Origin of the sequence: Algoriphagus marinus (assembly GCF_001936475.1) — a bacterium.
Lineage (GTDB): Bacteria > Bacteroidota > Bacteroidia > Cytophagales > Cyclobacteriaceae > Algoriphagus > Algoriphagus marinus.
Window position 1 is genome coordinate 1 of sequence record NZ_MSPQ01000018.1, and the last position, 57671, is coordinate 57671.

At 42.1% G+C, this 57671-nt stretch carries 24 protein-coding genes (1 of these 24 running past the window's edge); all 24 read right to left on the minus strand.

The annotated features are described in order from the left end of the window. Positions 1 to 5 precede the first annotated feature (5 nt). A complete protein-coding gene (locus tag BVC88_RS19930) occupies positions 6 to 362 on the minus strand; it encodes a hypothetical protein (RefSeq protein WP_075352499.1) in 357 nt (118 codons plus the stop codon). 15 nt (positions 363 to 377) lie between these two features. Continuing rightward, positions 378 to 1838: a hypothetical protein gene (locus BVC88_RS19935; protein WP_075352500.1), complete on the minus strand. Its 1461-nt coding sequence runs from the start codon at positions 1836 to 1838 to the stop codon at positions 378 to 380. Beyond that, the gene (locus tag BVC88_RS19940; RefSeq protein ID WP_075352501.1) at positions 1835 to 8827 is read right to left on the minus strand and encodes an ATP-binding protein; all 6993 of its coding nucleotides are present in this window, start codon (positions 8825 to 8827) and stop codon (positions 1835 to 1837) included. The genes BVC88_RS19935 and BVC88_RS19940 overlap by 4 nt, the downstream gene beginning before the upstream one ends. Before the next feature lie 7 nt (positions 8828 to 8834). Next, positions 8835 to 8993: a hypothetical protein gene (locus BVC88_RS21410; protein WP_175574459.1), complete on the minus strand. Its 159-nt coding sequence runs from the start codon at positions 8991 to 8993 to the stop codon at positions 8835 to 8837. 68 nt (positions 8994 to 9061) lie between these two features. Next, the gene (locus BVC88_RS19945) at positions 9062 to 10135 is read right to left on the minus strand and encodes a sensor histidine kinase (RefSeq protein WP_075352502.1); all 1074 of its coding nucleotides are present in this window, start codon (positions 10133 to 10135) and stop codon (positions 9062 to 9064) included. Then, positions 10136 to 11275, minus strand: coding sequence for an FIST signal transduction protein (locus tag BVC88_RS19950; protein WP_075352503.1), 1140 nt, complete (start codon positions 11273 to 11275; stop codon positions 10136 to 10138). A 22-nt stretch (positions 11276 to 11297) separates the two neighbouring features. After that, the gene (locus BVC88_RS19955; protein WP_075352504.1) at positions 11298 to 12455 is read right to left on the minus strand and encodes an FIST signal transduction protein; all 1158 of its coding nucleotides are present in this window, start codon (positions 12453 to 12455) and stop codon (positions 11298 to 11300) included. A gap of 25 nt (positions 12456 to 12480) precedes the next feature. Beyond that, complete coding sequence (locus BVC88_RS21710; RefSeq protein ID WP_075352505.1) at positions 12481 to 16167, minus strand: sensor histidine kinase; 3687 nt, start codon at positions 16165 to 16167, stop codon at positions 12481 to 12483. Beyond that, positions 16164 to 19907: a two-component regulator propeller domain-containing protein gene (locus BVC88_RS19965; protein WP_083639214.1), complete on the minus strand. Its 3744-nt coding sequence runs from the start codon at positions 19905 to 19907 to the stop codon at positions 16164 to 16166. The genes BVC88_RS21710 and BVC88_RS19965 overlap by 4 nt, the downstream gene beginning before the upstream one ends. Continuing rightward, positions 19864 to 23529 carry a sensor histidine kinase gene (locus BVC88_RS21715; RefSeq protein WP_075352507.1) on the minus strand — a complete coding sequence of 1222 codons (3666 nt, stop codon included), beginning with the start codon at positions 23527 to 23529 and terminating at the stop codon, positions 19864 to 19866. The genes BVC88_RS19965 and BVC88_RS21715 overlap by 44 nt, the downstream gene beginning before the upstream one ends. Further along, positions 23526 to 25565, minus strand: a complete 2040-nt coding sequence (locus BVC88_RS19975; protein ID WP_075352508.1) for a tetratricopeptide repeat-containing sensor histidine kinase — start codon at positions 25563 to 25565, stop codon at positions 23526 to 23528. Before BVC88_RS19975 ends, BVC88_RS21715 begins: the two co-directional genes overlap by 4 nt. Next, complete coding sequence (locus tag BVC88_RS19980; protein WP_075352509.1) at positions 25562 to 27709, minus strand: ATP-binding protein; 2148 nt, start codon at positions 27707 to 27709, stop codon at positions 25562 to 25564. Before BVC88_RS19980 ends, BVC88_RS19975 begins: the two co-directional genes overlap by 4 nt. Next, entirely contained in the window at positions 27706 to 34218 is a 6513-nt protein-coding gene (locus BVC88_RS21625; RefSeq protein WP_075352510.1) for a sensor histidine kinase, read from the minus strand. The genes BVC88_RS19980 and BVC88_RS21625 overlap by 4 nt, the downstream gene beginning before the upstream one ends. A 151-nt stretch (positions 34219 to 34369) precedes the next feature. Beyond that, positions 34370 to 42016: an ATP-binding protein gene (locus tag BVC88_RS19990; protein WP_075352511.1), complete on the minus strand. Its 7647-nt coding sequence runs from the start codon at positions 42014 to 42016 to the stop codon at positions 34370 to 34372. Position 42017: 1 nt separating this feature from the next. Then, entirely contained in the window at positions 42018 to 47906 is a 5889-nt protein-coding gene (locus tag BVC88_RS19995; RefSeq protein WP_075352512.1) for an ATP-binding protein, read from the minus strand. 3 nt (positions 47907 to 47909) lie between these two features. Continuing rightward, complete coding sequence (locus tag BVC88_RS20000; RefSeq protein WP_075352513.1) at positions 47910 to 51179, minus strand: sensor histidine kinase; 3270 nt, start codon at positions 51177 to 51179, stop codon at positions 47910 to 47912. Between the two features lie 672 nt (positions 51180 to 51851). Beyond that, positions 51852 to 52604, minus strand: coding sequence for a DUF6090 family protein (locus BVC88_RS20010; protein WP_075352515.1), 753 nt, complete (start codon positions 52602 to 52604; stop codon positions 51852 to 51854). Next, a complete protein-coding gene (locus tag BVC88_RS20015; RefSeq protein ID WP_075352516.1) occupies positions 52597 to 53400 on the minus strand; it encodes a DUF6090 family protein in 804 nt (267 codons plus the stop codon). Before BVC88_RS20015 ends, BVC88_RS20010 begins: the two co-directional genes overlap by 8 nt. Before the next feature lie 2 nt (positions 53401 to 53402). Then, entirely contained in the window at positions 53403 to 54164 is a 762-nt protein-coding gene (locus BVC88_RS20020) for a DUF6090 family protein (protein WP_075352517.1), read from the minus strand. Positions 54165 to 54301: 137 nt separating this feature from the next. Next, positions 54302 to 54766: an IS200/IS605 family transposase gene (tnpA, locus tag BVC88_RS20025; protein ID WP_075352537.1), complete on the minus strand. Its 465-nt coding sequence runs from the start codon at positions 54764 to 54766 to the stop codon at positions 54302 to 54304. A 439-nt stretch (positions 54767 to 55205) separates the two neighbouring features. Beyond that, entirely contained in the window at positions 55206 to 55352 is a 147-nt protein-coding gene (locus tag BVC88_RS21425) for a hypothetical protein (RefSeq protein ID WP_175574460.1), read from the minus strand. Then, the gene (locus BVC88_RS20030) at positions 55349 to 56113 is read right to left on the minus strand and encodes a hypothetical protein (protein WP_075352518.1); all 765 of its coding nucleotides are present in this window, start codon (positions 56111 to 56113) and stop codon (positions 55349 to 55351) included. Before BVC88_RS20030 ends, BVC88_RS21425 begins: the two co-directional genes overlap by 4 nt. Positions 56114 to 56115: 2 nt before the next feature. Next, on the minus strand, positions 56116 to 56865 hold the full coding sequence (locus tag BVC88_RS20035; protein ID WP_075352519.1) for a DUF6090 family protein: 750 nt from the start codon (positions 56863 to 56865) through the stop codon (positions 56116 to 56118). A gap of 6 nt (positions 56866 to 56871) precedes the next feature. Beyond that, a protein-coding gene (locus tag BVC88_RS20040; RefSeq protein ID WP_175574461.1) for an amidohydrolase family protein crosses the window boundary here: on the minus strand, positions 56872 to 57671 show its 3' portion. It continues 619 nt past the right edge of the window; 800 of the gene's 1419 nt are visible here — the last part of the coding sequence; its start codon lies off the right edge, out of view; its stop codon occupies positions 56872 to 56874.

The window sequence follows — 57671 nt, forward strand, 5'->3', positions numbered from 1 at the left end:
ATTGATCAACCGGATTTTTGCCTTAATCCGTGATAATAGAAAACACGAAAAAAATTATCAACCAAACCTTGCCTGATCCATAAGAATATCGGGACAGCGTTGAATGATTTGTCTTTCGCTCGAATGCCATGATAGGAAAGTCGTACAAACTCATCGGCCAAGGCATTCAGATCAGTCAGGGATTTCTCTCCTTTATTCGCCCGGCTATGTTCCAACATCCCTTTGACGATGGTATCTGCTCGCTTGCCGTGATGGTTGATTTTAGAGAGGTTTTCTTTGATATCACCAAGTATTTCCGTGACTAAGGTCTCATCTCTTGATTCTTGGCTCTTGGCTCTTTCCTCCTCGATTTCTGCGATCAATTCATTACTTACTTCCTAAAAGTTATTCACAAAATTCAGCGGGTTCTGGATCTCATGGGCGATGCCTGCAGTCAGTTCTCCGAGAGAGGCCATCTTTTCGGATTGGATCAGTTGGGCTTGGGTGGATTTGAGATTTTCGAGTGACTCTTTCAATTCAGCAGTTCGCTTGGTTACTTGCTCTTCCAGTATAATATTCTGTTGGCTTAAAAGCTCCTTTTTTTCTTCGGTTACCTTTAAAACTTTCTGACTTTCAAGGAAAGCCTCACCCAAAGCCTCTTTCAGTCGGACTGAAATAAAAATGAGGAAAAATAAGGGTGCACTGAGTATTCCCAGCGTGAGCATGGGCTTTTCATACTCAAAGAATAAATCGATGGAATACTTGTGAATATTGAGGTAAACTACCGTCGCCAATGTAGGAAATACCACACCCGCTACGATCGCCCACTGCGCTCCTTTGATCGTCTTCCTATTCTTGAAAAACAGAGAACCGTAATAAATCAACATTCCAGAAAAAACAATCCCAAAGGGCCAGGAAATCGAATAATAATGGGCAATCGGATTCGCTAAAAGCACCAAGACAAAAATCAATCTCGACCAAAAAGAAATCTTCTTGATCAGCATCCACTCCAATGTAAACAGTCCAAACAAGATCGAAATTGCCTGGAAAGTAATCATGAACAGGAATCGCACTTTTTCGGCGGTATAGGAAATCTCGAAAAAGGAACTGTAAAAGATGGAAAGTGAAGTGATCAAAACAGAGGTAGTCAACCAAGCTACCAGCCGAAAAATCGTTTGATCCGGATTCAAATAAACCAGTAACCAAAAGAGGAAAAACAAAAGGAAGGAAACCGCGATAGAGATCGCCCCGAAAATATGCGTGCTTTTATAATCTGCCTGCACCCGCTTGAGGTAGTCCGGCCCGGTAAGGCTAATGAGCCGCTCAAAATTCTCCGGCTTCATTTGGATTTCCCGCTGGGTGAAAGGAGTCTCATAGTTCACAAGGTGAATAGCCAGTAAGTATTCCTTTCCTGTTTCCATGGTGATTGGAGCAGGATATTTCAGCGTCGGATTAAAGGCTTCAAAGTCTTGACCTGTACTTCCAAAAGAATGAATTAACTGTCCATCCAAATAAATATCTGTCGCTGCCCAAAATTCTCGGGCTAAAGCTAAAGGCATATCTTGAAATGACTCATCGAGTTTAATTCGAATCCGAAACCAGCCTTCGATTCGGCCATTTTCATCCTCTAAATCCTTGGTAAGTTGGCTGGGATTCATTTCCTCCCAATCCGAAATATCAAGGCCTGGAACCGCTCCATCAGGGACCGGCCCAGCTTTAAAAACCCAACCTTCCAATGGAGCTAAAAATAGTCGCTGATGCGATTGAAACTGATCGGAAGAAAGTAGCTCCACCCGATCTTGGGCAATGCTACTTCCACAATATCCTATCAAAAGAAGCAGCAGGAAAAGCTTTCTCATACGTTTTCCATTTTTAAAGGCAGTAAGATAGAAAAAGTACTTCCCTCACCTACTTCACTTTCCACCCTCAATTCCCCTCCATGCGCCTTGATGATATCGTGCGTGATGCTAAGTCCCAGGCCGGTTCCTTCGGTTCCTTTTTTGGTGGTGAAGAATGGCTGTAGGATTTTATCCACGATATCCTTTGGAATCCCTGGACCATTATCCTGAAATGCCAAAATCAATTTTTGCTTTTCCCGTTTGGTCTGGATGGTCAATTTAGGGAGATAGCTTGAATCAGTGCTTGATTTAAATCTATCCCTCATGGCGTCAAAGGCATTGTTGCAGATATTCAAAATCACTCTGGAAAAATCTTCCATGACTAAGTTTACCAGGCCGGCATCCGGATCTAAGTCAAAGTTGAGGTCCACATTTATCGGGTTTTTACCTGCCCGCATCCCATGAAAAGCAAGATTTGCGAACTCCCGCATCAGCTGATTAGGATCCATAGCCTCAATTTTTCCTGCATTTCCCCGACTATGCTGCAGCATAGATTTTACAATGGCATCTGCTCGGGTGCCATGCTCGTGGACTTTGCTGAGGTTGGATTTGACATCCTGCAGAATGGCCAAGATCTCTTCTTTGCTGTCCGAGTCCTCGATATTTTCAAATTCTTCAAACACCTCATCGATCAATTCCCGGCTGAGATCAGAAAAGTTATTCACAAAGTTCAGGGGGTTCTTGATCTCATGGGCAATACCTGCTGTGAGCTGACCTAAGCTTGCTAATTTTTCCTGCTGGATCAATTGCTCCTGGGCCGATTTCAATTCTTTAAGTGCTTTTTCTGCCTTTGATTTGGCCTTTTTTAATTTTTTTAAATCTTCCCGAGCTTGTGAAAGATCTTTGAAACGAGAGTAGGCCAAGGAAAAGGCAGCGGCCGCGCGTTGGAGTAAATCCCAACTTTCATCAGATATTTCTCCAGGTGTAGCGGCTCCGATCGCCCCATTCGAAAATTTAGTTAAATGATAAGTACGTTCCGGGATTTCGGTACCATAGTAGCCATCAAGTTTTGTAGATTGGTTTGCACAGAAATTAATCCACTCTACTCTATTTTCTCCTTTCATTAGAATGGAGGTTTTGGTCTCGCTGCTTTGGTGGAAGTCAAGCATTTTCCTCCCCACCCAAGTGGCTTTGTATTTGAGATCAAAATGGTCTGCTATATAGGTTTTCGCCCCATCTCGAATATCTTTTATCGAATACCAGCATTCGGCCTCTCCCTCAGATTTGTTGATATAGATGGAGCTGGTTTCCAATTCCTCTACTCCCAATAAGCCCATTTCCTCCCGCATGACTTGAGCGACTTCTACGAGTTCTTCAGGCTCCTGCATGGCCATCGCCCGGGCACGGACACGCTCTAAAGCGAGTTCAATTTTTGCTTTCCTGTTTTGCTTTTCAGCGTTGAGTAAGTCTTCAAATCGTCTGTATGCCAAGTCAAATACCCCTGCAAAGCGAACCAAAGTTTCGACAGAATCTAAAGGTGGATTAGGAACTTGTCCAGGAAGACTAAATCCGATCTCTCCATGTGTAGTTCTTGCGATGACAAAAGTCAGGCCTCCAATAGCCATAATATCTTCCTCCGTAGGTGCATGAGGATCCGCTTGTTCATATTTGCCGTAGGTATTCATCTTATCGATGTAGTCCCAGGCCTCCTGTCCATTTAAATCTAAGGCAATAGTAGGTGAGTCACTCTTTTCCCACTCGGCTAATCGAGGTATCTCATCGTGTACAAACTTTGGCACCGAGATAATCATACCCACTCGTTCACCATCTTCAGAGGTCATAGACATTTCATAGCTCTCTGGAATCCATTTCATATGCCAGAAGTAATCAGCTTCATGCCCAAGAAGAATAAATTCCCTTCGCATAGTGACTACAATGTCAAAGAGTTCCTCTGACTGTCTCATAGCGGTAACTTGAGCTCGGATCCGTTCCAATGAAAGCTCAATCTGTGCTTCCTTTGCCTGCGATTCTGCAACTTTCAGGTCATTGAAACGGGTAAAAGTCAGGTTGAATGCATAAGCGAAGCGCTCGAGAATCTCAATAGATTCTCTTGGCTGTTCATCCGGAGAAGCCATACCAATAAATCCTTTGGAAAAATAGGCTAGGTATTGGATTCTACGAGTCTGTTTTTTTCCATCTTTAAATGGAATATTAAGGCTGGTCAAGTAGTCAATGTATTCTTTGAGCTCTTCACCCTGAATATCCACCACCGTGGATTTTTCCTTATTCTTCCAAGCATCATACATTTTTTTGAAACTGGCATTATTCAGCAGGTCAGTAGTATAGGCCGTGCTGATTTTGCTGCCATCTTCCTCGGTGGTCCAGAATTCGGTTTCGCTGGAATTATCTTTGATGATTCCGATGTAAAGTCGATTGGGCTCTATTCCCAATTGGATCAATTGCTGGAAAAGGATCGCTGCAGTTTCTGCCAACTCATCCGACTTTTGCATGGCCAGCGTACGGCTACGTACCCTTTCCAATGCTGCTTCGATCTGTGCTTCCCGGGCTTGGGCTTCTGCTTTTTGAAGGTCTAAGAATCGGGTGTATGTCTGATCAAATACTCGGGCAAAACGAGGTAGAATGTCAGTAGTTTCAAGATACTTGAGTGAGGATATTAAAATGTATCCGTTTTTAAAGGAAGCGCCATAATCTATCTCCCAAGTCGGTGTTGCCGGCATGGGCGCATTCCTGGACTCGAGATCCTGAAGGGCTATTTGGGCTGAAGGCAGCTCGAAAATGTCTTTAAAATGCTGTTCAATAAAATCGCTTGGTATTTCTATTGAGAATAGTTCTTTCCCTTCTTTCCATTGATCATACCGGTATTGGTGGATATAATCCAAATCGATTGGGACGATGAAAGGGGTCAGCATTCCACCTCCTGGAATACTATGCCACTGTTCTACGTGACCCTCGTGTTTATCACAAAAAACAATTCCGGCCGCATAAAGATCTTCGCCAAAATTCCTGAGCTGCTCAAACATCTCGGTAGTCACCACTCCAAAATCTGCTGCACTCTGCATGCCTATGGAATGTGATCTGATTCGCTCCAAAGCTGCTTCAATTTTGGCCTCCCGAGCTTGGGCTTCCGCTTTTTGTAAGTCTAAGAATCGGGTATAGGTCTGGTCAAATACTTTAGTAAAGCGCTTGAAAATATCATGCGCCTCTGGTACTTGTTCATAAGTGATAAAAAGTAGGAATCCGTTTGAAAACTTGCAGAGGTGATTGATCTGGTAGGTGGGAAGAGAAAGTCCCAGCACCTCCAGTTTTTCAAATGTAGCCTGTAAGTCAGGAAAAGACTTCATGTAATTGTAGTGCTCTTCTAACGCTTTTCCCCCAAGCTCCTGTACCATAAAGGTATCCTTGCTCCTGATAAAGGATCCCATTTCGTCAAAGGAAGCTTCTCCCCATAAGCGTAGGACGAAGGGTTCCTGAATTGTGCCTTCACTGCTCATCCAAGCATCAGCAGATTTTTTATCCTCGAGCAATACATTAAATCCACTACTCCAAGATGGGACACCCAATCCTTGCACTTCTAAAAAGAGCAGGTTAGCTACTTCAGGCAGCTCAGCACTACTCTGCATTCCCATGGTTCGGGACCTCACTTTTTCTAAGGCCGTCTCAATCCGGGCTTCTCTGGCCTGTGCCTCTGCTTTTTGCAAATCCAAAAATCTTATATAAGCTTGCTCGAAGACTTTGCCGAAACGGATTACAATTTCATTGTTACTATCAGAAAAAGGCTCATCAGTATACCGTATGATTTGAATTCCTGAGTTTTTCATGAAAGTTAAAGTCGTTGTAAATGCAGAACTTTCTTTCATGAATGCTTCAATCTCCGGATTGAAGGAATTGGTATCCAACAATTGTTTGAAATACTCTTTCATGATTTTCCCGGAATAGGTTTTCATGAAGAGCTCAGGCCGGTCTCTGATCACCTGATTGTATTCGCGTTGGACTTGGGTACCGCTGCTGTGGGTGATTCGTAGCGGTTTTTCTGTGATAGCACCACCTACCCAAACATCGTAATCTGAATCGTTGTCAATTACGCCGCTCATAGCCATGGCATCCAATGGAACTCCCAAGGCCAACAATTGCTCCCGTATTTCATTCGCTACCAGTTGCATCTCCCTGGTGTTTTGCATACCCATGGATCTGCTTCTTACTTTTTCCAAAGCGGCCTCTATTTGGGCTTCCTTTGCCTGTGCCTCGGCTTTTTCCAAATCCAAAAAGCGCTGATAGGTTCGACCAAATTCCCGGGCAAAACGGCTGACGATGCTTTTTTCTTCCTCTGTGGCTTTTCGCGAATTATTGAATCCCAGGTAACCAAATTTGAAATGCCCTTGAGTGGTAAATAATCCAGAAGGGAAGTCTGTTGGATTTATTTTATGCCCAGCTGGTAAAGCACCCATTACCTCAGATAATAAATCCCATAAATGCGGAAGGTCTTCCGGTGCATAATCAATGGTATTTACCGAATTGGGTTCACAGTTTTTCCATTGCGCATAGGCCTGTTTCCACACCTCAATGGCATGAATGTCGATTAATTGTTCTGCCACCACACCATTATCAGCAGTAGTCGTCAGCCGGATGCTGAATTTTTCATTTGCTTCATCAAATAGCGTCAAATGAGTCAATACTGGATTGATTCCCAGCAGATCAAATTGATCGAAAAGAACACAAAGCACGTCGGTCAACTCATCGGTCTGGTGCATAGCCATAGCTCTTGCACGAATCCTTTCCAGTGCGACTTCAATTTGTGCTTCTCTAGCTTGTTTTTCGACACGTTCCAAATCTAGGAATCGCCTATAGGCTTGTTCGAAGACCTTAGCAAAACGTTGAATCAATTGGATGACTTCTTCGCTAGGAGCGGTATGATCGGTGGTACCGATGTAACCGTATTCAAAAAGGGCCGAGGTGATGAATCGCTCTTTCAATTTTTGATCCTTTTTGAAGGGAATCCCTAGCACCTCACTGCTATAAGCAATCCAGTCATTAAGTTTTTTTCCTTTCAAATCAAAAACCAGAAATTGTTTCTTTTCCCTCCAACCCTTGAATATCTCTTTGAGGACCTCTGATTTCTTGGATGACATCAAGAATTTTGTACTGACCTTATGCCCTTCCTGATCGGTCAGCCAAACTTCCAGCAAATCTCCTCCCTCTTGAGGCATGACGATATTAAACCGATCTGGAGTCTTGGTCAATTTGCTTATTTCCTCAAATAGGACGAGACATACATCTGCCAATTCATTTGAGTTATGCATGGCCATCGATCGTGCTCGTACCCGTTCTAGCGATAATTGAACTTGTGACTCCCTGGATTGTGCTTCGGCTTTTTGGATGTCCAAGAAGCGCTGGTAAACTCTAGTAAACTCTTTACAAAAGCGTGATAGAATTTCTTTTTCCTCTTCAGTAGCCTGCCGCTGATGGTCGTAACCCAAGTAACCAAAAGGTGTGTAACCTGCCATGGAATAGCCTCCTTCTGGAAAATACTCCAGCTTCATTCTTTCATCCTCCGGCATAGCATCAAAGGTTTCGGAGAAAATGCCAAAAAGCTGGGGAAGGACTTCTTTAGAATAAAAAATTACTTCTACAGAGTCGGATTGGTCATGGATAAACTTATCATAAAGCCCCTTTAACTCCTCCATACTATCTACATGAACAACCTGTTTTTGAGGCTGTCTATGTCTTGATTTGCCGGAAGCTCTATAGGTGAGTGTTCTGTTTTCCCGGTCGAATAGACTTAAAAATACATTCATAGGTTGAATTCCGAGATAGTCAAACTGCCGGAATAAAACACTGAGTACATCATGCAATTCATCTGAGTTTTTCATAGCCATGGATCGGGCACGCACCCGCTCTAAGGCTAATTGAATTTCTGCTTCCCTTGCCTGAGATTCCGCTTTTTTCAGATCAAGATACCTTCGATAGGTTTGTGCAAACTGAGCACTGAATCGTTGGGTGATTTGAACTAATTCAGATCGGAATTCATGCGGGCTAAAGGCATAAAAGAACCCATGCTCGAAAATGAAACAGTGCTGGATCTCCTTTTTGGGTAATTTTTCCAGAGGGATATGGATTTTATAGTCAGGTGCATTATTCAGCATCTGGTAATAACCCAGCAAATCCTGTCCTTCCAAAACATATTGATGAAAAGGAACCTGCTCCTTCCAAGCCTTTCGGGCCTTTTTCAGTAATGGATGCGAAGTCATATCCAAATTGCCTATATGCATTTTGACTTCCTTTCCATCTCTTCGAGCTGTCCAAAGTTCGTTGTTTTCGTTTTTGTGATTCAGGATGCCAATCCCAAATCTCGTTCCCTCGTCAACCCCCAAAGTGGTGAGTTCTTCAAACATTTTTAGGATACAGGCACCGATATCTGCACTGGAATGCATGGCCATCGTCATCGACCGCACTCGTTCCAAGGCTGCTTCTATTTCCAGCTCCCGGTTTTTCCCCAACAGATCTGCAGTTTTTTCATCTACGAGTTTTTGGAGTTCCTCTGCTTTTTGCTTGTAACTTTCTATGCCCCAGCTATCTTTTTCGCTCTCTACCTGCTCCGGCTTGGAGCCATGCCAGTGGATTACTTTCCATTGGCCATTACTAAAATTCAATACAGCTGAAAAGCGTAGATACATTTCCAGATTTCCTTCCTCCGTATTGATATCAAAGAAGACATCCTCGGCAAAGACTACCATATTTTCATCTTCAGAGATAAAGGAATGTACCGGCTCATTCCGCCATGTGAGATCAATACCCTCACTTTGGATTTTTTGATTGATCAGCAGTTGTTTAAACTCTTCGATTCCCCTGATTTTTTCATCTAATGCCGTTCCAAAACCCATGACATTCTCATCCACTATTCCTTCCAATAAGTTCGGATCATTGGATTCTAATCCAACCCGCATAAATTCCCGATAGGTCTTTTCCAATAATTCTTTCTTCGCTCTTTCCATATGATACCTAGGATATGGGTAATTTGATTAAAAATGTGGCTCCATGACCGATTTCGCTTTTTACCATCAATTCACCCCCATGGGCTTTGACGATATCATAATCCGTCTGAATCACGGATTGCCACGGATTATGAGATTTCACTGATTTCTGGTTTAGTTTTATCATGTTATTCATTTTTCATCCATGCCATCCTTTCATCTGATTCATCCCTGCCAAATGAAGGCAGACGTGTTTCAGACAAGAGGTAAAATCAGCCTAAATTCAGTCCCTTCACCTTCTTTCGATTCCAACTTCAACTCCCCTCCATGCGCCTTCACTATATCATAAGATAGTGATAATCCCAACCCAGTTCCCGACCCCGTCGGCTTGGTCGTAAAGAAGGGCTGGAAGATCTTTTCTTTGATGTGGGCGGGGATGCCGGAGCCGTTGTCTTGGACAGCGATAGTGATATACCCCCCCTCGCCCCCCTGAGGGGGGATTTGGTTAGTGCTAACCTTTATCGTTGGAGCATAATCTGAGGCTACATTTTCTGATTTAGATTTATCATTGACTGCGTAAAAAGCATTATTCACTAGGTTCAAAATCACCCGGCCAATATCCGAAGCCACTACATTTACTTTAGGCAGATTCGGATCGAGCTCTAACTTGAAGTCAGCATTAAAGCTCTTGTCTTTTGCCCGAAGACCGTGATAGGAGAGTCGTACAAACTCATCAGCTAAAGCATTCAAGTCTGTAGGAGCTTTTTCGCCTTTATTCGCTCTGCTATGCTCCAGCATTCCCTTCACGATGGCATCTGCTCGCTTGCCATGATGATTAATCTTGGAGAGATTTTCTTTTATATCTACCAAAATCTCTGTGACCAATCCCTCGTCTCTAGACTCTTGGCTCTTGGCTCTTTCTTCTTCAACCTCTTCGATCAACTCGTTACTGACTTCCGAGAAGTTATTTACAAAATTCAATGGGTTCTGAATCTCATGAGCAATGCCCGCAGTCAGCTCTCCAAGGGAGGCCATTTTCTCTGCTTGGATGAGTTGCGCTTGGGTGGCTTTGAGTTCTTCCAAAGATCGTTGAAGTGCCGAATTGGTTTCTTCAATGGCTTTCCTTTTCAGTTCAAGCTCCTCTATGGTTTCTTCGAGTAAAATGGCTGTGGTCCGTTTTACTTTTTCAGTGCGGTCCAGTTTGAATTCCAAAATGGTCAACTCTTTATCCACATCCTTGATGGATTTATTGAGAGAAGATTTTTGCTCATCAGAGATGGCTTCAATCTGAAATAGTGTGTCGAGAATATGCTGGAGGTGTCTGTTCATTTATTTTTCTTTTAGCGCCACACAACAGGTGGTGAGATTATGCATCTCCAGGTTTCCCCCTGTCGCCCGTGCAAGCTCTGCATTGCTGAACATCCCCACCATCGGTACATCCCATACACTGCGCATTCCTTCTATTTCATCACCTATCAGCGGACCAAGCGTAATGAATCTACCTGCGCAACTGAAAATAACCAAAGCATCCGCTTCCGCGATTTCTTCAGCCTTCAAATATTCGCATGCTTTAATTACTTTATCAATTACATCAAAATCGGGAGGCAGAGAAAAGCGAACTTTGGAACCCTGCGGCACCGATCCGCTGCAATAAAAGGAATGGTCACTCCAGTCCACCATCAGGCCGGGCCGCATTACGGGGTCCCCGGCTTCCCTTTGCAACTGCAATGGGAATGCCGCAGCAACCTCGATAGAGAATCGACCATTTTCCGGAGTGACATTTTCAATTCCTCCATACTTGATCGTAAGATCTAATACCGGAATATCATCTACGGTGTACACATGGTTGCCTACACTCTTTGTGACAGTTCGTTCTGTACCTACTGCTTTCCAACCGCATGTAGCCCTACCCTTTATTTTGATTTTATTCTCATCAATCGCCAACACGGTCATACCTCTGTCGGATTGTTTATCATTGGTAAAAACATATTGCTGCATGAAAGAAAAATCATCTCCAGCCATTCCACCATAAATATTCACATGTTTTCCTATGATGTCTTCAAAACCAAAAAGCAATTGCTCCGCATCCGTTTCCAAATGACTGCCTATTATTAGAAATGCAGGATTGGAAAAATGCATCAATGCCTTATTTGCAATACCTGCGGCCACTTCTCGGTAATTCTTTTGAGGGTATTCCTCAAAATAGATTTGGAAATGTGCAGGATTCATATCCAATAACATGATCGCTGCTTCTCCCAATACCACTTGGTCATCCATAAAACCTCCATTCGTAGTAGCCCCAAAAATGGCAATGCCTGCATCGTCCAAAATCTCGCAGATGGTATTGCGGTCTTGTTTGACAGAAACAAAAGCAATGGCCAGGGTGGGTTTAAATCCATCCACCATACTGGCTTGCAATTCAGTTTTAATTTCTTCTGGTGATATGCCTTTGATTGATTTTGCTATCATGGGTTCAGTTTTTTTTGTAATATTATTTCTCTTTCAAAGTTACCCAGCAGCACATGGCAGAATGAAAATGCTGCTTTCCTCCTTTTGTTCGACCAAATTCCCCATAAGTATAAAAACCCGCCATAGGCACCTGCCAGACTTCAGCCAGTCCGTCATTCTCGAGCTTGGTCAAGGGACCCAGAACGGGAGGCCTTCCAGCACAAGAGAAAATAAGCATAGCTTCAGGATCACCATTCATGCTGTTCTTTAATCCAGTAGCTTGAGCAATAATTTCATCTGAAATTTCGAAATCAGGCGGTGTGGCAAAGTGAAACTCGGTGCCTTCTTCCATCGGGATGTCCATCTCTAGAGCATTTGTTTCAGGATCAATTGATCGGGGGGACTTGATGATCGTTTCTCCATCATCTCTTGTGGCGATAAAGGGATATTGAATCGATAGATCCTTAAAAATGTCAAAGCTTTCTTCTTCCTTTTTTTCAGCCATCCCCAGATATTTCAAATACAATGGAGCTGCAGGTTTATCATCGATGGTATACACCATATTGCCCACACTTTTTGTTATTTTTCTCGCAATCCCCAGAGGCTGCCAGCCGTGAATAGCCATCCCCTTAAGGGAAATTTTGTCTGAATCAAAAACTAAGGCAGCGATACCATTATCAGATTCTTTTTCATGAGTAAATACATAGCTGTTTGAAATTTCCCAATCATCACCGGCCATGCCGCCAAAAAATATCGCGTCTTCGCCTAGCTCTTTCACCAACACATTGACTAGGGTTTCGCCATCAAAATATTTTCCATTGCCATAGACACCGCAACTTGTCAACAACATCGTCGGGTTTTTAAAGTGTCCTAAAGCATTTTTTGCAATAGAGGAAGCGGCCTTATCTACCTGTTCATTTTCTACATCTTCGATGATTATGGTGAAATATTCCCTTTTCACATCCATCAAAAGAACCACAGTTTCACCTTCGCTTTGATGACCGTCGATGAATTCCCCGCAAGAGGTGGCACCAAAAATCTCAATGTCCTTTGACTTTAAGATGTCACAAATAGCCTTTCGGTCTTGTTTTACAGAAATAAAAACCACGGCCAATGTTGGTGTAAAATGATCGGCCATTGCATTGTCCAAAGCGTTTTTTATTTCTTCAGGCGAATTGCCAAAAATTGATTTTGCTTTCATTTTTTCATTCGTTTACTAGTTTCTCTTAGGATAAGGGTAATTGAATAGTGAATTTCGTCCCCGTCTTTGTTGGTAGTACTTGACCTTCTTTAGATTCCACCCTTAATTCACCCCCGTGTGCTTTTACGATATCATAAGATAGAGATAATCCTAATCCCGTTCCAGAACCCGTGGGCTTGGTAGTAAAGAAGGGTTGGAAGATTTTCTCTTTGATGGAGTCTGGGATGCCGGAGCCGTTGTCCTGGACAGAGATTTCTACCCCTAAATCCCCTGAAGGGGACTTTGTAGCCTTCGTTTTGACAACCACCTCGGGTTTGTAGCCATCTCCCCCTTGAGGAGTTTGGGGAGTGGATTTAGCTTTTTCGTGGACAGCGTAAAAAGCATTATTCACCAAGTTTAAAATCACCCTTCCGATCTCTGAAGAAACCACATTTACTTTAGGTAAATCGGGATCAAGCTCAAGTTTAAAGTCAGCATTAAAGCTCTTGTCTTTTGCCCGAAGTCCGTGGTAACTCAACCGCAAATATTCGTCGGCAAGTGCATTTAAGTCAGTGGGTGTTTTCTCTCCTTTGTTGGATCGGCTATGCTCTAGCATTCCTTTCACAATGGTATCAGCACGTTTGCCATGGTGATTTATTTTCGAGAGGTTTTCTTTTAAGTCTTTGCCAATTGCTTTTGCCTCTTCAATGTCCCCCTTCTCTAGTTCCTCATTCATTTCATCCACTAGCTCGCCACTGACATCAGAAAAGTTATTCACAAAATTCAGGGGGTTCTGGATCTCATGGGCAATGCCGGCAGTCAACTCTCCTAAGCTTGCCATTTTTTCCGATTGGATGAGTTGGGCTTGGGTGGACTGAAGGTTGCTAATGGTCTCCCGAAGTTCATCGGTTCTTTGAGTTACTTTTTCTTCGAGCAAACGGTTTTCCTTCTTTAATCGCCTCGACCGGTATTGAATAATTGCCCAGATGCCGCCGAAGGCTAGGATTGCATAAGCCAGGTACGCCCACCAGGTTTGCCACCAGGGTGGAAAAATTCGAAAACTGAATTCAGCAGGCTCACCCCATTGGCCTTTGATTCCTCTGGTTGCGACGCGAAAGGTATAGGCGCCGGGTGGGAGATTAAAGTAATTTTTGCTTTGAGGCTCCTGACCTGCATAGATCCAGCGATCGTCAGCGCCTGCCAGCATATATCTGAATGAAATTTTGTCTCTGTTCAAGACACTCAGATTGGCAAAACTGAACTGGAGATAATTTTGATCATAAGGCAGTTGCAGCCCGATGGGCAATTTGTAAGGACTTGACAGACTGTCCCATTGGATATTATTATCAAATACATATCCAGAGTCTTTCGGCAGCGTATTTTTGGTGAAGAGTTGATTGCCATCGCTGGACCACAGGGTATCACCCGTCTCAACAAGGGGCCTTAAATCTGCCATACGATCAAAAGAGCGTTCGTCATCCATGATTGTTAGTCCGGTGATGAAAACCGGACTGGACAAGGTGTCAATCACCGGATCTTGTGTCAGAATGGTCAATTTATAATTAGGCCCAGTACCAAACCAAAGTTGCCCGTTAGGCAGAAGTAAGCTTGCTCTTCGGTTATAGTCATTTGAGAGGAAACCTTGAGCAGCGCTGTATTTGAAGAAATTCCAGAGCGTGTTTAGATCAGCGGGAGGATTTACCATCAGGAGACCATCTACAGTCCCTAAGTATAGGGTACTATCTTTTTCCTGTAAGTTGTACACGGCGTCCGGTACGAGTCCTTCTGCTTCTCCCAGATTGGTGATGGTTTGACTGACAGGATCTATAATCGAAATGCCCTTCTCTGTTGCCACCCACAATGTGCCATCCTCTCGCTGCATGATCTTCCAGATGTTGTTATTGGCCAATCCTTCCTGTTCCCGTAAATATTGGATCGTATTTTTATCCGGATCTATGATAACCAATCCATTGCTCGTGCCCAGCCAGTAACGACCTGATCCATCATCCAGAATACAGCTTACCCGATCAGAACCTAATTGGGGAGACTCCTTTGGGATGATCTTTAATCCATTTGATACCGGATTATATACCGCGAGTCCATTATCGGTGGCTAACCAATAGCTGCCCTCTTCGTCTTTGAGGGCGCCGAAAACCCGTTGCGCAATGTGCTGCGTTGTTAGATACTGGGTGAGTACTTTTTCCTCGCGATTGATAATGAGAAAACCCTGCAGATCTCCATCAACGAATAGATTGTCTTTTTCAATTTCTTTGATGAAAAAAATATTTCTTGAATTTGGGTTTTGTAGCGTTGCATCATCGATCGCTTTAAGGGTGTTAGTGGAAGGGCTATAAATATTGATTCCGAAAGGGGTACCGAGCCAGATATCCCCTCGATGGTCTTCCTCCAGACTCCTGACTTCACTATCGATCAGCCCATCAGACTCGTCCAGGAACTCGGGCAAAGGTCCATCCGGATCCAACAGAAGGATTCCTTCCGTAGTACCAATCCAGATTACGCCCCTGTTATCTTTTATCGCATTTCCCCATCTTACAGAACTATTGGTGACAATCGTTTTCATCTGCCTGCGATCTTTACTAAGCACCTCTATAGTATCATTTTTTATGACCCATAACCTTCCGTGACGATCTTCCTCAAATAAAACTTGCCACCCAAGCTCCCCCTTTTTAATGTCAATGGTAGCAGCTGTTTTTTCTTCTAATGAAATGGCCATAGGACCCTTTTCGGCGGCCAGCCACATACTGTGATTTGAGTCTTGAAAAAAATATGAAACACGATCATCCAAGATTTCTACGTAGTCTTCACGGTCTTCCCCGATCACGCTTAATACAATTTGATCTTCACTATTATGAGTGAGCCAAATATTGTTCCTATGATCCTCCATTATCCGAAACCCACCTTCAAAGCCGGGATTGGTGATTCGACGTAAATGCTCCATTTCACTATCCATGACATAGTTGGCATTTTGCCAATGGTTCATCCAGATTTGATTTTGATGATCACAAAGAAGGGAAAGTATTGTCTTCGTTGCCAGAAAATGGGTTTGCGTTCTTTTTTTGAAATCTAGTACGAAGACCCCATTATTTCCCGTGGCCACCCATAATTTACCATCCTGATCTAATACAATATCCCAGATGTTAGTGTAGTCATAAGTATACAACTCATTCCCGTTGTAGAGAGATAGTCCACCGTCAAATGTGGCAATCCAAAACGTACCGTCCTCGTTCTGAATGATTTTTCTGATTTCGTTAGAGGGCAGCCCCTCACTCATGGAGAGTTGTAATATCCCCGAAGAGACTCCAGTCAGAACACTTGGTTGGTTCATTTTGGTGACGACAGGCGTTGGAAGGATACCAATTTTCTTTTCAATCGGAATGGTGTCAAACTCCAGCTTAATCCGATCATTGGGGTCCCAATCCAAGGGGGATTCCTCCATCGGAGAATTTAGAGGTTTGAAATCATTGATAATGAATGGCTGAGAGAGTATTTTGTCAATGTCCAACGGGTATGTTTGAGGAATGTCAATACTATCTGGGTCAATGACTTGCCATTCGATGGGTTTAGGTTCTGTAAGCTTAAAGGCGTTGGTTACAGGCGCCCTGAAAGCGGTCGGGTCAAGAGCGCCTTTTTGAACTTCATTATCATTACAGGATACAGTAAAAATGGCCGCAAGGCAACAAACTAATAGTATGGTTTTTGTTTTCGATATCATGTTATGTGATTGATTTTAAATGGTAAGGAAATAATAAAGCTTGTTCCCTCACCTTGTTTGCTTTCTACCCTTATCTCACCACCATGCGCCTTTACGATATCATAAGAAAGTGACAATCCCAATCCTGTCCCATGTCCTGTAGGTTTGGTAGTAAAGAAAGGCTGGAAGATTTTTTCTTTGATGGAGTCGGGGATGCCGAGGCCGTTGTCACGTATAGTGATTAGTGTTAGATTCTTAGTTGTTAGCTTGGTTTCTACAGAAACTTCTGGCTTATATCCCGACTCTCCTTTTTTGCCCCTTTCGTGAACAGCCTGAAAAGCATTGTTAATCAGGTTCAAAAGCACCCGGCCGATATCCTGTGACACTACATTTACTTTGGGCAGATTGGGATCAAAATCCGTTTTAAAGTCAGCATTGAAAGATTTGTCTCGGGCACGCAATCCGTGATAGGAAAGCCTTAGGTATTCATCTGCCAGTGCATTGATATCGGTGGGTATTTTCTCACCGGAGCTGCTTCGGCTGTGTGCGAGCATTCCCTTGACGATGGCATCGGCGCGTTTGCCATGATGGTTGATTTTTTCAGAGTTACCCTCAAGATCATTCAGAATTGCCTTGGTTTCCTCAAGGTCTCCCTTAGCCAATTCTTCTTTGGCTTCTTGAACCAGCTCCTTATTAAGCTCCGAAAAGTTATTCACAAAATTCAGCGGATTCTGTATCTCATGGGCAATGCCGGCTGTGAGCTCTCCGAGTGAGGCCATTTTTTCAGATTGGATAAGTTGGGCTTGGGAGGCTTTTAGTTCTTTGGTCCTTTCTTCTACGGTTTGTTCAAGTTTCACTTTTTCCAATTCCAACTTCCTTTCCCTCCACTTACTAAAAATTCTCAGCGCCAATAAAAACAACAGAACGTATATCAAATATGCCCACCAAGTGTGCCACCATGGTGGATTTATAGTAAACGTATATTCAAATGGCTCACTCCATACGCCACTTTCGCCAATGGCCTTGATTTGAAAGGTGTAAGTGCCGTAGGGCAGGTTTCGGTAGTCTGCTTTGGCTTCTCTTGTGGGATTGCTCCAATTGTCATTGAGTCCCAGCATACGGTGACTGTATCGTATTTTATGCGGAGCAGCCCAGTCTATAGCAGCGAAATGAAAGGTGAGGTGGTTTTTATGGTAGGGCAACTCTAAATTGAGCGGGTAGTTCTCAAATTTTTGCACGCTTTTAAATGCTATTTCATTACCCAGGCTATCTGAAATATTGCGGTAGTCTAGAAACTGCTCATTGATATCCAATTGTTTTAATAATGGTTGTGGTATTTGAGCAGATGGATTAAACTTGTTTAAATCCAACATAGTTAAACCCTTACCGCTTCCCCACCAGGCACGGTTTTTACTATCGATTAATGCAGAATTATGATAAAAATCTAATCCTTTAAGGCCATCTTGTGTGCCAAAAACTTGTATTGCAAACACTTCTCCTCCTTCGGGGGAAGCAGGGAGCGGGCTAATTTGCGTAAGCCCTTTTACTGTAGTTATGTATAAATTCCTGTTGTTATCTTCTAAAATAGACCTGACTCTATTATTACTCAAGCCGGCCGCCTCGGTAAAATGAACGAATGATTCACCATCATACTTCGATACGCCTCCGTCATAAGTGCCGAACCAAAGGTTTCCGCTTTTATCTTCTAAAATAGACCAGACTCTATTATCACTCAAGCCGGCTGCCTCGGTAAAATGAACGAACGATTCACCATCATATCTCGATACGCCCCCGCCATCAGTGCCGAACCAAAGGTTTCCGCTTTTATCTTCTAAAATAGACCTGACACTATTATTACTCAAGCCGGCTGCCTCGGTAAAATGAACGAACGATTCACCATCATATTTCGATACACCACCGCCATCAGTGCCGAACCAAAGGTTTCCGCTTTTATCTTCTAAAATAGACCTGACAATATTACTACTCAAGCCGGCTGCCTCGGTAAAATGAACGAATGATTCACCATCATATCTCGATACACCTCCGCCAACAGTGCCGAACCAAAGGTTTCCGCTTTTATCTTCTAAAATAGACCAGACAATATTACCACTCAAGCCGGCTGCCTCGGTAAAATGAACGAATGATTCACCATCATATTTCGATACACCTCCGCCCCAAGTGCCGAACCAAAGGTTTCCGATTTTATCTTCTAAAATGGACAAGACGCTATTATCACTCAAGCCGGCTGCCTCGGTAAAATGAACGAACGATTCACCATCATATTTCGATACACCTCCGCCCCAAGTACCAAACCAAAGGTTTCCGCTTTTATCTTCTAAAATAGAGCTGACTTCATTATTACTCAAGCCGGCTGCCTCGGTAAAATGAACGAACGATTCACCATCATATTTCGATACACCTCCGCCATAAGTGCCGAACCAAAGGTTTCCGCTTTTATCTTCTAAAATAGAAAGGACAATATTATTAGTCAAGCCGGTTGCCTTGGTAAAATGAACGAACGATTCACCATCATATTTCGATACGCCTCCACCCCAAGTGCCGAACCAAAGGTTTCCGCTTTTATCTTCTAAAATAGACCAGACATTATTATCACTCAAGCCGGCTGCCTCGGTAAAATGAACGAACGATTCACCATCATATTTCGATACGCCTCCGCCTTGAGTGCCAAACCAAAGGTTTCCGCTTTTATCTTCTAAAATAGACCTGACTCTATTATTACTCAAGCCGGCTGCCTCGGTAAAATGAACAAACGATTCACCATCATATTTCGATACGCCTCCGCCTTCAGTGCCGAACCAAAGGTTTCCGCTTTTATCTTCTAAAATAGACCTGACATCATTATTACTCAAGCCAGCTGCCTCGGTAAAATGAACGAACGATTCACCATCATATTTCGATACGCCTCCGCCTTCAGTGCCGAACCAAAGGTTTCCGCTTTTATCTTCTAAAATAGACGTGACTCTATTATCACTCAAGCCGGCTGCCTCGGTAAAATGAACGAACGATTCACCATCATATTTGGATACACCTCTGTCTAAAGTACCGAACCAAATGTTTCCGCTTTTATCTTCTAAAATAGAGCTGAGATAAGAGGACCCCATACCTTGGTCCACATCTAAATATTGTAAATTGGTAAGGGCAGCATCTTTAAAAGCTGGGGGCAGGGCTTTGGTGGGTGCGGGTTGTATGGCTTTTACTGTTTTGCCCCGGGCAGGTATCGGTATGCCGGTGGGTATGGTGTCACCGCTGGAATTAATTAAAACAAAATCTTTGTTGCCTTCGCCAAATTTCACAGTCTTAATTTGGCTGTGGTCAACCAGAAAAGTTGGCAGGTTTTCGGGTATTTTATGTCGGTTGGGGTGGGCATTTACCTCGACAAGCCCAGTAACCGCCTTGCCCACTTTAGGCCTGGCCACACTGTCTGGGTGAATGAGTTTTCCCCTTGCGGGTATGGGTACTCCGGTGATGAGCGTGTCGCCACTGCTCAAAATGATGGGTTTGATGCTATCGCCTGTTACTGGGTTTATGGCATAACCACCTTCGGGGCTGGCTTCTACCATTTGAGGTTGCGGAAAAACCGATGTGGGGGCGGTTCCATCAACTTTTGGGCTGCGGTTGCAGGCGGCTAATAGTAGAAGCAAGAGGAGGAAATGTGTTTTCCCTAAAAATGATGTAGCTGTCGTTCTCATCGTCATTTTATATGGGTAATTGAATGGTAAATGTAGCGCCTTCATTTTCATTTGATTCTATTTTTATTGATCCTCCGTGCGCCTTTACGATATCATAAGAAAGTGACAATCCCAATCCTGTCCCATGTCCTGTAGGTTTGGTAGTAAAGAAGGGCTGGAAGATTTTTTCTTTGATGGAGTCGGGGATGCCGGGACCGTTATCCTTGACGGAAATCTCGATTTTGTCGCCGATGTATTTTGTAGAGACAGTTACTAATGGGTTAAAACCCTCCAAGGGTTCCAAACCCTCGGAGGGTTGACTAGCACAAGCCTGAAAAGCATTGTTAATCAGGTTCAAAAGCACCCTTCCGATATCCTGTGGCACCACATTCACTTTTGGTAAATTCGGATCGAAGTTTGTTTTAAAATCAGCATTGAAAGATTTATCTCGGGCACGCAATCCGTGATAGGAAAGACGCAGGTATTCATCACAAAGTGCATTGATGTCGGTGGGTATTTTTTCGCCTGAACTGGTCCGGCTATGGGCAAGCATTCCCTTGACGATGGCATCGGCACGTTTGCCGTGGTGGGTGATTTTTTCGAGGTTTTGTTTGATGTCATCAGCAATGGCAAATCCTTCTTCAATATCTCCTTTTTTAAATTCGTCTTTCATCTCATCGATGAGCTCATTACTCACTTCGCTAAAGTTGTTGACGAAGTTTAAGGGGTTTTGAATCTCATGTGCAATGCCGGCAGTCAACTCTCCTAAGCTTGCCATTTTTTCCGATTGGATGAGTTGGGCTTGGGTGGATTGAAGGTTGCTGATGGTCTCCCGAAGTTCATCGGTTCTTTGAGTTACTTTTTCTTCGAGCAACCGGTTTTCCTTCTTTAATCGCCTCGACCGGTATTGAACGATTGCCCAGATACCACCGAAGGCTAGGATTGCATAAGCCAGGTAAGCCCACCAGGTCTGCCACCAGGGCGGAAAAATTCGAAAACTGAATTCAGCAGGTTCACTCCATTGGCCTTTGATTCCTCTGGTTGCGACGCGAAAGGTGTATGCACCGGGCGAGAGATTAAAGTAATTTTTGCTTTGAGGCTCCTGGCCTGCATAGATCCAGCGATCGTCTGCGCCTGCCAGCATATATCTGAAGGAGATTTTGTCCCTGTTCAAGACACTCAGATTGGCAAAACTGAACTGGAGATAATTTTGATCATAAGGCAGTTGCAGCCCGATGGGCAATTTGTAAGGACTTGACAGACTGTCCCATTGGATATTATTATCAAATACATATCCGGAGTCTTTCGGCAGCGTATTTTTGGTGAAGAGTTGATTGCCATCGCTGGACCACAGGGTATCTCCCGTCTCAACAAGGGGCCTTAAATCTGCCATACTATCGAAAGAGCGTTTCTCATCCATGATTGTTAGTCCGGTGATGAAAACCGGACTGGACAAGGTGTCAATCACCGGATCTTGTGTCAGAATGGTCAATTTCCAAATAGGCCCAGTACCAAACCAAAGTTGCCCGTTACGCAGAAGTAAGCTCGCTCTCATGTTATAGTCATTTGAGAGGAAACCTTGCGCTGCCGCATACCTGGAAAAATTCCAGGGCGTGTTTGGATCAGAGGGAGGATTTACCAGCAGGAGACCATCTTCACTCCCAATGTATAAAGTCCCGTCTTTTTCCTGTATGTTGTCCACGGCGTCCGGTACGAGTCCTTCTGCTTCTCCCAGATTGGTGATGGTTTGACTGACAGGATCTATAATCGAAATGCCCTTCTCTGTTGCCACCCACAATGTGCCATCTTCCCTTTGTCTGATCTCATGGACGGTGTTATGGGCCAATCCTTCCTGTTCCCGTAAATATTGGATCGTATTTTTATCCGGGTCTATGATAATCAATCCATTGCTTGTGCCCATCCAGTAACGACCTGATCCATCATCGAGAATACTGATTACCCGGTCAGATTCTAATTGGGGAGTATCCTCTTGGATGGTCTTTAATTCATTTGATACCGGATTATATACCGCGAGTCCATTCTCTGTGGCTAACCAATAGTTGCCCTCTTCATCTTTGAGGGCGTCGAAAATCCGTTCTGCAATTTCTTGCGTTGTAAGATACCGGGTGAGTACTTTTTCCTCGCGATTGATAATGAGAAAACCCTGCTGATCTCCATCAACGAATACGTTATCTTTTTCAAATTCTTTGATGAAAAAAATATTTCTTGAATTTGGGTTTTGTAGCGTTGCATCATCGATCGCTTTGAGGGTCTTTGTGGAAGGACTATAAATATTGATTCCGTCTTGTGTTCCGAGCCAGACATCCCCGCGATGGTCTTCCTCCATACTCCTGATTTGACCATCCATCAGTCCATCAGACTCATCCAGGACCTCGGCTAAAGGTCCATCCGGATCCACCAGAAGGATTCCATTCGTAGCAGTACCAATCCAGATGACGCCTCTTTTATCTTTTATCGTATTTCCAAACCTTACAGGACTGTTGGTCGCAATTGATTTCATTTTAGTGTACTCTTTGTTGAGTACATGGATGCTATCACTATTTATCATCCATAATCTTCCCTGATTGTCTTCCTCATAAAATTGCGCATCGTCATAAAATTGCGATTCTTCATTAAATCCATCCTTCTCATTCAGGGTGCGGACAGTTTTATCGTCTAATGAAATGCCAAAGGTGGCACTTACAGAAGTCAGCCACATCCTATTGTCACGATCCTGAAAATGATACCCACCACTAATCGGGATGTTTGTATAATCCTGTCTGTCTTCACCGATGATACTGGTTACGGTTTGATCCCCGCTTTGACTCAATAGCCAGATATTATGATTCCTGTCCTCCATTAATGGATAATTAGGGCGAATACCTAGGAATCCGGGATTGGTGATTCGACGTAAATGCTCCATTTCACTATCCATGACATAGGTGCCCTTTTGCCAATAGGTTATCCACATCTGATTTTGATGATCACAAAGAAGGGAAAGGATTGTATTCGCTGACAGGAAATGGGTTTGGGTTTTTTTCTTGAAGTCAAGAACGTAGATCCCATTTCCCGTGGCCATCCAGAGTTTGCCATCCTGGTCTATTTCGATATCCCAGATTCGCAAATAATCATAAGTATATAACTCATTCCCGTTGTAGAGAGACAGTCCTCCGTCGAAGGTGGCAATCCAATAAGTGCCGTCTTCGTTCTCAATGATTTTTCGGATGTCGTTCCCAGGAAGCCCTTCAGCCCTCGAAAGTTGCAACATAACCGAAGAGGTTCCACTCAGAGCACTTGGTTGGTTCATTCTGGTTACAACCGGTTCAGGAAGGATGGAAATTTTCTTTTTTATCGGAATGGTATCAAACTCCAGCTTAATTCGATTATTGGGATCCCAATCCAGGGGGGATTCCTCCATCGGAGAATTTAGAGGTTTGAATTGATTGATAATGAATGGCTTAGAAGGTATTTTGTCAATGTCCAACGGGTAAGTTTGAGGAATGTCAATACTATCCGGGTCAATGACTTGCCATTCGATGGGTTTAGGGTCTGTAAGCTTGAAGGCGTTGGTTACAGGCGCTCTGAAAGCGGTCGGGTCAAGAGTACCTTTTTGAACTTCATCATCATTACAGGATACAGAAAAAATGGCCGCAAGGAAGGAAAGGAATAGTATGGTTTTCGTTCTTGATATCATGATATGTGATTGAATTTATAAGGTAAGGAAATTATAAAGGTTGTTCCCTCACCTTCTTCGCTTACTACCCTCAACTCCCCTCCATGTGCTTTCACTATATCATAGCTCAAAGACAAGCCTAAACCTGTTCCCGAGCCCGTAGGCTTGGTAGTAAAAAAGGGCTGGAAGATCTTTTCTTTGATGGAGTCTGGGATGCCGTTACCATTGTCTTGGACGGATAGCTCGATTCCTTTTTCAGTTTTCTTCGACTTGATAATTACCTCTGGTTTATAGTCCTGCGGGGAAGATTTCGATTTTTCATAGACCGTGCTTCGACTTCGCTCAGCACAGGCATAAAAGGCATTGTTTACCAAGTTCAGAATAACCCGACCAATATCGGAAGCCACTACATTTACCTTTGGCAAGTCCGGATCAAGTTCAAGCTTAAAGTCAGCATTGAAGCTTTTGTCTTTTGCCCGAAGTCCATGGTAGGAAAGTCGGACAAACTCATCCGCTAAAGCATTCAGATCTGTTGGAGCTTTTTCGCCTTTATTCGCCCGGCTATGCTCCAGCATTCCTTTGACAATTGCATCAGCACGCTTTCCGTGTTGATTGATTTTTTCTGAATTCTCTCCCAAATCCCTTAAAATGGATTTTGCCTCTTCGATATCACCTTTCTCTAATTCTTCTGTCGCTTCTTCGACCAATTCTCTATTTACCTCCGAGAAGTTATTGACGAAGTTCAGTGGATTCTGAATTTCATGCGCGATCCCTGCGGTTAGCTCACCAAGCGAGGCCATTTTCTCAGCTTGGATCAGTTGGGCTTGGGTGGATTTGAGTTGTCTTAAGGCTGATTCAACTTGGTGGTTTTTTTGAAGCAGTGAATATTTCGCTTGCTTTTCTTTTCTATAACCACGAAAAATGATCAAAGCAATTATCACAATTACCCCGAGGCCACTCAGCAACAAAATTTGCCTAAAACGATTTTTGAAAGCTGTTTCTGCGGTAGCAATTTCAAATTCCCTTTGTTGTTCATCAAACCCTGCGATTGTTTCGAAACCAGTAATATTGGCTAGGTGGGTTAGGCTATCATTATAAGCAATTGCGTGGGTACTATATGCTAGTGCTTTTTCAAAATCTATTTCCCGATAGATTTGGGAAAGAAATTCGTTTGCATCGATAATGTTGGTATAGATTCCGCTCGCATTAGCTATATCTAAAGATTTTGTTCCATAGAAAATTGCCGAATCACTCTCTCCTAGCCGAAAATGGAGTTTGGCAATATCGAAATTGGCATGGAACAACCAAAATGTACTAATAGCCTTTTCCGTAGCCTGATGGAGGTAAGATTTGGCCAGATCAAGATGCCCCTTTCGTTCTACCACTCTTGCGTGGTTAATCAAGGCAATATTGGACAACCAATTAGTTTCAAGTTTAATGGACTCTTCATATGCCTTTTGAGTATAGAATGATGCTGAATCGAGGTTGTTCAACTCCAAATAAGCGTTGCCTAAATAGGACATCGCGAGTGTAGCCATAGGTAAAGGTTTAGCCTCCGATTTTTGCAGCGAATCCAAAACAAGGAAGGCTTCTCGAAAATACTTGGATGCGTTTTTATAATCTCCAATGTTGGTATATGTATGACCTAGGCCAAGCAGAAGCATCCCTTTCATTTCTTTCTGACCAATTGTATTTGCGAGGTTGACACCCTGCAGAGTGATTTGAAAGGCTTTGGAAAAATTTCCGATGGTATTTAATGCTATCGCACTTGCTTGCATGGCTTCAACTTCTCCTTTTGGGAATCCGATTTCTCTGGAAATATTAATAGCGCCATAGCCATAGAAAAGAGCGGAATCAGGCTTATTGAACATATATTGATTACACAGACTGACCATAATAGCGATTTTACCAGTGTCTGTTTTTGCATGAGTGAGGGCATGCATTAGGCTATCAGTTTCAGTATTATGATTGGCAATGATTGCTTCAAGCCTTTGTGCATTGCTCTGTTTAGCACCAATGAAAAGGAGGAGAATCAATATCGTCGTTAGTTTCTTCATACCGTTGTCTGGTTAGGTAAAGAGAAAATAAATTTTGATCCCTCACCTTCTTCGCTTTCTACCCTTATCTCACCCCCGTGCGCTTTCACAATATCATAGCTCAATGATAAACCCAAGCCAGTTCCCGAGCCTGTTGGTTTGGTAGTAAAGAAGGGCTGGAAGATCTTTTCTTTGATCGAATCGGGGATGCCAGAGCCGTTGTCTTGGACGGAGAGCTCAATTCCTTTTTCAGTTTTCTTAGAACTGACAATCACCTCGGGGTGATAGTCCTCTGAGGTAGATTTTGCTTTTTCATTTACTGTACTTCGACTCCCCTCGACTTCGCTCTGGGCGAGACGCTCAGCACAGGCGTAAAAAGCATTATTGATCAGGTTGAGCAGTACTTTACCGATATCCTGTGGAATAACAGAAACCTGTGGAAGATCAGTAGCCAGATCTGTTTTTAATTGGCATTTGAAATCAGGTTCTTTTGCTAAAAAGGCTTGATAACTCAATCGCAAGAATTCATCTGCCAGTGCATTGAGATTCGTGAGTTCCTTTTGACCGGAACCTTTCTTGCTATGCTCGAGCATTCCTTTCACAATGGCATCTGCTCGCTTGCCGTGGAGGGTGATTTTAGAAAGATTGTCTTTGAGGTCTTTCCCGATGAATTTCGCTTCTTCGATATCGCCTTTCTCCAATTCTTCATTCATTTCATCGACCAGTTCGCCACTCACTTCAGAGAAGTTATTGACAAAATTCAGCGGATTCTGGATCTCATGTGCAATACCAGCCGTGAGCTCTCCGAGTGAAGCGAGCTTCTCTTGTTGGATGAGTTGGGATTGGGTGGCTTTTAAATCTCTAAGAGATTCTTCCAGTTGTTTGTAGGCTATTTCCAGCTGAGTTGTTCGTTCTGTCACCAAATCCTCCATCTCTGTATTCAGTCTTAGAAATTTTTTACCTTGGTATATGGAGAGTCCAACTGGCAATGTGTTGTAAGTTAATAACGTCAAGACAGGGATAAAATAAACCCCTTTAAAACCAAAATAATCCATAGCTAGAGCTACTATAACAACTAAAGGTACTCCTAAGATAGATAAAGCAGGGATGAACGTGTCCCTGACTCCTTGCTTAGAGGCCTTGTAAATAGCAATTAATCCTCCTGTAAGTGAAATGAATAATATTAAGGGAAAGGTTATCTCTCCCAAAAAGTCTATTCTCAAAAAATATATTACGATTCCTACGATGACATACACTTTCCAAAAAATATGAGCTTGAACCTTAAGTAATTTATGAGTTACTAAAGGTACAAGGAGAAAAGAAAGTGCCGATAGTAAATTTAGTATAAAAAAATCTAGAACAAGACTGAACCAAAATGAATGAACGGTAAATTGAGATAGAAACCAGTTTAAAGCGATTCCACCAATCGACACCATTAGCAGAACCAGCCATAAATTTTCCTTCTGATCTTTGACTTTGAAATACAGGATGAGATAAAGGACAGACAAAATAAAAATCACTGTAACTGAAAGACCGGCTATCACAATAGCAACTTTCTGCTGTTCCATCCTATTTTGGATAGAATCCAGGCTTACCAGACTGAGCGAAAATGAATATGGCTTAATGGAGGAGAGAAAAATTAAGGCACTAAAAAGTGAATAGCGGTGATATGACTTTTTCACTATCAAAACATACTCTGTACCCCTTTCCAAATTCACAGGCTGTTCTAAGTCGTAATAGCGTGCTACAATTTCTTCCTTGTCCTTATTAATCGATGGGTCACCAATTTTTAGAACGGATTCATTATTGAAAAAAACTTCGGCGGAAATATTTCTAAATGAGGAAAATCGCAGAAAAGACTTTTCGACATCAAAAGTAGAATCAACCTTGAATCTTAAGCGAAAATACCCAAAGCCATTCCAGAGGGAGTCCAGCAAAGCGTTATCCTCTGATATAGGCTCCTGTAGTTTTACCCATTGGGCAGAATTGGCGGGATCTTCAATATTATCAGTGGTGAATTCCCATCCACCTAGCTCCGTCAAAGACAAAACTTCTCCACCTTGAACAGATAAAGAATCGTGAAGGACCACCAAGCTCGAGTCTTGCCTGGGAAGATTTACTTGTGGCTGAAAAAATGTGAGTAATCCGATCAAAAATGCAATCATGTATTTTGAAGTTTAATTGTGAAAATGGATCCATTTTCAGAAGAATTGACCTGAAGTGTTCCCCCGTGCGCTTTCACAATATCATAGCTCAAGGACAATCCCAATCCCGTTCCAGCCCCAGTCGGTTTGGTGGTGAAGAAGGGCTGGAAGATCTTTTCTTTTATGGAGTTGGGGATACCTGGGCCGTTGTCTTGGACGGAGACTTCGATGTACCCCCCCTTGCCCCCCTCAGGGGGGATTTGGCAAGTGCTCACATTGATCATTGGGGTATAATCTAAGGCTACATTTTCTGATTTCGCTTTTTCATGCACAGCGTAAAAAGCATTATTGATCAGGTTGAGCAGTACTTTTCCTATATCCTGTGGAATCACCGAAACCTTGGGAAGATTGGGATCGAGGTTTGTTTTCAACTCGCATTTGAAATCGGGTTGCTTGGCTAAAAAGGCTTGGTAACTCAATCGCAAGAATTCATCAGCTAATGCATTGAGGTTGGTAAGCTCCTTTTGACCGGAACCTCTTTTGCTATGTTCCAACATTCCTTTGACGATGGCATCCGCCCGTTTGCCGTGGAGGGTGATTTTCTCTAAGTTCTGTTTGAGATCATCGGCGATCTCCACTGCAAACTGCACACTGCCTGCTGCCAATTCCTCCTTCATTTCATCCACTAGCTCTGTGCTTACCTCGGAAAAATTATTGACGAAGTTCAGCGGATTCTGAATCTCATGGGCAATACCAGCAGTGAGCTCACCAAGCGAGGCCATTTTTTCAGATTGGATCAGTTGGGCTTGGGTGGATTTCAATTCGCTAAGTGTTTGCTCAATTTGAGATTTAGCGTCTTCTAGTTGCTTGAAATCCTCGTATCGGGCATAGGCCACAGAGAAGGCATCTGCCAAATTCTGAACTAGTTCAATTTGAGCCGGAGATAAATCCTCCTTACTTCCTACATACAACATGCCCTGAGGAAAAGGAATAAACTGCAATGTCAAGGACTCAGGTGGAGCTTCGCCTCCTTGGTACGTTTTTACATTCTGGATTTGATGCTCTGCCAATAGCGTCTTGGAAAAAGCAAGGAATTCTTCTTGATTCCAATGTGCAACATAGGGCTCTTGTTTTCGCCAATATTTCACTCCATTTGTACTGATGTCATTACTCTCAAAATCGAGATTAAGAGCGGCTAAAGGTTTTCCATCAGGTGTCGATAAATAGAAGCGGACCTTTTCCTCTTTTTCATCCACGATCATCAAGCCACATCTAAAGAAGGGTACGCCGAGCGTAAGTAGCTCTCTCCAAATCAGAGGCGTAATACGCTGAAGATCCTCGGTATTTCGCATGGAGGCGATTTCAGCACGTACCCGGTCAAGAGAAGATTGCTTGATGGCCTCCAAAGTCCTCTTTTCTGCTTTCTGCAAATCTTCCACTCGAGTGTAAGTGAAGTCAACCACCTTGGCAAACCGCTCGAGGATAGAGGATCCTTCTTTGGAAAGCGGTTGGTCACTGCCTACCAACACAGCACCTTGGCTTAAGAATGCTAAAGAGAATACAGTCCGTTTTATAGGAAAAACAAGTTCCTTCAATTGGTTTAAATTGGAACCGGTCATATGTTTATCGAAAAGCTTATCGAAGCTTGTTTTGTCTTCCCCTTCTAAAACATAGCTGGTGTATTTCATCCCTTTTTGAAATGCATTCTTGTGATGCTCATTAAAGGGATGATTAAAATAAGGACCGGAGAATTCAAAATCCAGTAAATCTTTACCTGAACCCACGTAGATCCATGACTTCCAAGAATCAAAATTATTCCCAAAAAGTAATATTTCACATAGTCTAGTTTCTACATCAAGAGCGTTGAGGTTCTCAATCATAACTCTCACGACTTCTTTCAAATGGCTACTTTTTTGCATAGCCATGGCCGAAGATCTGACTCGCTCTAGCGCAGCCTCTATCTGAGCTTCTCGAGCTTGTGCTTCCGCTTTTTGGAGGTCGAGAAAACGAGTATAGGTTTGTTCGAAGACTTTGGCGAATCGTGTGAAAATATCATGGTTTTCCGGAGATGGCTTCTCAGTGGCAAAAGCAAAAAAACCATAATAGAAATATGCCATATGAAAGTAAAGCTTATCTGGTGGGAGTAGCACTTCAAACATTTTTTGCTCAGGAATCATCTTTGCCATGTTTTGAAAATGATTTTTCAGCTTATCTCCCTCTATCAATTCGATTATGAATTTTTCTCCTGATTTCCAGCCTTGGTACATCTTGACCAAAAGTTGATCCTCGCTGTGGTCTATTACAGTTCTTGGCATTTGCCCATCGACGGGGTCTCCAATCCAAGTTTCTGAAATTGGCTTATTCGGGTCAGTGATATGAATTCCAGCCGCAAAAATCTCAACCCCAAGATCCCGTACCTGCTGAAGGATAACAGCATTCAGCTCAATGAGCTCGTCGCTTTTGTGCATCGCCATCGTTCTTGCACGCACCCTTTCCAATGCTAATTGAATCTGCGATTCTCTGCTTTGTGCTTCTGCCTTTTTAAGGTCTAGGAAACGGGTGTAGGTCTGTTCGAAAACTTTTGTAAAACGCCTATAAATAGCTAGATCTTTTTCACTGATTTCTTCATAGGTGGATGCTCCCAAAAAGCCAAAACCATGAAGAATGTGCTGAATGTATACTATTGGTTTTTCAGGAGCGCCTACAACTTCAATTCCAAAAATCTCTTTACTTGACTTTACAAAATCATCGTAAGGCATTTGAATTTTAATAGATTCCTGTTTGCTTTTCCAAGCATCAATTTCAGCTCTGAAATTAGGATGATCGTCACCGAATACTTTTTTAGGTGTTTTAGAAAGATTGTGGTGGGTAACCCACATAGTCATTGAATCCTCTTCTGGATCAATCAGTGTTATCCAACTTCCTTCGGCTACTATACCAATAGCGTGTAATTGTTGAAAGAGTACGTTGCCTGCTTCTGACAATTCCTCACTTTTTTGCATGGCCATAGTTCGAGCACGCACTCTTTCCAAAGCCAATTGGATTTCAGCTTCCCTTGCCTGAGCTTCTGCTTTCTGTAAATCAAGGAAGCGGGTATAGGTTTGTTCGAAGACCATTCCAAAACGCGCTAAAAGATTTGAATTGGAATCAGAAAGGGGTTCGAGCGTAGAGGTAGTTAAAATGCCGAAATTATTGCAATATCCTGAAACATGCATTTGCTTCGCAGAGGACATACCCATCTGAACCTCTTCAGGCAATTGAGCTAGCTCTGATTTTGTAAATAGAAATTTATCATATGCTTTTTTATCTTTTCCTTTCAAGTGATAACTCCAAGCGACCCGCTTATTTTTCCAAGCTTCAACCATCGATAAAGTCATTGGGAGATCGTTAGCGGGAACTAAAAATCCATGAGTCTTTATTTCCTTTTCAGGACTAGCTATCCACCATTTCATTCCAAGCGAATCTTTTTGGATAGTTAATAAGACAACCCTAGCAAGTGCTACATCTAAGTGTGACAGTTCCGTATAGAGTAAATCAACTATTTCTAATAATTCATTCGAACTGTGCATCCCCATGGTCTTTGCTCGCACACGCTCCAAAGCAGCCTCAATCTCTGCTTCTCGAGCTTGTGCTTCCGCTCTTTGGAGGTCTAAGAAGCGAGTGTAGGTTTGTTCAAAAACTTTCGCGAAGCGCTTAAAAATCCCCCACATTTCCGGTACGGGTTCATAGGTAATAAAAATTAGAAACCCGAATGAAAAGAATACACAGTGAGTAATTTGAAATGTTGGAATTTCAAATCCTAAGTTCTCGCTTTCCTCAAAAAACTTTTTGGGTGATGAAAAAGAAGACATGTATTTATAGGTATCCTCTAATGACTTCCCACTTGACTCAAATACCAAAAAGGTTTCGCCATTTTGTCTAGCCTCAAGAATTGTTTTAAAAAAAGGATCTTCATTAAAAGGGATTGTCATCGGATCCGCTAGACTTCCATCCGGCAATGCTACCCAAGCGGTAGACGAGATTTGATCAGGCTCCCAAATTTCAAAACCGCTGGTCCACTGCTTGTTACCTAATTCCTGGATCTTTTGAAACATGATTGAAGCTACTTCCGACAATTCATCACTTTTCTGCATGGCCATTGTTCTCGCCCGAACCCGCTCCAGAGCCAATTGGATTTCAGCCTCCCGAGCCTGAGCTTCTGCTTTTTCCAAATCGAGAAAACGGGTGTAGGTCTGTTCAAATACTTTGGCGAATCGAGGGAAGATATATTCTTCTTCAAATTCCTCTTCAGTGATGATTAAGAGGTAACCGTATTTATAGGCAGCAACATGGTTTTTTTGCCAGATTGGAAGTGGTCTTCCAAAGTCTATTACTTTTTGGAAATTGGCTTTGAAGCTTGGGATCTCCATGAGATGATCATAGATATCCTTGAGTTCCTTTCCTCCTTGCGTATACGAATGAAGTGCTTCTTGATTTTTCCAGGTATCATACATTCGCTGCTCACCATGATCTGCATTGTAGGGAACAAAAAGATGGTTAAACATCTGGCCTGGAATGGGACTGCTCATCCATTTTTCGACCAATACTTCATCCTTTTTGCAAATCGCAAATCCAGCAGTCCAAAGTTGAGCCCCAAGAATTTTTAACTGATCAAACAATAGTGCTGCAACCTCAGACAGTTCCTCACTTTGGTGCATCGCCATGGTTCTGGATCGGACTCGCTCCAATGCCAGTTCAATCTCTCCTTCTCGTGCTTGCGCTTCTGCTTTTTGAATATCAAGGAAGCGGGTATAAGCCTGTTCGAAAGCACTGGTGATCCGCTTCAATACGGGGATGCTGTTGGCTGGGAAAGGATTTATATCCACAAACTGAATGATGCCATGTGTCATATTTACGTATTCGAAATAGACTTGAGGCTCATTCATAATCATGGTTTTGACCACTTCAGGAAGATCTCTCATTCCTGTTATTGTAAATAAGTATCGGGCAAACTCATGTTTCACTTCATCCTTTTGATGAATGCTCATGAATTCTTCATCACTCTCCCAAAACTGCCACCACTTCCGGACCACTTCATGATCTTTATTATCGAAGTAAAAAGGCTTGGAGTATTTTGAGTTGACGATTTCTGAAAACCAACCTTGGATGTTATCCTTTTCTTTATTGAAAATAAATAGAAAGCAACCCCAAGTAGCTATTCCAAGTTTTTCTACTTGGTTATACATTTCTTGAACTACTTCTCGTAATTCCTCACTTGACTGCATGCCCATGGATCGCGATCTGATACGTTCCAAAGCCGCTTCGATCTGCGCTTCTCGTGCTTGTGCTTCTGCTTTTTGAATATCAGTAAAACGTGTCCATGCCTGCTGGAATACTTTTGCAAAACGTTCAACAATGAGAAAATCTGCATCATTAAGGAGTTCAGTTGAAGCAACGAAAAGCACACCAAAGTCCTGAAATGAGTTATAGAGATGGATTGGATCAGGCTCACGCATTGCCAACTGGACTTCTTTCGGCAGATTAGCAAGACCGGTGTTACTAAAAAGATGATCATCCCAGCTCTTTTTAGCATCTCCTACTAATTCGTAATAATATTTCGATTGCCTTTCATTCCACAACTTCCAATAGTCATTATAAACCTTATTGTCATTGTCATGTATGTGAAAACTTTCTGGGCCACTTTCTGATTCCGGATTTGCAAACCACAAGGTAACAGATCTGTTTTCAGTTTGGTATATCCAGATTATAGCGCGGGCCAGTCGCACTCCCAGGGAAGTAAATTCTTCAAAAGTTTTGGCAAGCACCTCATTAATTTCTTTTGATTCATGCATCGCCAATGAACGCGACCGCACTCGCTCCAATGCTGCCTCAATCTGCGCTTCTCGGGCTTGAGCCTCTGCTTTTTGAAGATCTAAAAAGCGGGTGTAGGTCATCGAAAATGCTTTTGTGAATCGTTTCATAATCGATTCCTGCTCAGCATCAAGGAGGGTTTCTGTCAAAATGTGTAGATAACCCTGAGGGAAATAACCACAGTAAAAAAAGACAATTTGAGGAAATACTTGAGCCTGTTCTTCAGCTTCTCTTGTACCAAAAAATTGGGACACAAATTGAAGATGCTTAATCAATTTCTTTCCTCCTACCTTTTCATGATAAATAGGTTCTTTGTTTTTCCAGTTGTGATAGCGTTCATTCAGAACTGGATCACCGGTCAATGGGAGAAAAAATTTATTCATGTAATTTTTTCCTCCAGGTGCAGAAAACCAAACTTCCTGCTTTTCATTTAACTCGTCCACAAGTACGAAACCAGTGCTGTAAGGCTCAATTCCCAAAGAAGAAAGTTCTCTATATAATAGTGAAGCAGTATCAATTAGCTCCTCACTTTTCTTCATTGCCATGGCCCTTGCTCTTACCCTTTCCAGCGCCGCCTCAATCTCCAGTTCTCTGTTTTTAGAATCCAACTCCAGCGCCTGCTCTTTCACTGACTGTTGGAGTCTTCTGTTTTCTGCGGTTAATTGGGCTGCGCTCTTCATGACTATTTTGGGTCTATTGGCAAAAAATACTTAACTCTTCCTGACTCACTAGCGAATAGGTCTTTTACCTAAACTGCTTTTCACTCTCAATTCTACTCCGTGTACTTATGATGCTTCATAATCTATTCGAATCACTCATTTTCGTTTTACTTTAGGCAAGAGGTATAATCAGTTTAAATTCCGTCCCCGATTCATCAAAAGTCAGGCCTTTGCCTTCCTTTGATTTCACCAACAACTCACCTCCATGCGCTTTAACAATATCATAAGATAACGATAATCCCAATCCCGTTCCAGCCCCAGTCGGTTTGGTGGTGAAGAAGGGCTGGAAGATCTTTTCTTTTATGGAGTCTGGGATGCCGGAGCCATTGTCTTGGACGGATAGCTCGATTCCTTTTTCAGTTTTCTTCGACTTGATAATTACCTCTGGTTTATAGTCCTGAGGGGAAGATTTCGATTTTTCATAAACCGTGCTTCGACTTCGCTCAGCACAGGCATAAAAGGCATTATTTACCAAGTTCAGAATAACCCGACCAATATCGGAAGCCACTACATTTACCTTCGGCAAGTCCGGATCAAGTTCAAGCTTAAAGTCAGCATTAAAGCTTTTGTCTTTTGCCCGAAGTCCATGGTAGGAAAGCCGTACAAACTCATCGGCTAAAGCATTCAGATCTGTTGGAGCTTTTTCGCCTTTATTCGCCCGGCTATGCTCGAGCATGCCTTTGACGATGGCATCGGCGCGCTTACCGTGGTGATTGATCTTGGAGAGATTTTCTTTAAGATCATTGGCGATAAACTTCACCTCTTCAAAATCACCCTTCTCGATTTCCTCATTCATTTCATCAATCAATTCCCCACTTACCTCCGAGAAATTATTCACAAAATTCAGTGGATTCTGAATCTCATGGGCAATGCCTGCAGTCAGCTCTCCAAGCGAGGCCATTTTCTCAGCTTGGATAAGTTGGGCTTGGGTAACTTGGAGGTCTTTCAGGGTCAATTCCAAGCGGAGCTTTTCCTCCACCAGCTTTTTACCTTGTTCTTCTTTTTGCTGCAAATCAAGGAAACGGGTATAAGTCAAGTCAAACACTTGTGCAAAGCGCTTGAAGATTTCCTCCTCGTCACATGGGACTTCAGTGATGATCACGAGATAACCTGTTTTGAAATAGGCCGCATGCAACTTTTGCCATTCGGGTCGCGATATTCCCGAAGCTTCCATATCAGCAAAAATCTGCTTCGCGATAGGTACTTCCATCAACCATTCGTAATGATCACTTAGGATTTTCCCTTCCAGCTCCACTGATCGAAAAGGTTCCCCTTTCTCCCATCCTTCATACAGGGTCTCATGCGCATAATCCCCGACATTAGGCAGAAAAAATCCTCGGGTAAATCCTGAATCCATGCTCAGCCACCATTCATCTTCTTTCCGATTTTCTTCACACAAAACGAAACCACAAGTCCAGAGATCATCCACCAATCCATTCATTTCATTGAAGAGGACAGTCGCTACTTCGCCAAGTTCTTCGGATTGCTGCATGCCCATAGTTCTGGATCTAACCCGCTCCAATGCTGTTTCGATTTGGGATTCCCGAGCTCTCGCTTCAGCTTTTTGAAGGTCATTAAATCGGGTATAAGTCAGATCAAAAACTTTCCCAAATCGATATAATATATCGAGGCTGTCATCGGAAAGATATTCGTTGCCTACCGTCTGCAAACCTCCAAACTGGCTAAAGACAAAGGAGGCCACATATTTATCCAGCGCTCGATTGGCTTTTTGGACTTCCTCCGGAAATCTACTAAACTCAGTATCTACGTACAGATAATCATCATAAATTTCCTTTTCCTTTCCTTCGATCACATAAACAAACTTTGGTGTTTGCGCTTTCCATTCTTGCATCATGGCATGATGAAAAGGATAATCTTCAAACTTCATATAATAGGATTCTGGCGCTTTTCCCTCTTCAGGATTAGCAGCCCAAACTATATTAGACTGATCTGCTTCATTGATAATATTGATGATGCAAAAGGTCAGCGAAAAATCGAGTTTGGTTAACTCGCTTAGTAGATTACCCACTAAATCCGATAATTCATCCGTGTTTTGCATGGCCATGGCCCGAGCTCTGACACGCTCCAATCCAAGCTCAATCTGCGCTTCTCGTGCTTGTGATTCTGCTTTTTGCAAATCGAGGAAGCGCTTATATGCCAGATCAAAAGCGGCTCCCATTTTTACCATGATAGATTCCATCTCAGCTGGAGGTGTTGTATTCAAAATGTCAAGAGACATTTTTCCATTTGCTAGCTTAACAGTTGGGTGGAGGACGTATTCCAAGGGGTTTGTCGCAAAAAATTCGGACACATTATCTGCTTCTTCGGCATTGTATTGTCTTAGCCATTCAAGAGTAATGGCCAGGTCATCCTTTTCCTGCTTTTCGACAAAATATCGTTCAGTATTATTCCAAATTTTTCGAACAAAGAATCCCGGATCAGTATCGGCTAATTTGAATTTTAAGTCTAAGGTGACCTGAAATCCATCTGAAGTATCTTGTACAGAAGTCAGATCCCACATCCGGATAAAACCAGCTTCTTCTTTCAGGTAAATCGTCGCTGCTACTACCCCAGGAATCTCTAAACCCAGCATTTCATTTTTCAATTCAGCGACCACCTCCAGGATCTGTGATGAGTTATGCATGGCTAATGCCTTTGCTCTGACCCGCTCTACCGCCAAATCGATCTGTGCATTTCTAGTTTGGGCTTCTGCTTTTTGAAGGTCTAGAAAACGGGTATAGGTCTGTTGGAAAACTTTCCCAAAGCGGATGAGCACTTGGTTTTCTTCAGTAGTGAAAGGCGTCGTGGTATAATTCTCGATATATAGGCCAACATTATCCAGTAATACCGTAGAGATAGAAAGTCCGTCTTTAGAAAAATAAAACTCTTGTTTATCCTTTGGCAATTCTGGAATAAACTCAAATAGCCCTCGATAGAACTTGTTTTTGGTTTCAAAATCCAGCAGGTTAGTGAAGAAGTTTTCTCCTTTCGCCTTCGCTTCCAAGAAGCTGTTCCAGTGGGGTGAATCAAAATAGGGAAAGGTGATTTCCGACTGAAACTGATTGGAATCAGCCAACCAGATATTCATATCTTCCCTATCTTTATAATCCATGATAAAGCCGGTATGCTCTATGGGGATTTCCAAGGCTACAAATTGCTGATACACCACTTGGATAACGTATTTGAGTTCCGATGAATTTTGCATCGCCATACTTCGACTTCGCACTCGCTCCAGCGCTAATTCAATCTGAGTTTCCCTGGCTTGATATTCAGCCTTTTTCAAATCCTCAAATCGCTTATAGGCGAGGTCAAATACTTTAGCGAAGCGTACTAAGGTATCCATATCTTCCTGAGGAGGATTTGGAACAGAACCCGGAAGGCTAAACCCAATCTCCCCGTGAGTGGTACGCGCCATGACAAATGTCAAGCCCTGAATATGTCGAATGTCATCCAAGGTTGGGGCTTGTGGATCCACCTGTTCAAAATCCCCCCAAGTGATCATTTTATCAACATAGTCCACTGCGGTCTCCGTCTCCATCGCTAAAACCAAGATGGGTTCTGAGCCTTTTTCCCAATCAGCTACCATCTTGATATCTCCATGAATTCTTCTCGGCAAACTCATGACCATTCCTATCTGAGTGCCATCTCCGGAAGTCATAGCTTTTTCATAGGTGTCAGGAAGCCAGCGCATGTGCCAGAAATAATGAGCCTCATGTCCCAAAGCCACAAACTCAGTTCGCATCGTCACCACAATTTCCAAAAGCTCTGTGGATTCCCGCATAGAGGCTACTTGTCCCCGGATTCTTTCCAATGCCGCTTCAATCTGTGCTTCTCTTGCCTGGGCTTCTGCTTTTTGAAGATCGAGGAAGCGTTGATAAGCCCTTCCGAATTCACTGGCAAATTTGATTACTATTTGCTCTTCCGCTTCTGTTGCGGGATGCACCTGGTTCATGCCAATGTATCCAAACGGATGCTTCCCAGCTGTATGGTAAATACCGTCAGGATAATCATCCGGTGTAATCTTTGAGCCCTCAGGCATTGAAGAAAATGAATCATGAAATACCTCCCAAACCTGGGGTAGTGTTTCTTTGGGAAAATGCAGCCTGTTGACGGAAAAAGGGTCGGCATTTTTCCAGCTTTCCACCATATCCTTCCAGGTATCCATAGCATTCAATGCTACAGTTTGTTCTCCAAAACTCCTGTTCCCAAATTTACCTGTTTCTCTGAAGGTGAATTTGTTATTGGGAATATCCAGAACAGTCATATGTGTAGACATGGGAAAAATGCCAAGCGTATCAAATTGCTCACACAATACAGCAAGTACTTCATCCAACTCATCGGAATGGTGCATGGCCATGGCTTTTGCCCGGATTCTTTCGAGAGATGCTTCAACCTGTGCTTCTCTTGTTTGTGCTTCAGCCCTCTTAAGATCTAGGAATCGGGTGTAAGCTTGGTCGAAAACCTTTGCAAAACGCTTGATGATATCAATTTCACTTTCTGCTAATGTTTTCCCTTCAAAATCATTAATATTAAAAACTGCATTTCTTACCGCCACCGAGGTAATGCTGTAGGTAGGGCTGTCAAAAATCATCCTTAATATATCCTCGGGCAAATGCTTGAATTCCGCAGTATGTTCAATTAGATAGTTGTAGAAAGCATCTTTTTCAGCCTTGGAATAATGTCCCACGAAAAAATCCAATTGCTTTTCAAGGGCATTATAAAAGTCTTTCGGAATTTGATTATCAAAATAAGGAAGACGATAATTGGTGATGACTAAGCCAGCTTCATTTTGTCCACAGACAAAAGAATCCAAATCCTTAGACCCTTCGATAGCTACGCCTATACCAACCGCTGTTGCGGGGATTTGCAGTTCTTTTAATTTCTCGAAAACAATAGAAACTACTTCATTGAGCTCATCACTTTTGTGCATGGCTAATGAACGATTACGCACCTTTTCCAACGCAGCTTCTATTTGTGATTCCCGTGCTTGTGCTTCGGCTTTTTGAAGATCGCGGAAACGGATATATGCCTGCTCGAAGACTTTTCCTACCCGCTTCATGATCGCAACGTCATCAGATGAAGGCAGTGTCCCTACGAAACTTGGGATGCAGATTCCCGAATTTTTTGCCACAGTGATGGAGATGGCATAGCCTGGCGCTTCGAGTAAAGAAGACTTAAAATCGTCAGGGAGATCTTTGTAATCGGTAAGCTCGAAACCTGCTTCTAACCATGTGTTTTTTTCCTCAAGTGAGTAAATCTTGGCAAAATAATCGGCTCCATTTTCCTTGGCATCAAAGAGATCAGCAGATATCGGATGGTCAAAATAGGGGATGCTTAGAGTAGAAACACCAGCTGAAGTAGGAATCCATTGGGTGATATTTCGCGAACCCTCCTCGAATATGAAAATACTCACCGATGCAAATCCCATATCTACACTTAGCCCTTGCATCTGCTCAAACAAGACTGCGACAACCTCACGAAGGTCATCCGTTTTATACATCGCTAAGGATCGTGAACGTATTCGCTCCAAAGCGGCTTCTATCTGCGCTTCTCGTGATTGGGCTTCAGCTTTTTGGAGGTCGAGGAAACGAGTGTAAGCTTGGTCAAAAACCTTAGAAAACCGCTTTAATATAGCTATATCAGGTTCGGATAGTGGCTTTCCCACAAAATCGTTTACCGCTACGATAGATTTACCTGATGGAGCCATCTTGACCGAGTAGTGGGAACTTTTGCGAATCATTCGCTCCACTTCGGAAGGTAGGTTAGTTAATTCTGGAAGCTTTAACACCACATCGTAAAAGCTATCTTTTTCGGCTACGGAGTATTCTCCTTTGTAAAAAGCAAGACTTTCTTCGTGGGCATGGATATAATCATTGATGATGGGATGATCAAAATATGGAAGATGATACTGATTGATGACCAGACCAGTTCCTACATCCCCGCAAACAAAGACATCCATATCCTTTGAGTCATCTGTAAAAGTCTGAATCGCCACTGCCGTAGATGGAATTTGGAGTTCGTTTAACTTTTCAAAGAGCACCTTGACAACTTCATTGAGCTCCTTGCTATTGTGCATAGCTAAAGAACGACTCCGCACTTTTTCCAACGCTGCCTCAATCTGTGCCTCTCGGGCTTGGGCTTCGGCTTTTTGGAGATCTAGAAAACGAGTGTAAGTCTGCTCAAAAACTTTGGCGAAGCGTTTGAAAACCTCATGCATTTCTGGATAATGCTGGTAGGTGATGAAAATTAAATTACCGTAGGCAAAATTGGCAATGTGGTCTATTTGAAAAGTAGGTAATTCGAAACCAGCGTCTAGCATGCTTTGCAATAAATCTCCTACACCGGGGAGTGAAAGCATGTAAGCGTAATGATCTGCTTGTATTTCACCGTCTTTTTCATAAATGAGAAGCTCATCTCCTCGATTTCTCGATTCATTAAATTTTCGAAAAATGGGATGTTCTTCTAGAGGGATTTTGCACGGAGAAGGAAATATGATCCCATCTGGGCTACCCGGATAATAGGTGAATTCTGAATCTCCTTTATCCCAGATATTGAATCCGCAATTCCACTGAGGAACGCCTAATGATTTTACCTGCTGGAATAATACTGTGGCAACTTCCAGCAATTCGGAACTGCTATGCATCGCCATAGTCCTTGCACGAACCCGCTCCAAAGCCAATTCAATTTCAGCTTCCCTAGTCTGCTCTTCTGCTTTTTGAAGGTCCAGAAAACGGGTATAGGCCTGATCAAAGACTTTTGCAAAGCGTTCAAATACCTGCGGTTTGGGATAATCTTCGAGGGTAATACTTAAGATATAGCCATGTGAAAAATAGGCTGCATGCCAAGTCTGCCAGCTTGGAAATGAAAGACCAGATTCCAATATATTTTCAAAAAAAGGCTTTACGGAAGGCACTGAGAGCATGTAATCGTAATGGGCCTTCAATTCTGCACCTTCTTTCACTTGTGCCAAATATCCCTTCTTTTCTAACCATCCTTCATACATGGCTTGGTGAGTTGGATCTACATTGTTAGGGATAGATACCGGTGGCAACATTCCATTTTCGTAGGCAAACCAAAACTCGTCTTCTGTGGTATTCTCTTTACAAAGCCCAATGCCTGCACCCCAAAAATTGCCTCCTAGTTTCTGTAATTCCTGAAATAAAAGATGGGCCACTTCCTGTAGTTCTTCACTACTCCGCATGGCCATACTTTTTGATCGAATCCTTTCCAGTGCTGCTTCGATCTCCAGTTCATTGGTTTTATTTTCAAGTTCTATGGTGCGTCTTTTGATCGCATCTCTAAGCTGAAGGTTTTCTTTAGAGATCGTTTGGATGGCAATATTATCACCTTCTTCTGCCTTGGAATCAGGAACTGATGTGTGTTGATGAATCATTTTCCAGCCTTCTTCATTTTCCGTCATGAGCGAGGAGGCTCTGAACTTGGCATAAAAAACCCAATCTTTTTCACTCAAAACATATAAGTCACAGAACTCATGAAACAAGATGAATTGGCCGACTGTCTCTGATTTGATTTCCCGATTCCTCATTTCCAAAAATCCTACAATCTGATCTATGGTGTCCACCACAAATTGTACAGCATCTTTTTTATTGAAGAAAACCTCCCCTTCTACACTTCCCACTTGGGTATAATGGTCATCCAATAAAGAGCTTAGCGTCTTTACATCTCCATTCAGATAGCTATCCCAATACAGATCATATGCTTCTCTTGCTTTGTAAGTTTGTTCCTTGGTATGTTTCATGTTAACGTATTGGAATGCTTATACTAAAGATTGATCCTTCCCCCAGACTAGTTTCTAATTTTAATTCACCTCCATGAGCTTTAATGATATCATGGGTTATGGAAAGACCTAGCCCTGTTCCTTCTGTACCTTTTTTGGTAGTGAAGAAAGGCTGAAAAACCTTATTCTGAATCTCCTTGGGAATTCCTCCACCATTATCAGCGAAGGATAGAATTACTCTTTCCTTTTGCAAAGACGTTGTTACGGTAAGCCTTGGTAAGTAGCTGTTGCCATCTTCTGTCTCCCGTCTCCCGTTTTCTGTCTTCAAAAATTTATCCCGCATCGCATCAAAGGCATTATTACAGAGATTCAAAATGACTCTTGAGAAGTCTTCTTGAATGAGGTTGACCTCTTTTATCATTGGATCGAGTTCTTGGATGATCTCCACATTGATTGGATTTTTTCCAGCCCGCATGCCGTGAAAAGAAAGATTTACAAACTCTTTGACTAGCGGATTAAATTCTTTGAGTTCCTGTTTATTTCCCGAGGCACGACTATGCTGTAGCATCGAAGTGACGATACTGTCGGCACGTGAGCCGTGTTCATGGATTTTATTGAGATTATTTCTCACGTCCTGAAGTATTTCGAGAACTTCTTCCTTTGTTTTTGAGTCTTCCATTTGGTCAAAGACTTCAAAGACTTCCTCTATCAATTCTCTGCTGAGGTCGGAAAAGTTGTTTACAAAGTTGAGTGGGTTTTTGATCTCATGGGCGATTCCGGCAGTAAGCTGCCCAAGGCTGGCGAGTTTCTCCTGTTGTACCAATTGCTCTTGTGCGGACTTCAAATCAGACAAAGCTTGCTCGGCTTTTTCTCGCGCATTTTTTATTTCGACCAAGTCATCGGCTGCTTTTACCGCATTAGCTTCCGCTACTTTCAGATCGCTGAATCTTGTGAAAGTCAGATTGAACACGGATGAGAAGCGAATCAGTAGCTCTGAGGATTCGGCAGGCGGCTGATCAGGTGTGGTCAGCATCAGCATTCCTTTAGAGAAGAAGGCCGCGGTCTGGAACCGCTGCTCCCCAAGCTGCCTTTCGTCAAAGGGGATTCCAATCTCATTTTTGCAATAGGTAATCCATTGCTTCAATTCGTCTCCCTCCAGATGAATAACTAATGATTCCCGTTTTTGCTTCCAGCCTTGATATAATTTATGAAGGACCGTAGGCTCACTAATGCTACCAGTGAAGCTATTAAGAATAATATTCCCACTTTGCTCGGTGGACCAAAATTCAACCAACTTCTCTTTTTCGGAGACGATTCCAATATTGATCCGCTCATGTTTGACACCAAGGGAGATGAGCTGATGAAAGAGAACAGCAGCAGTTTCGGCCAATTCATCAGAATGCTGCATCGCCATTGTTCGACTTCTCACCCGCTCCAAGGCCGCTTCTATCTGCGCCTCGCGAGCTTGCCCTTCTGCTTTTTGCAGGTCCAGGAATCGAGTATAGGTCAGTTCAAATGCCCTAGCAAAACGGCTGAGCAATTGATGCTCTTCGCCGCTGAGCGGTGCCGCAGTAAATGCATAGATCAGCCCTTGCTCAAAAGAGGCAAACTGGTAATATTCGGATTCATTTTCCTTGATGGTTTTCTCCAAAGAACCTGGAGTTTTGAAGGTCTTGTTCCACGCCTTGTAGTAGTCTTGCAGATCAGGGCCATGAAGCTCAAATCCAAAGGTTTTTTGACCTTCATGCCAATTTTCAATCATCTTTGGGTAAATGGGATGCTGATCATAATGGAGAAATGCGGAGAGCAATCTAGCTTTACCATCGTCATCCCGAATTGTACTCCAAACGGTGAATTCCTGCTTTTCATCATTCGGCAAAGCAAAACCCACACGACGGGCTTCGACCCCAAGTTCCAGCAATTGTTCAAAGAGAACAGTTGAGGCTTCAGCCAAGTCTTCGCTTTGATGCATCGCCATTCCGGCGGCTCGCACCCGTTCTAGGGCTGCTTCTATCTTTGCCTCCCTGGCCTGTACTTCTGCTTTTTGCAGGTCAAGAAAACGGGTATAGGTCTGATCGAATACCGCGGCAAAACGCTCTAATAGCAATAAGGTTTCTTTAGGTCTCTCTTCGTAAGTTGAAAACGAAACCATTCCTTTTGAAAAGAATGCGATATACATTAGCCTACGATCTGCAGTTTTTTCATCGCGACTAAAATTGAGGCCTGTCAATTGATTTCTCCAATTGTTATAATCCATTAATTCCTTCCCTTCGAGGACTATCAATATGGATTTTTGATTTTTCTTCCAGGCTGCCATTGCTTTGTTCAATACAAATGGCTCATCAATGCTTATTTTATAAGACTGTTCAAATTTTACCTCGTTGTACGTTGCAGACAAATCAATAACCCCTTCATCCAACTTAATGATGCCTATTGAAATTTGATCTGCTAGGTCACCCAATTGCTTAAACTGTTGAAAAAGGAGCAGGGAAGTTTCCGTAAGTTCTTCACTTTTCTGCATAGCCATGGTTCGGGCTCTTATTCTTTCCAGCGCCAATTCAATTTCAGCCTCCCTTGCTTGTGCTTCTGCTTTTTGCAGGTCAAGAAAACGAGTATAGGTTTGTTCAAATACTTTTGAGAAACGTTTTAATAGAGTGCGGTCATCTTTGGTGATATCATCATCATTAGCCATTGCCAGAACGCCATATTGATGATTAGAATCGACGATTTCTAATCGCTTCATTCGTTTCTTCTTCTGGATTTGCCCAAAACTAGGGTGCCCTGTCAGCTTAGTTAACCCGTCCATAGCTGCATCAACTTCATCCAAACCGTCCCAGGCTAGATAAGAAAATTCTTCTCCTGCTCTCCAGCTTTTGATTGAAGATTCTTCAAATGGACCTAATGGAATCCTAGCGGTGTAGGCTTTCGGAAAAATACCCTCCACAGGAGAAAACCAGCAATCGGAATACCCTTCTTCCAGAAAAAATATATTGATCCAAACCTGATGAAAATTTGGTGTCAACAAAGAAAATTGTTGAAAAAGAACCTCTACCACTTGTGCGAGCTCATCAGTTTTGTGCATTGCCATACTGCTGGCTCTTACACGTTCTAGCGCAGCTTCTATTTGCGCCTCCCTTGCTTGTGCTTCAGCATTTAACACATCATCATAACGGGTATAGGCGAGATCAACTGCCCTTGTAAAGCGCTTTAGAATATTCGCTTTGTTTTCTGGCAATGGTTTTTTACCTACAAATTCCAAAAAACCATGAGTCATGAAGGCTTGGAAATAGAAGACTTTTTTGACTTTTTTCCAAGATGAAATATATTCTGCCGGCGCTGATTTGAAATCAGTTTCTTCAAAAACTCGGTCCCACCAAGTCTTCAAAAGGTTTCCTGAAAATACTCCCGAACGATAAGGAACCCCTTTTTCGAAGTCATTGAATAAGTCAACCAGCACCGGATGATCAATAAATTGGAGCCTGGCATTAGAAGGTTGGGCTGATCCTAAGGCACCCTCACTCCAGTAAATCAAATCTTTAGAATCTTTATCAAAGGTGACCAAGCTACACTCCAGCAGGTCAAACCCCAAGGTCTTCAATTCCCGAAATATGACTTGGATAATTTCTACCAGCTCATCACTTTTTCGAATAGCCATGGCCCTCGCTCTCACTCTCTCCAATCCTAATTCTATCTCTGCTTCCCTTGCCTGTTCTTCAGCTTTTTTCAGGTCAAGAAAGCGGGTGTAGGCTTGGTCAAATACCTTCCCAAATCTTTTCAAAATGTCATTATCCGCATCGGAAAACGGAATGCCTTCATGGTTTATGATAAAAATGCTGGTATGCTCCGAAACTACACAGGACCGGGTGTATCCTCCTTTGGTCTCAAGCGTTTGTTTTTTATCCTCAGCACTAAGGTTTGACCAAGGCTCGCGTGTAAATAGAAAAGTGAAAAATTCGACTTTTTCATCTTCTGAAAATTCCTCCGTGAAGAAGCCCGGTCCTTTTTTTATCCTTTCCAGCAGGTTGGTGTAGAAGGGTTTTTCAAAACGCGGAATATGAACTTCATTGGAAGTATTTGCCGTTCCCCCGGCACCCCAACATTTGATTTCAGAATCCAGCTCACTATTGATCACGATAAAAGAACCACCAAAAACGGAGAGATTCAGTTTGAGTAATTCTTCATGCACCGTATGAATGACAGATTGCAATTCATTGGTTTGGTACATGGCCAAACTCTTGGATCTTACTCTTTCTAAACCTGCTTCGATTCGTGCTTCTCTAGCTTGAGCTTCAGCTTTTTTGATATCAAGAAATCGGATATAAGTCTGCCTAAATTCCTTTGCAAATCGCTCAAAAATTTTGAGCTCATCCTCGCGATAGTCCTCTAAATCCCATCTTACCAAAGAAACTGTGATTTCGCCCATAAAGGCGTCAACAATGGTTGAGCCAGGCGAGCTGTAAACCGAATTAACCAATTCTTTTGGCATTTCGGGGACATGCTTCCAGTAGTGATCAAGAAACTCATTCTTTTCCTTATCTGTGAAAGTTTTCACATGAATGGGCTGACCAGTTTTTTCATACTTTTCTACAGCTTTTGCTGTTTTAAGGAAGTAAGGAGATTGGAAGTAAGGAATATGTATTTTGAGGGCAAGTCCTCCTTCCAATGAAACGTAGCTCCATAGGTCCCAGTCCCTTTCTTTTGTAATGGCTCCTTCAATAAAAGTTAAGTTGTCAAATTTTATATTTACAGCATTTAATTGCTCCCCAAATAGCTTTATGACACCCAATAGGTCAGACTGGGTATTCATAGCCATAGTCTTTGCTCTGACCCTTTCCAAGGCTAGTTGAATTTCTGCCTCTCTAGTCTGAGCTTCAGCTTTTTGAATATCTCGAAAGCGTTGATAGGCCAAGGAAAACACCTGATGGAAGCGCTTGAATAAGGCAAGGGATTGTTCATCCAAAGATTGATAAAGCGTAAGTCCTAGCCCTCCTTCGCCGATCGAAAGAAAACAGTACCCTAATTCATGTACCTCATCTAAAAGTGGATCAGTCAGGTAATTTTCAATCTTGCGATGTTCTCGAAAATCTTTGAGCTCTTCATTCTTTAAGACGCCCATGAAATGATTATCCTTTGCTGCTAGCATTTGATCCACCATTTCCTTCTCTACAGGATTTTTGGGGTATTCGGTACGCTCTATCACATCCCGATCATAGCTTGGAAAATATTGATAGCAGAGGTAAATCTCCTCTTTGGATTCTATAATCGCAGTCTGAACATTACGAATTTGTTTGACACCCAAAATCGCTAACTGAGTTGCAATGATCCGGCATACCTGAAGCATGTCGTCTGGGCTTTTCATTCCCATGGCTACTGTTCTAATTCTTTCCAAAGCCGCTTCAATCTCCAGCTCCTTACTTTTATTCTCCAGTTCTATCGTTCGCCGTTTGATAGCATCCCGTAGCTCCAGATTTTCTTTATTGATTTTATCTATTGCTAAGGTCTCTCCTTCTTTTACACGCATATCGGGAAAAGAGCCGTGTTGCTGGGCGACTTTCCAGCCATTTTCAGATTCCTTGAGCCAAGTGGAAATCCTAATCTTGGAGTAAAAATTCCAATCAGAACCTGTCAAAACGTAAATATCACAGACCTCATTTATTAAAATATAGTGATCTCTTGGAAGCACTGTTATCTGACGATTTCTCATTTCAGCAATACCAACCACTTCGTCCATTTGGGACTTAAAAAATCTAATTCCATCTGCCTTGGAATGGGCAATCTCCGACTCCGAGGTGCCGATCATTTCAAAGTCCTCATCTAGGGTAGAGGCAAAGGTCTGAAGATCACCTTTTTGATAACTATCCCAAAAGATATCATAAACCCGCTTTGCTTCCCTTTCTTTTATTGGATTCATATATTACTTGACTTCTATGGGTAAAAAGATGATCATTTCTGTGCCCTCTCCTTCAATGCTTTTTACTCTAAGATCACCACCGTGGGCTTTGATAATATCATAGCTTAGTGATAAGCCAAGGCCAGTACCTGATCCGGTAGGTTTGGTGGTAAAGAAAGGCTGAAAGATTTTATCTTTAATCGCTTTGGGTATGCCGCCCCCGTTGTCTTTGATGCATATTTCCACCCCTCCGGCTACACCCGCCAGTTCGACTTGGCGCGTTTGGACGATTACTTTCGGTTGGTAGCTTTCATCTCCCGCTTCTTTACTTTCTGTTGATTTTTTGCCTACTGCATAAAAGGCATTATTGATCAGGTTCAAAATCACTCGGCCGATATCCTGAGCCACTACATTCGCCTGAGGAATATTGTAATCCAATTCCGAATCAAAGTCAGCAGAAAAACTCTTGTCTTTGGCCCGAAGTCCATGATAACTCAAGCGTAAAAACTCCTCTGCGAGGGCATTAATATTAGTAGGTTTTTTATCGTTGGCATTACTTCGACTATGCTCAAGCATTCCCTTTACGATGCGGTCTGCACGCTTTCCATGGTGTTTGATCTTGCTTAGGTTTTCCTTCAGGTCATTGGATATTTCGACCACCATTTTCATATTCCCTTTTTCGATCTCTTCCCTCATTTCATCAATGAGTTCTTCACTGACTTCTGAAAAGTTATTTACGAAATTCAATGGATTCTGAATCTCATGTGCTATCCCGGCGGTGAGCTCACCAAGTGAGGCCATTTTTTCAGCATGGACCAATTGCGATTGGGTATTTTTAAGGTCTTCGTATGCCTTTTCGATTTCCTTTGCATGTGCCAGCTCCTTATCTCGATTTTTATTCTTTTCTCTCGCGAGGACACGACCGGTTTGAAATTTCACAAGTCCATAAACCAACAATCCAAAGGCGATAAAATAAAGAAGGAAAGCCCACCAGGTCGCATACCAAGGAGGAAGAATCACAAATTCGTAAGCGATTTCATCCGAAATGGTATTGAAGGTGTTTTTTGCCCGTACTCTAAAAGTATAGGTTCCATAAGGGAGATTGCTGAATTCACGGTTGGTCTTTGTTTCCCATTCGCTCCATTCCTCATCCAGCCCCTCCAGAAAGGTTTGATATTGCATCCTGTTTTCTTTGACGAAAAATGGAGAGACATAACTGAAGCTAATCTTATTGCCTTTGTACTGAAGCTCAGGGATATTTTCCCCAAAAAATTCCGGCATTACTAATTTATTTTCCCCTGAGACGACAGCATTAAAATACAAGGGAGTCGGATAATCAGTTTTATAATTGCTTTTTGGATTTACCCTCAAAAGTCCTTCATCAGTACCGAACCAAAAAATACCATTCGGCTCCGTATACCATGAACCTGCAAAACTAGCAGTAATCAAATTGTATGGATATTCCTGTAAGGTATAGCTGCTGTCAGGTTGAAGTATGGCTAGTCTTTTTTCTCCTCTAAAGTCAAGTGTCACGTTTCCGTATTGGTTTGCACCAAGCCCATAGGTATCTAAATTGATCTTAGCCACCTCATCCGAAAAACTAAATACCTCATCCCTAATGAAAGATTCGGAGGCATGATCGAAATAATAAAAGCCATCAATTCCGGATGTATAGACCTTCCCGCTTATATTGACCGTTTGACCTGAAAGACCTCGAACACCCTCTTTTTCACTGAACTCCATCACCTTGGAATTGGGGACATCCAAATTTCCTGAGGCTGTTTTTGGGATTTGAATTCGATATAAAGTACCCGCCTGTGTTCCTCCCCATATTTCCCCTAATTCATCTTCTACTAAAGAATAAACAGAGCGTTTTACATCTGAAATTGGTCCTATAGATTCATACTTATAATTTCCAAACCCAGTCTTTGCTCTCTTAAAAACTTGAATTCCATAGTTTCCACTGGCAAATAAATATCCTGGATGCTTTTGGGAAATAACGACTTTCAGCGTTTGAAATGATTCGGTTTCTGGGATTAGCGTGGCGAAATCCTTTTTAATCTCGTAGAGACCAACACCCGTGGCAATCACTTGATCCCCATCTTCAGCTATGTCAAAAACTTGGGTAATGGGTAAGTTTTTCACTGGCTTGATCACCCCATCAGTATGATCGATATACAGTACGGTTGTCGATCCTCCAATGTATAAATCATCCCCAAATGCATTGAGCGAAAGTAGATTTCCTACCTCATATTGATCCGAATCAAATCGCGTTACCGGCGAAAACAATTCGATTTTAGAAAGGCCTGCATTTGTTCCTACCCAAAGATTTTGGGTATTATCCAAATGAAAGGAATAGACGCTTTGATCAGTGATGGAATTTTTTGTTGTAAACTGAGAAAGCACTTTTCCCTCCTGATCAATAATAAAAAAACCATGACCTAAAACACTTAAAGCATAGGTATCATTGGGTAAAGCCAATGCTTTGTATAGACTCCTGGTTTGAAGAAGATAGTCGATCTCAGTTTTAAAAGGTTTAAAATTTTCTCCATCAAAATGATATAGCCCACCAGCAAAAGCTCCCACTAAAAACTCTCCTGGTTGCTTGTAGGGTAAAAGCACCTGGACCCGTTCTTCACCTAAAAACTCACTTCCAGGAATCAGCTCCAGCGTCTTATTATTTTCTATAAATAGTCCAAGATTCATTTGATGGGCATAGTACTTGCCCTCAAAAACAAACCCATACATGAATTCTGTATCAGGTTTCCAGATTCGAATACTGCTTCCGGTGTTTTCGGCCTGAGGAGTATAGATAAAAATAGCCTCTCTTGACTGAAAATAAATATCTCCTCCGACTTCTCTTATGGTCCAGATATCATTGAATACAAATTCTTCTGGCAAGCCTACTTTGACCGATTTAAGAATAGTATTTCCCAATGAATCATTGGTCACATATCCGAAATCTCCTAAAGAACCATAATAATACGTTCCAGTAGATGAGAGATAAGTAGCCCGGACATTGGTATTAAAATCCTGTATGGGTGAGGTAAGCAATTCCCAGCTTACACCATCAAATTTTTGCAAGCCACTACTTGTTCCAGTGTAGATAAATCCAAATTTATCCTGACCTACATCCCAAACCTGCTGCCCAGTTGCACTTAGATCTCCTACTATATAATTAGTAAAGCTAGGAACGCCTTTGGAGGCATTGATCTGCGCGAAAGAATTAATGCTGAATAAGCTCAGTATTAGAATACTAGAAGCGGTGTAGAATTTGAAAAAGTATTTAATCATCGTATCATCAGTTTAAATTTGAATCTATTTTTTACGAGCATTGGATCGATTCCTTGGTCCATTTAGGTAGGGTAGAATCCGAAGAAAATTAAAATGGGGCAAAAAGCAGGGTTACCATTCAAAAAGCTATTCAATGTGGTTTTGAGCCATTGGGAAAATGCTACTTTACGGTTTTCGGTAATTTTCATTTCAGCATTCTAAATCGTCATGATAGCAGGAGCCCTTTTTCAACTCCATCGATCAATCACGTTTGGTAATCATTTTTAAAAAAACTTTGATCTCAACATCCTAAATATGGTAAGCGATGTTGACTCTCAAAGGCGCAGCCTGACAAGATTGAATGATTCAAATCCTAGAAAATCCCTGAATTATAACCAGTAAAAGTTCAGTTCGGCATTGACAAAATACAAATTCTTGGATACAAACCCACCAGAAATTCGCTCATAATTTCAAATAATTTGCTCCAACGGGTGAAGTGTCTAATCTTGAAAAAATCTAATTTCTGAAAATGTAAAACGGTGGTTTCGTGAAGTATCAAAAGTTTTTGACTTGAAGGGAAAGTAAAATCCCAATCTGCCCAAAATAATTTCCTCGATGGCATAGCCTAAGAACTCGCTCACTCAATTTTGAGAGACAAGTTTTCAGCGGATTTTTGTGAAAAAGGAGATCATGTTATTCGGCTAATTTTTCATCAATAAATTGAAGAATCTGAATGGAGTTATCCCTGTACTCCCGTAAAATTCTAAGTCCGAACTTAGAGAAAATCAAATAGTGTGCACTGGCCCTGCGGTGTTTTTCGCTTTCAAAAATGTACTGAATGAATTCCTTGTTATAGGTTTTTCTTCCAAAATCCGCGTAGCTGATAAACCAGTCGTATTGCTGATATCCGGCTAAAGTACTTTTGGAAAGGTCTATAAGTAGGTTTTGTGATTCATCAACCACAGGAAGGTATTCTGAATAAAATTGGATGATGGTATTGTTAAGCGAATCTTGCTCAAAGTTTTGGGCAGTATTGACAGCTTTTAATAACTGGTAACCTTTATCCAAATATTGAAAAGGCTCAAGATTCGTAATGTCGCTTACGCACTTTACACAATCTTGATAATTGGCTTCGCTAAGGGTATCGTAATAGGAAACCGGGATTGTGCGTTCAATAATTTCAGTAATCCGGGCATTTTTAGCTTCTAAATCTTCGATGGAAACCCGCAAATTGAGCGTATCATTCTGAAGATCCTGCCGGATTTGAGTATATACTTTACGGAGGTAGGCTTTCTCTTTCCGATTTTCATTCCAGTCATTGATTTGGAGCGCAATAAGTATCCCTATTGTCACCAAAAAAATCTCACCAATGGCATAAGCCAGGTATTGCGTGACCCTGTTTTGCTGCATGAGTTTTTGACGGATTTTGCGGAAAAAACTAATCATTGAGGTGCTGGTTTATTTCTTCTTTAAGGGACTTCAATTGCAAGGTCCTTGCTTCCAACTGACCCATAATATTAAATGTCCGACCCAAGTCGCCGATTACGTAGGATTCAAATTTTGTGTTTTGCAAAAAGGCATTGATTTCCTTTTCGGGGTCAATTCCTCTTTGATCCTGAATAGATTCCAAGAGGGAATAGAAATCTGAATTTCCCTCACTAATCAAAACCTGCTCTGCGGATTCTTTCTCCAAAAAGTTATTAGGAACTCCAGCCATCAAGGGTTCAAAGTTAGTTTCTATAGTCCGCAAAATGGAGGTGATCACACCCTCAAACTCTTTAAAGTTGGAGTAATATTCAACAAGTTTCTTGAGGAGTAGCTTGTTGGAAAAATTATCGAAGGCTCCTGCGCTTTTAGCCGCTTCAAAACTAGCATCAAAGCTTATGGCTGATTCATTGTAATATAAAGGTTCGGTATGTTTCCCAAATTCTTCTGCGGAAATTGGCTGTGCCGGATTTCTGATTTGGGTCAGAAGCCAAGTGAGATTTTCAATTCGATTTTGGTAAAATTTGGTAAAGGATTCCATTTTCTGCTGATCGTTTTCCAAATCGACCAAAATGGATTGATAGAAAGAGGTTTCTCTTTGAGCATTCGCTCGCTCTTCCTTCCAGGTATTGACTTGAAGGGCTATTAAGATCCCAATGGTGACCAATATGATTTCTCCAGCTGCGTATTTTATATACTTGCCTGTTTTGCCTTCCTGCAATAGGGAATTTCGGATAGATCTGAAAAATTTAAGCATGTTTAATTTTTAGAGTTTTGTAAAAAATCAAGCATCTCATTGGTCTTTTCCAGAAGTCGAAGTTTAGAATTAAGGATTATTTTTTGCATGAGCATTTTTCCTGAAATCGTATTGAGCATAAAGTTTAGCAATTCTTTATCGTCTTTATTTTCCCAATAAAGGTCCGCTAAAGGACCAGTAATGGCTATCGATTGAATCATAGGATGGGCATTTTCGCTTTGTCCTCCCATACCTTCTCCAAAGGAATTTTGGAGATCAAGAAAGATGCTGACGTTTTCATCCATGACTTTGATTTGTTTGAGTTGCTCGGTATTGAATTTCAGGATTTTTTTCTTGACCTCTTCATCAAAATAACCAATGCTCCCTGTACTTAGAAGGGAGACAATAGTGTTTCTGTTTCTTTCATTACTAGGGTCAAAGAATGGGAGATATTCATATCGGGCAATGTGTCGGAGCGTATCGACGGTACTGTTTGGCTTGGAAAGCCGTATTCTAAATCCATCCAATCTTTCCAAATCCCTTTTGATTCCAGCAATTTCATTATTTAACTGTAAAGAATCCAATCTGAAATCCTCGATCAATGAGTTGATCGCGGAATCCATGGAAAGCTTTTGTTTTCTTTCCTCATTCCAATTATTTACCTGAAGCGCGATCAAAATCCCGATGACGACCAAGAAGATTTCACCAAAGGCATAGACAAGGTATCGGGTGACCCTATTTTGGGAAAGGAGTTTTTGGCGGATTTTGCGGAAGAATGAGATCATTATTTTTGAAAAATTAGAGTCTGTTGAATTTATGCATGTTTAATTATCCCGTAGGGATTTCCAATGGGTAGAAATCCCAAATAGAAATAACCAAGCGTGCCGTAGGTACGCCATATACAAAGAGAAATAATCCATCCTTAAGCATCAATCGATTTGAAAATAAATCGCTCATCGAACTCAATTTCGTGGGTTTTTAGCATTGAATGAAATTCCTCTGCAAAAGACTGCTTTTTATGGTGAACTTGCTGATTCTGAATATATTGGATGACCCTAGGAACTTGACTTTTTGAATAGGAAAAAGCTCCATAGCCTTCCTGCCAAGAGAATTTCCCGGTTGATAATTTATTTAGATTAATCCATTTGGATGAATCCTGCTTTACCTGCTTCATCAATTCCGACAGGGATTGAATTGGTCTCATTCCGAAAAGGAGGTGAATGTGGTCAGGCATTCCATTAATTTGAAGCAATTTGTGGCCATTTTGCTGAATTATTCCGGTGATGTATCGGTAAAGCTGATCTTTCCATTCCTCTGAAATGAGGCTTTGGCGATTTTGTACCGCAAATACTGCTTGAATGTGAATTTGTGTATAAGTATTAGCCATAGCCATTTTATATGTTGTACCTAACGGCACAATTGTAAAAATATACTTTTTGAAGTGCTACCGATAGTGAGTCCCTAACGGGACATACTATTATTCGCTCACCCAAAACAATTTCTCCGATGGCATAAGACAAGTAGCGTGTGACCCTGTTTTGGGAGAGGAGTTTTTGGCGGATTTTTCTAAAAAATGAGATCATAACTGGCTAAAAATAAAGAATTTTAATTAGGGTTGGAACAGTTAATCCCATAGGGATTATCAATGGGTAGAAAAGGCAAATAGAAATAACCAAGCGTGCCGTAGGTACGCTACATGAAAAGAAAAATAATCAATCCTTAAGCATGAGTTTGAAAATAAATAGCTCCCGGAAGTCAATTTTATTGGAATTTAGCATAGTCGATTTATATGTTGTACCTGACGGCACAATGGCAAAAATCACCTATTAAAATGCTACCCATCCTGAGTCCCTAACGGGACATACTATTATTCGCTCCACCAAAACTATTTCCCCGATGGCATAAGCCAGGTAGCGTGTGACCCTGTTTTGGGAGAGGAGTTTTTGACGGATTTTGCGGAAGAATGAGATCATTGCTCAAGGTATTTTTGTACTCGGTTTGATAAGGTGAGATTGGATTCCTCATAGGTTTTGAGGTTGCTAAAAACCAGTTCACTCTGGTGCAAAAGATCTACGAGGAAGTTTAATACTTCAGGTTCTTTGATAAATTCTTTAAAATCTGTTTTAAAATTGTCCTCAAGCTCCAATCGGAAATTGGGAATGGATTGATAATAAGTGCTTGGCTGTAGTTTATCCAGAGGATCAAATTGTGGAGTATTGTTAAAATTAAACGCACCGGCTTTTTGTTGATAAATCTCTAGAGACCACTCTAAATATTGCACGGAATAGTAAGTAATGATTTCCTCGGATAGTTTTTTGTCTTCAATTTCTTGAAGAAGACCACTTCCGTAAAGTGTCTGGTAGCTGGTATTAAACTTTGAAAATTTTCTGAATTCAAATGTCTTCAGGAAATATTCGCCGAGCTCTTTATTGGTATTGACTTCCTTTCCTTGGTAGTTCAAAAGGATTTTTTGAATACCATCCGTAACTTCCCCATAATAACCAATCAGAAAATCAATACGCTTAGCTTCCAATTTCAAATCTGATTGAACCCCAATTAAAAGCTGCTCCGTTTCTTTTTTTTCTTCAGCCAACTCTTTTTGAATATTTAATTGAAGCGCAATCAAAATCCCGATAACGACAAGGAGTATTTCTCCAAAGGCATAGACTAGGTAGCGAGTGACCCTGTTTTGAGTGAGAAGTTTCTGGCGGATTTTTCTAAAAAATGAAATCATGTTTATTCTTTTGACTTAGTTTTTGCGATGATTAAATCCATTGCCTCTACTACCTGGTTATTTTCATTTTTGCTGTCTGCATTTTCTTGGTCTGCTAATCCCGTAAGGATGGCCTGAAGCATTCGTTTTTTTCTGGCAATCAGATTCAGATATTTATCCAGTTGCTTTTGGTCAAAGTCGAGCACTGCGTCAAATCGTTCCTCCTCAGTGTACAATTTAAAATGATCTAAGGTAAAGGGGATGACATGATTGACAGTAAATGCTCGCATTTCTTTTTCTTCTTCCAAATAATCGACCATCAAATCAGGCCAAGCCACCAAAGTGGCCCGAAGCTCTTCATCCTGAATAAGTTCAATCGCCCCTGTATTCACCAAAGACACAATGCTACTCTGAGAAGGATCAAAGGTGTAAGAGGTCCTGGACCAGAGTGAATGATACCGGAGTGAATCAAGAGAGACAGTCTTAAAGGGTTGATTGCTTAGCATCCATTCACAACTCTTTAAGGATTTGACATGAAAAGCGGTAATTTTTTCAAACTGCGCTTTGTTTTCAACAAATTCAATTTGAAGTTGACTTAGAAATGCCTCCTCCTTCTTTTGGCCTTTTCTGTCCTCATTCCAATTGTTGACTTGGAGCGCCAAGAGAATTCCTATCATGACTAATGCGATCTCACCGAATGCGTAAATCAAGTAGCGAGTGAGCTTATTTTCACTCAAAAGTTTTTGGCGGATTTTTCGGAAGAAGGAGATCATGAGAGATTATTGTTCAAAAGGGACATTGACTGGTCTCAATAAACCTCCCCGCATGACATGGGTGATGGATCTGAAATTACTTGCGTCAACTGAGGGGTCCTTGTCTAGGATAATCAGATCAGCCATTTTGCCCACCTCCAGGGTGCCAAAATCATCCGATCTTCGCATGGCCTTTGCTCCGTTTTGGGTAGCCATTTGTATCAAGTCCTTGGCAGGAATCCCAGCTTTTTGCATCGCTTCCAATTCATCGTAGATCGAGAGGCCATGGAGTGTTCCAGGATTTCCTGCATCGGTAGAAAGGGCAATGGAAACCCCAGCCTTATAGAGCAGCATAAGATTGGCGTACATTATGGATTTTAGCTTTTCGTCAGCTTCCTCCGTCTTCTTGACCATGTCCTCAAATTTTTCCGAGCCTTTGTAGTATTTGAAAAATGATTGAGAAACCTCTAACATATTTCTCGTTTCGGAATCTACCACCAGATTGGGGTCATTTAGTGGGAATTCGGCTTGGAGTGATTTGAAGGCTATCGAATAGCCCGGAACAACCACCAAAGTGGGACAAAGTATAACTCCTGATTCCTTAGCCATTTGGATAAACTCCTCATCCAATACCTGATCATCTACACTATGCACCAAAACTTTGGCTCCCAATCGAATTGATTCCTTGGCTTCGTCCAGATTGGTAGCATGGACGATCAGTTGATTTCTCTGGGTTTTGACTTCTTCAGCCACAGCTCTTAGACTTTGCATAAAAATGGAGTCCTTCAGGTTTAAGCTCCAGATTTTAATGCCTGTTGATCCCATTG

Bases quoted from the DNA above. Each gene is read 5' to 3' on its own strand.
- BVC88_RS21625 (WP_075352510.1), bottom strand. From the start codon at position 34,218: ATGAAGAGCGCAGCCCAATTAACCGCAGAAAACAGAAGACTCCAACAG.
- BVC88_RS21425 (WP_175574460.1), bottom strand. From the start codon at position 55,352: ATGATCTCATTCTTCCGCAAAATCCGTCAAAAACTCCTCTCCCAAAAC.
- BVC88_RS21410 (WP_175574459.1), bottom strand. From the start codon at position 8,993: ATGATAAAACTAAACCAGAAATCAGTGAAATCTCATAATCCGTGGCAA.
- BVC88_RS20020 (WP_075352517.1), bottom strand. From the start codon at position 54,164: ATGATCTCATTCTTCCGCAAAATCCGCCAAAAACTCCTTTCCCAAAAT.
- BVC88_RS21715 (WP_075352507.1), bottom strand. From the start codon at position 23,529: ATGATATCAAGAACGAAAACCATACTATTCCTTTCCTTCCTTGCGGCC.
- BVC88_RS19945 (WP_075352502.1), bottom strand. From the start codon at position 10,135: ATGAACAGACACCTCCAGCATATTCTCGACACACTATTTCAGATTGAA.
- BVC88_RS20015 (WP_075352516.1), bottom strand. From the start codon at position 53,400: ATGCTTAAATTTTTCAGATCTATCCGAAATTCCCTATTGCAGGAAGGC.
- BVC88_RS19935 (WP_075352500.1), bottom strand. From the start codon at position 1,838: ATGAGAAAGCTTTTCCTGCTGCTTCTTTTGATAGGATATTGTGGAAGT.
- BVC88_RS19965 (WP_083639214.1), bottom strand. From the start codon at position 19,907: ATGAAAATGAAGGCGCTACATTTACCATTCAATTACCCATATAAAATG.
- BVC88_RS20010 (WP_075352515.1), bottom strand. From the start codon at position 52,604: ATGATTAGTTTTTTCCGCAAAATCCGTCAAAAACTCATGCAGCAAAAC.
- BVC88_RS20035 (WP_075352519.1), bottom strand. From the start codon at position 56,865: ATGATCTCCTTCTTCCGAAAAATCCGCCAAAAACTTTTGAGTGAAAAT.
- BVC88_RS19995 (WP_075352512.1), bottom strand. From the start codon at position 47,906: ATGAATCCAATAAAAGAAAGGGAAGCAAAGCGGGTTTATGATATCTTT.
- BVC88_RS20000 (WP_075352513.1), bottom strand. From the start codon at position 51,179: ATGATTAAATACTTTTTCAAATTCTACACCGCTTCTAGTATTCTAATA.
- BVC88_RS19955 (WP_075352504.1), bottom strand. From the start codon at position 12,455: ATGAAAGCAAAATCAATTTTTGGCAATTCGCCTGAAGAAATAAAAAAC.
- BVC88_RS19975 (WP_075352508.1), bottom strand. From the start codon at position 25,565: ATGAAGAAACTAACGACGATATTGATTCTCCTCCTTTTCATTGGTGCT.
- BVC88_RS19940 (WP_075352501.1), bottom strand. From the start codon at position 8,827: ATGGAAAGAGCGAAGAAAGAATTATTGGAAAAGACCTATCGGGAATTT.
- BVC88_RS20030 (WP_075352518.1), bottom strand. From the start codon at position 56,113: ATGATTTCATTTTTTAGAAAAATCCGCCAGAAACTTCTCACTCAAAAC.
- BVC88_RS21710 (WP_075352505.1), bottom strand. From the start codon at position 16,167: ATGATATCGAAAACAAAAACCATACTATTAGTTTGTTGCCTTGCGGCC.
- BVC88_RS19980 (WP_075352509.1), bottom strand. From the start codon at position 27,709: ATGATTGCATTTTTGATCGGATTACTCACATTTTTTCAGCCACAAGTA.
- tnpA (WP_075352537.1), bottom strand. From the start codon at position 54,766: ATGGCTAATACTTATACACAAATTCACATTCAAGCAGTATTTGCGGTA.
- BVC88_RS19950 (WP_075352503.1), bottom strand. From the start codon at position 11,275: ATGATAGCAAAATCAATCAAAGGCATATCACCAGAAGAAATTAAAACT.
- BVC88_RS19990 (WP_075352511.1), bottom strand. From the start codon at position 42,016: ATGAAACATACCAAGGAACAAACTTACAAAGCAAGAGAAGCATATGAT.